This is a genomic window from Rothia nasimurium (assembly GCF_928391935.1).
GTDB lineage: Bacteria > Actinomycetota > Actinomycetes > Actinomycetales > Micrococcaceae > Rothia > Rothia nasimurium_D.
Map to the genome: position 1 here is coordinate 1 of NZ_CAKMTD010000002.1, position 57,671 is coordinate 57,671.

A 57,671-nucleotide genomic window follows, 5' to 3' on the forward strand; every position below is an offset into this window, starting at 1 on the left:
GCTGAGGTCTAGGCCTTGTTCTTTGGCTTGGGTGATGAGGTTTTGGGCGAGTTGGTGTTCTGTTGTCATGGTGTTATTTTCTCCTGTTGGGGTTGGGAGGGTTTACACCGTTTTCCTGACAGTCCCCCCTGAACCCGCCCACCAGCGTCCTATGTTCCTCGATGGGTTTATAGGTGTAATGCTTGCGGGTGCCCCGGGCCCTACCCCGGGAATCTGGTGGGCCGACGATATCTACCGCAGTCGGAGTTTTTGCCAAGGCATAGCCGTGCAGACAGGCAGCTGCCGCATGGGAAAAGGTCGTTTCTGGAGCGGCAAGGTGAACGGCTGCGATGGTGGCGCGGTACTTCTCGTGGTATTTCAGGGAATCCCACCAGGACGTGGGGCAGTACACGCCTTTTCTGAGCCGGGTGAGCTGGTGAGCGGCTACCTCTTGGGCGATTCGCTCAGGAGTCAGCCCCTGATTGTGGAGCTGGTGGATGGTTCGGATTTCGTTTGTGTATTCATGCATTGCCATGTTTCTAGATTCGCCACTGTGGGGTGGTATTTCTAGAGGAGGTGCGGCCTGTGGATAGCTAGGTGGCAGAGTTTGAGGCAGATTTTCGGGGTTCGCGGTGAGTTGTGGTGAGAAATTGGTGAAGCGTGACGGTTTTGTGACACTACCGCATTCTCGCCTGTGGAAAAGACCATTTAAATCGGAAAAACCCACCTGGCTGGTGGGTTTTTCCGATTTAGATGGTACCTACCCGGTTTAGAGGGAGAGGACGGGGCCGCCGACGAAGGGGTCAATGGCCAGGGCGATAAAGAGGACGGTCAGGTAGGTAATTGAACCGTGGAAAACCACCATCGCGGTTCGGCTCGTTGCCTGCTCAGCCAGGGCCAGGCGGTGCAACTTGTGGCAGTGGTACAGGAACCAGGCCCCAATCAGCACAGCAGACGCCGTGTAAACCCAGCCAGCCCCACCCAAAGGAACCAGCAGCAGGGAACACATGACCATAGCCCAGCCGTACAGCACCACCTGCACCGACACACTCTTAGCAGAGTCGGTCGCGCCCAGCATGGGAATTCCTGCTGCCCGGTAGTCCTCGGCGTACTTCATCGACAGAGGCCAGTAGTGCGGGGGCGTCCAGAGGAAAATCACCATAAAGAGCACCACAGCCGCCCAGGAAATGGTGTTCTCCACAGCCGCCCAGGCGATAAAGACCGGCATGCAGCCCGCCAGACCGCCCCAGACGATGTTCTGCTTGGTGCGCTTCTTCAGCCACAGGGAGTAGAAGACAACGTAGAGGAAAATCGCGACGACGCCCAGGCCTGCAGCCAGCGGGTTCACCAGGAAGTAGAGGTAGACGATTGAAATAACTGACAGCACCCAGGCAAAGACCAGGGCCTCCCGGTCGGTGAGTTCACCGGTGACCAGGGGACGCTTCTCGGTGCGCTTCATCAGCCGGTCGGCTTCGCGGTCGATGTAGCAGTTGAAGGCGCAGGAGGCACCGGCGGCAAGAGAGCCGCCAATCATGGTGTGAAGCACCAGCCAGAGGTTGGGGAAGCCACCGGCAGCAAAGATCATGGTGGGGGCGGTGGTGACCAGGAGCAGTTCGATAATCTGCGGCTTGGTCAGGTGGATGTAGGCCTTTATCTTTCGGCCTAGCGGGATTTTTCCGGACGCGGCCACGGCAGGTAGGTGCCCCTGCGCAGCGTCGCGCTCGATGACGGTGTTCATGCCATGGCCCTTCACGAATGCCAACTTCCCTTGACTGGTGTGTGTGCTGCCCTGTTGACGTCACCCAACCCCACATCACTATGTGGGACGGCGGGGTGGTCCGGCGTGTTGGGTTCCTTCCCCTAGGGGTGGCGGGGGTTGCCCCTCACTGACCTGGGTTTTCTAGTGGTTCCCATCACGATTGTGCCGGTGTGACCCGTTTGAGCGCACGCCAAAAGAGCTTTTGGTCAAATTACATCTTATAACGGTCGTCAAGCTGCCGCCTAAACTATGACAACCCGGGCACCAGCCAGCCCGTTAGGCAACCGTCCTCTGAGATGGACTCTGTGCCCGGTGCCCCGGTGAACTATCCTGGTATCAGGGTCTACCCTCCCTGCGTCCTGCTGTGGGTGCTGGGTGCGCTGTAGGCAAACACAGTTATGAATACTCTGGCCAGCCAGATTGAGAGAGGACGGCTTATGCCTAACCTGAATCACAAGCTTGAATGGACTGACAAGGATCAGCGCGCGGTTGATACTGCCCGGGTGCTGGCTGCGGACGCGGTGGAGAAGGTTGGCTCTGGCCACCCCGGCACTGCTATGTCCCTGGCTCCTGTCGCCTACCTGCTCTTCCAGAAGGTCATGCGCCACGACCCGTCCGACGACCGCTGGGCTGGCCGTGACCGCTTCATCCTCTCCCCCGGTCACACCTCCATGACCCTCTACAACCAGCTCTTCCTGGGCGGTTTCGGTCTGGAACTGGATGACATCAAGTCCCTGCGTACCGCCGGTGCTAAGACTGCTGGCCACCCCGAGTTTGGCCATACCAAGGGCGTCGAAATCACTACTGGCCCCCTGGGGCAGGGTCTGGCGTCCGCCGTGGGCTTTGCCTACGCCCAGCGTCGTATGCGTGGCCTGTTTGACCCCGAGGCTGCCCCCGGCACCTCCCCCTTTGACCACACCATCTTTACCATTGCCTCTGAGGGCGATGTGCAGGAGGGCGTTACCGCTGAGGCTTGTGCCCTGGCTGGCCACCAGCAGCTGGGCAACCTGGTCGTCATTTACGACCGCAACCATATCTCCATTGAGGACGACACCGACGTAGCCTTCACCGAGGACGTCGCCGCCCGCTACGAGGCCTACGGTTGGGACGTCACCAAGATTGACTGGACCGCAAGCGGCGAATATGTTGAGGACATCGAAGCCCTCTACGACGCTATTGTTGCTGCCACCAAGGTCACCGACAAGCCCTCTTTCATTGAGCTGCGTACCATCATCGGTTACCCGGCTCCCACCAAGCAGAACACCGGTGGTATTCACGGTTCTAAGCTGGGTGCTGAAGAAGTTGCCGCCACCAAGAAGGTCCTGGGCTTTGATCCTGAGCAGCACTTTGTGGTTGAACCTGAGATTCTGGAGCACACCCGTGCCCTGGTTGAGCGTGGCGCTGCTGAACGCGCTGAGTGGCAGGCCTCCTTTGACGCCTGGGCTGCGGCCAACCCCGAGCAGGCCAAGCTCTACGAGCGCCTGGTGGCCGGTGAGCTGCCCTCCGAGCTGGACGAGGCCCTGCCCACCTTTGAGGCTGGCACCTCCATTGCGACCCGCGCGGCTTCCGGTAAGGTGATCAACGCTATTGCCCCGATTCTGCCCGAACTCTGGGGTGGTTCAGCTGACCTGGCTGGCTCCAACAACACCACCATTGATACCGAGAAGTCCTTCAACCCCGAGTCCCGTTCCACCAAGAGCTGGACCGGCCACCCCTACGGTCGTGTGCTGCACTTCGGTATCCGTGAGCACGCCGCTGCAGCAATCACCAACGGTATTGCGCTGTCGTCGCCCACCCGTCCTTTCTCAGGCACCTTCTTCGTCTTTACCGACTACCAGCGCCCGGCCGTCCGCCTGGCTGCGCTGATGGGTGTACCCAACATCTTTGTTTGGACCCACGACTCCATCGGCCTGGGTGAGGACGGCCCAACCCACCAGCCCGTCGAGCACCTGACCGCCATGCGTGCTATCCCCAACCTGGACGTCGTCCGCCCCGCCGACGGTAACGAAACCGCCGTGGCCTGGCGCAAGATCCTGGACATCAAGGACCGCCCCGCAGGCCTGGTGCTCTCCCGCCAGAACCTGACCAACGTGGCTCGTGAAGACCTGCACGCGGACGCCGAAGGTGAGAAGTTCGCTTCCGCCCAGGGCGCTGCCCGCGGCGGCTACGTCCTGGCTGACACCGAGGGCACCCCCGACGTCATCCTGATCGCCACCGGCTCCGAGGTTGAGGTTGCCCTGGCAGCCCGCACCCAGCTGGCAGCAGAAGGAATTGCCGCCCGCGTTGTCTCCATGCCCTGCCGCGAATGGTTCAACGCAGAGTCAGCCGAATACCGCGAGTCCGTGATTCCCTCAGCCGTCAAGGCCCGCGTCACCGTCGAGGCCGGTCTGGCCATGCCCTGGCTCGACATCCTCGGTGAAGCCGGCCGCGCCGTCTCCCTGGAACACTACGGCGCCTCAGCCTCAGCCGAAGAGCTCTTCGCCGACTACGGTTTCACCGCCGAGAACGTCGCCGCCAAGGCCCGCGAGTCCATCGCAGCAGCCCAGTAATCACCGCACCTGCCGGGCACCCGGCAGAACCGGGGCAGGACGGCCGCACCCCGCCCGTCCTGCCCCTCCCACCACAAACTTTAAGGACACAAGATGACCACCCCCACCCAGAAGCTCTCAGACGCAGGCGTCTCTATCTGGCTCGACGACCTCTCCCGCGAACGCCTCACCAGCGGCAACCTGCAGGAACTCATCGACACCAAGAACGTTGTTGGCGTAACCACCAACCCCTCCATCTTCGCCGCAGCCCTCTCCAACGGTGCCGCCTACGCTGAGCAGATGAAGGAACTGGCTGCAGCCGGTACCCCTGCTGAGGCAGCTGGCTTTGCGGCCATGATCGACGACGTTCGCGACGGCTGCGACGTCTTCGCCCCCATCTACGAGGCAACCCAGGGCTTTGACGGCCGCGTCTCCATTGAAGTCTCTCCCCTGCTGGCCCGCAAGGCTGATGAGACCCTGGCCCAGGCTAAGGAACTCTACTCAGCTGTTGGCCGTGAAAACGTCATGATCAAGATCCCTGCAACCGTTGAGGGCCTCAAACCCATTGCTGAAACCCTGGCCGAGGGTATCTCTGTGAACGTGACCCTCATCTTCTCCCTGGAACGCTACCGCGAGGTCATCAACGCCTACATGGTCGGCCTGGAAAAGGCCCTGGAGAACGGCAAGGACCTGTCCACCATTCACTCTGTTGCCTCCTTCTTTGTCTCCCGTGTTGATACTGAAATCGACGCCCGCCTAGAGGCTATCGGCACCGATGAGGCCCTGGCCCTGCGCGGCAAGGCCGGTGTTGCTAACGCCCGCCTGGCCTTTGAAGTCTACGAGCAGGCTTTCGCGTCTGAGCGCTGGGCCCGCCTGGAGGCAGCCGGAGCCAACCGCCAGCGTCCCCTCTGGGCCTCCACCGGCGTGAAGAACCCCGCCTACCCTGACACCCTCTACGTCACCGAAATCGCTGCCGCCGGTACCGTCAACACCATGCCTGAGGCAACCCTCAACGCAACCTTTGACCACGCCCCCGTGACTGGCGACACCATCGCAGGTACCTACGAGGAATCCAACGAGATCCTCAACGCTCTCGAAGGTGTCGGTGTCTCCTACAACGACGTCGTCACCCAGCTAGAGACCGAGGGTATCGAGAAGTTCGAAATTTCCTGGAAGGAACTGCTCGAAACCGTCGAAGCAGCCCTGGCCGCAGACAAGTAAAACCAGCCAGTAGCTAGCCCTAGTGCAAACGCCCGGTAGGTGGAATAACCCCACCGGCCGGGCGTTTGCACAGGTACACTAGATATGAACCAAAGCACCGGCCCCCTCCCCAGGGTGACCTGTGCCGACACCCCACAGTGAAGGATTTTCCGGCGGTGACAAACACCCACGACACCAACCCTTTGCGCGACCCCCGCGACCGCAGACTCACCCGGGTAGCTGGCCCCAGTTCCCTCGTCTTCTTCGGCGTCACCGGCGACCTAGCGCGTAAAAAGCTGCTCCCCGCAGTGTACGACCTTGTCAACCGTGGCCTACTTCCCCCCAGCTTTGGCCTGGTCGGCTTCGGCCGCCGCGAATGGAGCCACGAAGACTTCCAGAAAGAGGTCCGCGGCCACGTTGAGGCCCACGCCCGCACCCCCTTCCGGGAGGACGTCTGGAACCAGTTCGCAGCCGGTATCCGCTTCGTCACCGGAACCTTCGACTCAGACGAGTCATTCGAAAAGCTGAAGACAACCCTGGCTGAACTCGACGAAACCCGAGGCACCCGCGGAAACCACGCCTTCTACCTTTCCATTCCCCCCAAGGATTTTGACCAGGTCCTGCAGAAACTAGCTGACCACGACCTGGCCAACCACAACCAGCATGAGGGCTGGCGCCGCGTCGTCATTGAAAAGCCTTTCGGCCACAACCTAGAATCTGCCCGCGAACTCAACGCCATCGTTGAGCGGGTCTTCCCGGCTGACTCTGTCTTCCGCATTGACCACTACCTGGGTAAGGAAACCGTCCAGAATATTCTGGCCATGCGCTTTGCCAACCAGATGTTTGAGCCCCTGTGGAACGCCAACAACGTTGACCATGTGCAAATCACCATGGCCGAAGACATCGGTATCGGTACCCGCGCAGGCTACTATGACGGGGTGGGTGCTGCCCGCGACATCATCCAGAACCACCTGCTGCAGCTTCTGGCCCTGACCGCCATGGAAGAGCCCATCAGCTTCAACGCTGACCACCTCCGCGCCGAAAAGGCCAAGGTGCTTGAGGCCGTGCGCGTCCCAGAAGATATCTCCACGGCTTTTGCCATTGGCCAGTACTCAGCCGGTAACCAGGGCGGTGAAGAAGTCAACGGCTTCTTCGACGAAAACGACATCCCTGCTGACTCCCGCACCGAGACCTTTGCGGCCCTCAAACTGGAAATCAATACCCGCCGCTGGGGCGGGGTGCCCTTCTACCTGCGGGCCGGTAAGCGGCTGGGCCGCCGCGTAACGGAAATCGCTGTTGTCTTTAAGAAGTCCCCCAACCTGCTCTTCGGCGGTAGCTCCGACCAGGCCGGTCAGAACGCGATCGTCATCCGGGTCCAGCCCGATGAGGGCATGACCCTTCGCTTCGCCTCCAAGGTGCCCGGCACCCAGATGGAAATCCGCGACGTCAACATGGACTTCGGCTACTCCCATTCCTTCACGGAGGAATCCCCCGAGGCCTACGAACGCCTCATCCTCGACGTCCTGCTCGGCGAGCCCCCGCTCTTCCCCCGCCATGAGGAAGTCGAACTCTCCTGGAAGATTCTCGACCCCTTCGAAGAATACTGGGAAGAGCACAAGATCAAACCTGAAGCCTACGCCCCCGGTTCATGGGGCCCGGCTTCTGCCCACGAAATGCTGGAACGCGACGGCCGTGCTTGGAGGCGCCCATGATGAAGAAACTCAAAGACACCACCGTGGGCGAGGTCGCCAAAGAGCTCTCCCGCCTGCGTAGTGAGGAGGGGGCGACAACGTCCTCCCGTGTGCTGACCCTGGTTATCCTGGCCGAAAAGGGCCACTCCAAGACAGCCGTTGAGGCTGCCCTCAAGGCCTCCTACGAGCACCCCTCCCGTATTATCGTCCACGTTGGCTACGGGCAGGACGAGGCCGACCGGCTGGACGCCCGCATTTACGTGGGTGGCGACGCCGGAGCCTCAGAGCTCATCATTCTGCGGGGATACGGCTCGGCCTCCGTACCCACCGAATCCCTGATCTCAGGCTTGCTCCTGCCCGACTCCCCCATCGTAGCCTGGTGGCCCCACTCAGTTCCCGAAAACCCGGCAGAGCACTCCATCGGTAAAATCGCCCAGCGACGCATCACCGATTCCGCCCGAGCCTACGACCCCCTGGGCGTGCTAGAGAAGCTAGCTGCCAGCTACAAGGACGGCGACACCGACCTGGCCTGGATTCGTCTGACCCTGTGGCGTATCCAGATTGCGGCAGTTTTCGACCAGATTAGCCCCGCCCCCGTCACCAAGGTGACCGTGTCAGGTTCCTCCATGAGCCCGTCCGTCGTCCTGCTCGGTGCCTGGCTGGGCGACCGCCTGGGCGCAGAAGTCCACCTGCGCACCACCGACGTCCAGCGGGGACTCTACAAGGTAGAACTAGAACGGGCCGATGGATCCATCATCGTCCACCGTCCTGGCCGGAACATTGCCACCATTTCCTCCCCCGGCGTACCCGACCAGCAGATTTCCCTGCCCGTCCGATCCCTGGCCGACTGCCTGGCCGAAGAACTCCGCCGCCTAGACCCCGACGAGGTATACGGGGAAGTGCTCAAGTCTGTTGTCGCCAGCGGAAACATTGTGGTTGATGTCAACGCACATGACACAGCCGACTCCGACGCCGACTACACGGAGGTTTATGATGCCTAACCCCATCATCGTCCCCCACCAGGACAAGGCGACCCTGAAGCTTGCTGGGGCCACCCGCATCATCAACGTCGCAGCAACAGCAGTAGCTGCCCACGGCATAGCCCATATCAGCCTGACCGGCGGAACCATGGGCATCGCAGTTCTAGCAGGTATCGCCGAGAGCCCCCTGCGGGCAACGGTTGATTGGTCTAAGGTCCATTTCTGGTGGTCTGACGAACGCTTTGTAGAGACCGGCCACGCCGACCGCAACGAACAGCAGGCCAAGGACGCCCTCCTCAACCAGCTAGACCTGCCCTCAGGCAACCTGCACATCATGGGGGCCTCAGATACCTTTGAAACCCCAGAGGCAGCCGCAGAGGCTTACACAGCAGAGCTGGCCCGTTTCGCGCCGGAGGGCGAAACCACCCCGCTCTTTGCACTCACCCTTCTGGGCATGGGTCCGGACGGTCACATCGCCTCCCTCTTCCCTGACCGGCAGGAGATTCTGGATGCCGAGGCTACAGCCATCGCCATCCATAACTCCCCCAAGCCCCCACCGACCCGGGTGAGCCTCACCCTGCCCGTCATCAACTACTCAGAACGCATCTGGTTCCTCATTGCAGGGGCTGACAAGGCTGAAGCAACCACCCGGCTCAGGGAGGCCTCCGTCCTCGCCGAAAGCCAACTCACCGCTCAGATCCTGACTGCCACCCCAGCAGCAGGTGCCAGGGGCCTTCTAGAAACCCTGATCCTAGCAACCGAGGACGCCCTCACCACCAGCTAGCAGCCTGACCAGGGCTTATACACAAAAACCCCGCCTGATTCCTGTACGGAACTAGGCGGGGTTTCTTCTGCTTTGTGGGCTTCTTAGATTACTGCAGTTTCTGAGAAGCGGAGCACCAGGGCGTAGCTGATAATAGCAAATACCCAAATGAGGATGGTGGTGACAGTCAGGCGAATCAGGTTCTTAGAAGCCATACCTGAAGAGTTCAAGGAGGTGGTCATACCGCCACCGAACATATCGGACAGGCCGCCACCCTTACCGCGGTTCAGCAGAACCAGCAGAACGGTGAGGATGCTAGCGATGGCAATCAGCACCATCAGGGCAATCTTAATGGCTTCCACAGAGAACCTTTCGAATGTAATGTTTACAGGCGCGACCTATCGCGTTCCTTGGAAAACTATACGCGCTTTAGGCCGTAAAAGCACCTATTTCCTGGGCTAATCGGCAGGGAGCTTGCACACTCTAGGCCCCGCCCCAGCGTCAGGAGCGGGGAACGAGGCCTAGGGGCAGGTGCCAGGCTTAAGCCTGGTAGCGGGCGATGTTAGCGAACTCGGTGGCGTCCAGGGAGGCGCCGCCCACCAGTACGCCGTCAACGTCAGCTTCAGCCATGATTTCGGGGGCTGATGCGGCCTTGACGGAACCGCCGTACAGTACACGGACCTTGTCAGCGACCTCAGCTGAGTAGAGCTTGGTCAGTTCCTCACGGATAGCCTTGCTCATTTCCTGGGCGTCAGCTGCGGTTGCAACCTTGCCGGTGCCGATAGCCCAGACGGGCTCGTAGGCGACAACCAGGGTTTCAGCCTGGTCTGCGGTCAGGCCCTCGATGGAGCCGCGCAGCTGTTCCAGGGTGAAGGCGACGTGCTCGCCAGCTTCACGCTTGTCCAGGCCCTCGCCGACGCACAGGACGGGGGTCAGCTCGTGACGGTAGGCTGCCTGTACCTTAGCGGCGCAGATCGCGTCGGTTTCGCCGTGGATGGTGCGGCGCTCTGAGTGGCCCACCAGAACGTAGGTGGCACCCAGCTTCTTGAGGAAGGCACCGGAGATGTCACCAGTGTAGGCACCGGAATCCTGGTCTGAGAGGTCCTGGCCACCGTAGACAACCTTGAGCTTGTCGCCGTCAACCAGGGTCTGAACGGAACGGATATCGGTGAAGGGAGGGAAGACAGCAACTTCAGCGGTGTCGTAGTTGAAGTTAGTGTCGTCCAGGGTCCAGGCCAGCTTCTGGAGCAGGGTCACACCTTCGGTGTGGTCCATGTTCATCTTCCAGTTACCAGCGATGAGGGGCTTGCGAGTCATGGCTCGTCCTTTCGCGAAATCTGAGGGGGGGTGGGCAGGACGCGGCGGGTGCGGCGTCCTGCCCTGTGGCGGGGTAACCGCCGAGTGGCTTAGCGCCAGGGGGTGTTGTGTTTAGGCGCCGAGGGCATCGAGGCCGGGCAGGGTCTTACCTTCGATGTATTCGAGGGAGGCACCGCCGCCGGTGGAGATATGGCCGAACTGGTCGTCGGAGAAGCCCAGGTTACGGACAGCTGCAGCGGAGTCGCCACCACCAATGATGGTGAAAGCCTCGGTATCGACCAGGGCCTGGGCAACAGCGCGGGAGCCTTCAGCGAAGGCGGAGATCTCGAAGACGCCTACTGGTCCGTTCCAGAAGACCAGCTTGGCTTCCTTGATCTTCTGGGCAAAGAGTTCACGGGTTGCGGGGCCGATGTCCAGGCCTTCTGCCTTGGCGCCCAGCTTACCGCCGGTGAGATCCTCGACGGGGCGGACTTCCTGGTTGGCGTCGTTGGAGAAGTCATCTGCCCAGATGATATCGGAGGCAATGATCAGCTCGGTGCCCTTCTTGGGGGCTTCTTCCATGTAACGCTTGCAGTTTTCAATCTGGTCTTCTTCCAGCAGGGACTGGCCGACCTCGTAGCCCATGGCCTTGGCGAAGGTGTAGCCCATGCCGCCACCGATCAGCAGGGTGTCAGCCTTGCCGATCAGGTTATCGATGACTGCCAGCTTGTCTGACACCTTAGCGCCACCCATGACAACGACGAAGGGGCGGTCGGGGTTCTGGGTGACCTTCTGCAGCACGTCAACTTCGGTCTTGACCAGGTCGCCCAGGTAGGCGGGCAGAGCCTTAGCAATGTCGTAGACGGAGGCGTGCTTGCGGTGGACAGCACCGAAAGCGTCGTTGACGTAGGCGCCGTTCTCACCGGTCAGGGCTGCCAGTTCTGCTGCGAACTCGGCGCGTTCGGCGTCGTCCTTGGAGGTTTCACGGGCGTCGTAACGGACGTTTTCAACGACCAGCAGTTCGCCGTCCTTGAGGGCGGCGGCCTTGGCCTGGGCGTCCTCGCCGACCAGGTCTGTGGCGATCACAACGGGGAAGTCAGCCAGTTCAGCCAGGCGCTCAGCGGCAGGCTTGATGGAGTACTGGGGATCAACCTGACCCTTGGGGCGGCCCAGGTGGGCGGTCACGATGACGCGGGCACCGGCGTCGGTGAGCTTCTTGAGCACGGGCAGGGAGGCGCGGACGCGACCGTCGTCGGTAACGACGCCGTCCTTGAGGGGGACGTTCAGGTCGGAGCGGACGAGGACGCGGCGGCCGGCAACGCCACCTTCAATGAGCTCAGCGAGAGTCTTAGCCATGGGAGTATTCATCTCCGTAACGTGTTGGGGGCGGAGCTCCCCCGGTTGGGGGGCCCGGATAAGGGTGAGGGTTAGCGAATCGCGCGCGTGCGCGACGATTCGCTAACCCTATTTTATGTGGTGTCTCATGGAGACGGGAGGTTTTGTACCAGCTTTAGAGAGCTGCAACAACCTTGTTGGTGAACATGACCAGACGTGAAACGTAGCCGTATTCGTTGTCGTACCAGGCGATAACCTTGACCTGGTTGCCGATGACCTTGGTCAGGGGTGCGTCGAAGACGGTGGAAACGGGCTCACCTTCGATGTCCTTGGAGACGATGGGCTCCTCGGAGTAGGTGATGATGCCCTTCATGGGGCCTTCGGCTGCTTCCTTGACGGCTGCGTTGACTTCTTCAACGGTCACTTCGCGTGAAGCGGTGAAGGTCAGGTCGGTGATGGAGCCGGTGGGGGTGGGGACGCGAACTGCGAAGCCGTCCAGCTTACCCTTGAGTTCGGGCAGAACCAGGCCAACAGCAGCTGCTGCACCGGTGGAGGTGGGAACCATGTTCAGGGCAGCGGCACGGGCGCGGCGCAGGTCTGAGTGGGGGGCGTCCTGCAGGCGCTGGTCAGCGGTGTAGGCATGGATGGTGGTCATCAGACCGCGTTCGATACCGAACTTGTCGTTGAGGACCTTAGCCATGGGAGCCAGGCAGTTGGTGGTGCAGGATGCGTTAGAAACGATGTTCATGGTGGCTGAATCGTACTGGTCGTCGTTGACGCCCATGACGAAGGTGCCGTCGATGTTCTTACCGGGAGCGGAGAGGATAACCTTCTTGGCGCCAGCTTCGAGGTGAGCCTTTGCCTTCTCGCCGTCGGTGAAGAAACCGGTGGATTCGAGGACAACGTCGACACCCAGGTCTGACCAGGGCAGGTCAGCAGGGTTGCGCTCTGCCAGAACCTTGATTTCCTTGCCATTGACGACCAGGCCGTTTTCTGAAACAGCTACTTCGCCGTCGAAGCGACCCATGATGGAGTCGTACTTGAGCAGGTGGGCGAGGGTCTTGACGTCGGTCAGGTCGTTGATAGCAACGATCTCGAAGCCTTCGCCGTGCTGGGCAGCTGCGCGGAAGAAGGTACGACCAATGCGGCCAAAGCCGTTAATAGCTACGCGTACAGTCACTGAAATCAAACTCCTAGATACAGTTAGTGACGTTGTGAGACGAGACGCCGGTGTGGCGTTTGCCTGCCGAACTTTGAGAGCCTGTTGGTTCCTTAGCTCGGTGGCGAGCTCTCGTCCGGTTCACTCTCTATCATACCCTGTTTGTGTGCGTTTTGGTGTGTTTCTGTCGTTTTTTTGAGTGGATTTAAGTGTGTTTTATCTGGTTTTTGTCGGTTTTTACCCATCACATGTGGCTTATTCGCACGAATTGCATAGTCAGAGGCACCACGCTAGAGAAAAACCAACAAAACCCACACAAACCCTGATGTCGAATTTTCTGCACCAACCGCAGACACAAAGAACCCCTACCTGCTCTACCAGGTAGGGGTTCAAACGTCATGAATGGCTCTAGCCTATGAATGATAGGTAGGTAAGGTAGCTAAATGAGGAGCTACCCCGGCCTCAGTTCCCGGGATACCCCGTTCTGCGGCCCGCTTATCAGCCATAGCGATGAGGCGGCGAATTCGCCCGGCAATGGCGTCCTTGGTCATAGGCGGATCAGCCAGGCGCCCCAGTTCGTCAAGCGAGGCCTGCTTGTGAGCCACCCTCAGCTCACCGGCATAGCGCAGGTGATCGGGAACCTTATCCCCCAAGATTTCCAGGGCCCGCTCAACCCGAGCACCGGCAGCCACAGCCGCCTGGGCAGAACGGCGTAGGTTGGCGTCGTCAAAGTTAGCCAGACGGTTGGCTGTTGCCCTCACTTCCTTCCGGGCCCGACGTTCCCGCCAGTTATCGAGGGCATCCACAGCCCCCATCCGCTCCAGCAGCAGGGAAATGGTTTCGCCATCGCGCACAACCACCCGATCAACGCCACGGACCTCACGGGCCTTAGCAATGACGTCCAGGCGGCGGGCAGCCCCCACCAGGGCCAGGGCAGCTTCAGGGCCCGGGCAGGTGAACTCCAGGGCGGACGATCGACCCGGCTCCGTCAGGGACCCGTGGGCCAAAAAAGCCCCACGCATAACAGCCTCAGCATCATAGAGGGAACCATTCACCACAGCGGGAGGAAGACCACGCACCGGACGGCCTCGTCCGTCGAGCAGGCCGGTTTGACGGGCCAGGGCTTCACCGCCCTGGTCCACCCGAACCATAAAACGGGCACCCCGGCGCAAACCGCCGCCGGAAACCGACAGAATTGTTGCCTCATGGCCATACATTTCACTGATGTTATAGCGGAGTCGTTCAGCGGTAGCCTCAAGATCCACTTCAGCCTCCACCACAATCTTGCCCTGGACCAGGTGCAAGCCATTGGTGAAGCGCAAGATGGTGGCTACTTCAGCCTTGCGCACAGACGAGCGGTTGACCTCATACTGGGCCAGCTCTTCTTTGACCGATGCCGTCAGGGCCATGCGGTAATTCCTCCAAGGTCTGTACTGAAAGTGGTTCAGTCTACCGGGTTCAGTGTTTGAAAACTTCTTTGTAGGCTGCAGCCAGCTTGAGGGGGTCATGCACACCTGGCTGGTCGGTTTCTGAGACCGATGCCCAATGCACAGTTGCGCCCAGGGTTGCAGCTACGTCTTCAAAGGCGTCTTGCTCCCCCACTACCTGCGGGTCAGCAATAACTGTATTAACCCTAAGTTCTGGAACGTATTGACGCAAAACGAGAAGGTGGTCGGCAGCACTCATACCGCGGGTTTCATTCCCGTTGAGTTCCAGATTCATGACCAGGCAGATTTTGGCGCTGGTGTTCAGCACTGCGTCTCGCAGCCCCGGGAGCAGCAGGTGGGGTAGCACAGATGTGTAGAAGGAACCCGGCCCCAGCACTACCCAGTCCGAGTCATGCACAGCCCGAATTGCGTCGTCACAGGCCGGGGCGTCTTTCGGCAGAAGGTGGACGTTTTCCACCGTCCCGGCCTTGGCCAGGGTGGCCTGCCCCTGCACAGTATCCCGAAAAGTCACCCCGTGTTCATTAGTTGAGACAATGTCTCCCTCGATGACCAAGGGGATAGTTGACATGGGCAGGACGCGGCCGCGAGCGTTCAGGAGGGCCCCAGCCCAGTCCAGCCCGGCCACACAATCGTCCAAAAGCTCCCACAGGGTAACAATCAGCAGGTTGCCCAGGGCGTGGTTTTCCAAGGTGGTGGGACGGTCAGCTGACCGTGAGGTGAAGCGGTGCTGCATGACATCCCGCCAGGTCCGGCCCCAGTCGGTGTCGTCGCAGAGGGCAGACAGGGCCATGCGGAGGTCCCCGGGAGGAAGAACATCCATTTCCTGACGCAGCTGCCCCGAAGAGCCGCCGTCGTCAGCGACAGTCACCACTGCTGTCAGGGCTGAGGTAACCAGCTTCAGGGCAGAGAGGGAACCGTAGAGCCCGTGGCCCCCGCCCAGGGCGGTCACCCTCACGGGGGTATCGTGCCCCTGGGCGGTAATGGGCAGAAGGCCCGTCTCTGGAAACCGGGTGACGCGGGTAGCCTCAGACATTACTCCCTCCCCATATCCCGGTGGTGGACCGAAATATTAACATCCTCAAGCTCAGAAAGACGAGCGGCGACCTCCTCAGTCACAGCAACGGAACGGTGCTTACCACCGGTACAACCGATGGCGAAGGTTGCGTACAACTTACCCTCGCGGCGGTAGCCGGCAATCACGGGTTTGAGGGCCTCAATGTAGGAGTCCACAAACTCCCGGGTGCCCGGGTTCTCAAAAACAAAGTCGCGGACGGGGGCGTCCTTCCCGGTCTGGGCACGCAGCTCGGGCACCCAGTGGGGATTAGGAATAAAACGCATATCAGCCATGTAGTGGACGTCGGAGGGGGTGCCGTACTTGAATCCGAAACTCATGACCGTAATGTTGACCATGCGCTCCCGACCCGGAGCGTAGGTCTCCCTCACCTTTTTCGCCAACTGGTGAACGTTCATGCCCGTGGTGTCAATGGTGTAATCAGCCGATTCCTGGAGATCTGCGAAAATCTTCCGCTCCTGGGCAATAGCCTCAGCCACCAGGCCCCCGCGCTGGAGGGGGTGGGGGCGACGCTGAGCCTCAAAGCGGGCAATGATGTCCTGGTCTGAACAATCCATGAAAAGAATTGAAAAATCAATGTCCCGTGCAGTCGCCCTCAGCTGGTTGATAGCCTCATTCAAATCGCGGAAGAGACGGCGGGCACGCACGTCAATACCGACAGCCACCTTGGGCATGGTTGAGGGGGAATCCTTGACCAGCTGGGCCAGGGAGGTCAGCATTTGCGGGGGAATATTATCAACGACGTACCAGCCCTCATCTTCGAGGGTGTGGGCCGCTGTATTGCGCCCAGCGCCAGAGATACCGGTGATGACCAGAATTTGAGGCTTGACGGTCTTGTCGGTGGTGGTGGACATAGGTGCTCTCTCTCAGCAGTCAGGAGCGACAGGGTCTGCTCTATAGCCTAGCGCACATTGACCCTGACGTGGGGGCCTGACTACTGATTCCGCGGAGGGTGGACGGCCAGGCCCAGCCCCAGCTTCCTACCGGCTGCCTTCCTGCCCCTCTGAGGCAAAGTGATCCTGAATCTTCGTGGCCAGGGCTGGGCCAATGCCCGGCACCTGGGTGAGTTCCTCCGGGCTGGCTGCGGTTAACTGCTTGAGGGAGCCGAAGTGCTTAATCAGGGCCTCACGCTTGGCCGGTCCGAGCCCCGGGACTGAGTCTAGGGCAGACTTCAGCATGTCCTTGCCCCGCTTGGAGCGGTGGAAGGTAATGGCAAAGCGGTGGGCCTCGTCGCGAATCCGCTGAATCAGGTAGAGGGCGTTGGAGGTGCGGGGCAGAATCACCGGGAAGTCATCGCCCGGCAGCCAGAGCTCTTCAAGGCGCTTGGCAATACCAACCACATAAATATCGGTAATGCCCAGGTCTTCCAGGGCCCGGCTGGCGGCGGCAACCTGGGGGGCACCGCCGTCCACCACTACCAGGTTGGGCGGGTAGGCAAACTTGGCTGGTTCCTTGGTGGCAAGCTCCTCCGTGCTGATCTGGCCGGACGCCCGTACCTGGGCTCCTGGGGCCTCGTCGGTAAGGTAGCGACGGAAGCGCCGGTAGATGACGTCGTACATGCTGGCGGTATCGTCGCGGGCAGCCTCCCCGGTGATCGAGAACTTGCGGTAGTCGCTCTTCTTGGGCAGGCCGTCCTCAAAAACCACCATAGAGGCCACCACGTTGGTGCCCTGTACGTGGGAGATGTCGTAGCACTCGATCCGCATGAGGGCCTCGGGCAGTTCCAGGGTTTCCTGCAGCTCCACGAGGGAGGCAGAGCGGGTGGTGAGGTCACCTGCCCGGCGGGTCTTGTGCAGGGTCAGGGCCTGCTTGGCGTTCTCGGCGACGGTCGCCATCAGCTCAACCCGGTCGCCGCGCTGGGGCACGCTGATGGTCACCTTGGCCCCGCGAACCCCCGTCAGCCATTCTTCAAGCTTTTCGTGGTTCTCAGGGAGGACAGGCACATTGATATGGCGGGGAATCTCGTTGAGGGTGTGGTTGATTTCCTCTTCAGTGGTGCCCACGGCCAGAGCAGCAGCGGCCTCCCCGTAGACCTGCACCAGCAGGTGGTCCATGAGGGCCTCGGGGGTCGAGTCTTCAACTTTCTCCACAATCCAGCCCCGCTGACCGCGAATGCGTCCGCCCCGCACAAAAAAGACCTGGACGGCTGCCTCAAGGTCGTCTTCAACATAGTTGAAGATATCTGCGTTGACGGAGTCAGCCAGCACCACCGCATTTCGTTCAAAGACCTTGGTCAGGGCTTCGATATCGTCGCGCAGGCGGGCCGCTTTTTCAAAATCAAACTCTGCGGCCGCCTCTTTCATGTGGCTAGTCAGGTTAGCAATGTACTTCTCGGCTCCCCCAGCCATAAAAGAACATAGGTCCTCAGCGATTTTCTGGTGGTCTTCGCGGCTCACCCTACCCACGCAGGGGGCGGCACACTTGTCGATATAGCCCAGCAGGCAGGGCCGGTCGGATGCCTGGGCCCGGTTGAAGACGCCGGTTGAACAGGTTCGCACCGGGAAGACCCGCAGCAGGGCGTCTAGGGTCTCACGAATAGCCCAGGCCTGGGAGTAGGGGCCAAAATAACGCACCCCCTTTTTCTTCTCCCCGCGCATAACCTGGGCCCTGGGAAAGCGATCCTTGAGGGTGACCGCCAGGTAGGGGTAGGACTTATCATCACGGAAGGCGATATTGAACCGGGGCTTGTATTCCTTGATCCAGGTGTATTCCAGCTGCAGGGATTCTAGCTCGCTGCCCACCACCGTCCACTCCACCGAGGCGGCCGTGTGCACCATGGCATAGGTTTTGGGGCTCAGGGAGTCTACCCGGGCAAAGTAGGAGTTCAGGCGGTTGCGCAGATTCTTGGCCTTGCCCACATAGATAATGCGGCCTACCTCGTCCCTGAACCGGTAGACCCCCGGCTGGGTAGGGATTTCTCCGGGGGCAGGGCGGTAGGAGGCAGGATCGGCCACGTGTATCAGGTCCTTTGATCTAGGTCAGGAGCGGCAGGAACCTCTAGCCCGCGCTGGGTGCTGGGCTAGATTCCCCCGTCGCGTTCTGCTGACGGTGAGACGTTGTATTCATTTTTGCGGGGCTGGCCAGAGAGCTGGGCGATAGCGTCCATAATCTGGTCTGTGGTCTGGCGGCGCTGTTTGCCACTCATGGCCTCCCCCAGTTTTTCAAAGGTCATGGGCTGACCCACCCGCACGGTAAACCGCTTGGGGTAAATCATGTTTGAGCCAGGCTTTTGAATTTTATCTGTGCCAATCAGGCCGATGGGGACGACGGTCGCCCCGGTCATGTGGGCCAGCCAGGCCACCCCAATTTTGCCCTTATAGAGGTAACCGTCCCGGGAGCGGGTGCCCTCGGGGTAGATTCCAAAGACCTTGCCCTCCTGGAGGCGGGCCAGGGCCTGGTCTAGGGCTTTCATGGATTCTTTCTTGTCGGTGCGATTGACCGGAATAATGTCAATAACCTGGAAGAGGGTCTTCATGGCCTTGCCCTTGAGGCCGGGCGAATTGACGTACTCGCTCTTGGCCAGGAAAGCCACGCGCCGGGGCATGAGGGCTGAGATAATGACCGAGTCCAGGAAAGCCAGGTGGTTGGAGGCCACAATGACGGGTCCTTCTGCCGGGAAGTTTTCAAGGCCGGTGACGCGGGCGCGGAAGACGGTGCGGAGGACCGCTTCGATAGTTTTCTGGGTGGCCTTGTACTTCAGGGACATGGGGGCTCCTGTCTGCTGGTCGCTGGTGCTGGCTGGCAACCCAACCCTCGTATTTGCATTTTTTGTGCATTTATTCCAAGGTTGGGTTCCCTTTGTAGCATACCCCGGCCGGGGCCTCTTAGAGCATTTCGGCCAGGAAACGGCCAGTATGTGACTCGGGGACAGTGGCCAGGTACTCGGGGGTTCCCGTGGCCAGCACGGTGCCACCCCCGTCGCCCCCTTCGGGGCCCATGTCAATGAGCCAGTCGGCGCTCTTGATGACATCCAGGTTGTGCTCGATGGTAATGACGGTGTTGCCCTTATCAACCAGGCCCTGCACTACCCCAAGGAGCTTGCGGATGTCTTCAAAGTGCAGGCCGGTGGTGGGTTCGTCGAGCACATAGATGGACCGGCCATTAGAGCGTCGCTGCAGCTCTGTAGCGAGCTTGACGCGCTGGGCCTCACCGCCGGAGAGGGTGGTGGCAGACTGCCCCAACCTCACATAGCCCAACCCAACCTCCACCAGGGTATTGAGATAGCGGGAAATCTTGGTGAAGGCCGAGAAGAACTCGGCGGCTTCCGAGACGGGCATGTCGAGGACGTCCGCAATAGTCTTGCCCTTGTAGTGGACTTCAAGGGTTTCCCGGTTGTACCGTTTGCCCTTGCAGACTTCACAGGGGACGTAGACGTCGGGCAGGAAGTTCATTTCAATCTTGAGGGTTCCGTCACCTGAACAGGCCTCGCAGCGGCCGCCCTTGACGTTGAAGGAGAAGCGGCCGGGCTGGTAGCCGCGCATTTTGGCTTCGGTGGTTTCGGCAAAGAGCTTGCGGATGTGGTCAAAGACGCCGGTGTAGGTGGCCGGGTTGGATCGCGGGGTGCGACCGATGGGCGACTGGTCGACGTGGATAATCTTGTCAAGGTGGTCTAGACCGGTGATGGTCTTGTGGCGGCCCGGAACCTGCTTGGCCCCGTTGAGCTTGTTAGCCAGGGAGGTGTAGAGAATATCGTTGACCAGGGTGGACTTACCTGAACCGGAGACGCCGGTGACGGCTGTCAGCACGCCCAGGGGGAACTCGACGTCCACGTTCTTGAGGTTGTTTTCGCGGGCCCCCATGACCTTAATGGTGCGCTTGGGGTCAACCGGGCGGCGGGTGGCGGGAACTGTGATAGCGCGACGTCCTGCCATGTAGTCACCGGTCACCGACTCTGTATTTTCAAGCAGCTCAGCGTAGGTACCCGAGTGCACGATCTGGCCGCCGTGCTCGCCCGCGCCGGGGCCGACGTCCACGATCCAGTCGGCCTCCTTCATGGTGTCCTCGTCGTGCTCCACCACAATGAGGGTGTTGCCCATGTCGCGTAGCTTGGTGAGGGTTTCAATGAGGCGGCGGTTATCGCGCTGATGCAGGCCGATGGAGGGTTCGTCCAATACATAAAGAACCCCCACCAGGCCGGAGCCGATCTGGGTGGCCAGGCGGATACGCTGGGCTTCACCACCTGAGAGGGTACCTGCCGAGCGGGCCAGGTTCAGGTAGTCCAGGCCCACATCGAGCAGGAATTGCAGGCGGGCGTCGATTTCTTTGAGCACCAGTTCAGCGATCTTGGCTTCGCGGTCGCTCAGGGTCAGGGAGCGCATGAAGTCGAGGGCTTCGCGCATGGGCATCTCGGTGACGTCGGCAATGGACTTGCCTCCAACGGTGACAGCCAAAATGGTGGGGTTGAGGCGGGAGCCCTTGCAGGAGGTACAGGCGACCTTACGCATGTACTGCTCGTAGCGGTCTTTTGACCAGTCTGATTCGGTTTCTTCGTACTTGCGTTTGATGTAGGCGCTGGCACCCTCGAAGCCGGAGGTGTAGCGGCGTTCGCGGCCAAAACGGTTCTTGTAGGCGACGGTGACCTTGTAGTCCTTGCCGGTCAGGATCGCTTTTTTGACCTTGGCGGGCAGGTCTTTAAAGGGGGTAGCAAGGTCGAAGTCTAGTTCTTCGGCTAGGCCAGCGAGCAGGCGCAGCCAGTATTCGCTGGTGGCCTTGCCGGTAGCCCAGGGGGCGACGGCGCCCTCAGCCAGGGAGAGGTCGGGGTTGGGCACGATCAGGTCGGTGTCTACTTCGAGGGTGGAGCCGATGCCGTCACAGGCGGAGCAGGCCCCAAAGGGTGAGTTGAAGGAGAAGGCCCGGGGCTCCACCTCGGTCACAGCCAGGGGGTGGCCGTTGGGGCAGGCCAGGTTTTCACTAAAGGAGCGGGTGCGGCCCGGGGCGTCGGCGTCCTCGTCCACGAAGTCAATGAGGACCTTGCCGTCGGCCAGCCCCAGCGCGGTTTCCACGGAGTCGGTCAGGCGCTGGTGGACGCTCTCCTTAATGGCAATACGGTCAACGACGACCTCAATGGTGTGCTTGTACTGCTTTTCGAGCTTGGGCGGGTCGGTCAGCTGGATGACCTCGCCGTCGACGCGGGCGCGGGCATAGCCGGCGGTAGAAAGTTCCTTGAAAAGGTCAACGAACTCGCCCTTGCGGGCTGAAACGACCGGGGCCAGCACCTGCAGGCGGGTTTTCTCGGGGTAGTCCATGAGGGTATCGACGATTTGCTGGGGGGACTGCTTGGAGATTTCCTCGCCGCATTCAGGGCAGTGGGGGTGTCCCACCCGCGCCCAGAGCAGGCGCATGTAGTCGTAGATTTCGGTGATGGTGCCGACGGTTGAGCGCGGGTTCTTAGAGGTTGATTTCTGGTCGATAGAAACAGCCGGGGAAAGGCCCTCGATGAAGTCAACGTCGGGTTTATCGACCTGGCCCAGGAACATGCGGGCGTAGGATGAGAGGGATTCGACATAGCGGCGCTGGCCCTCGGCGAAGATGGTATCGAAGGCAAGGGAGGACTTGCCGGAGCCGGAGAGGCCGGTGAAGACGACCATGGCGTCGCGGGGGATATCGAGGTCTACGTTTTTGAGGTTGTTTTCGCGGGCACCTTGGACGCGGATGTGGGTAAGGTCGTTGCCGAGGGGCTGGGTGGCTGAGCCTGCCATGGGTCACCTATCTACGAGAGTGTTTCGAAGATATATTCTATGCTTTTTGGGCCCTGTTGAAAAGGACGCCCGTCCCCTCCCCCTTTGGACCAGGTTCTGCTCAATTTCGGCCCACATTTGGGGCTTTTTTGACCCCCACCTGGTCCAAAGAGGGATAAAAGCCCGCCCCACAGCTTTTGGACCAGGTTCTGCTCAATTTCGGCACAAATTTGGGGCTATTTTGACCCTCACTTGGTCCAAACTCGATTACCCAACTTAGACTAGAAGGCATGAACGAGCTGAACACCACCCTCATTGTTGAGACACCAGCTGTCACAGTCCGCTCAATTGCGGTGTCAGAGATGAGTAACAACGTATACCTGCTCACTAACCGGGCAACCGGGGATCAGGTTCTAATCGACGCAGCTGATGACTTTGAAGCAATCAAGACCTTCGCCGCTGAGGCCCGCCAGGCAGATAGGTTCGTGGACGCAGGCCCAGCTGCCAAGCCTGCCGACGAAGGCGCTGCCGTCCGCGCTATCATCACCACCCATTCCCACTGGGACCATATCCGGGCCCTGCCCGAGGCTGTAGAAGCCTGGGACCCGGCCACCTACTGCGGAGCACCGGACGCCGCTGCCATTGCCGAGCAAGAAGGCGTAGAGGTAGAAGATCACCTGGCCGGTGGCGAGCGCCTAACTCTGGCAGGTATTGAGCTTGAGGTGATTGCCCTGCGGGGCCATACGCCGGGCTCTATTACCCTGGCCTTGCGGGTTCCTGCGGGCGCGGACGCCGGTGGGCGGGTTCTGCTCTTTACCGGGGATTCGCTCTTCCCGGGTGGGGTGGGTAAGACCTGGTCGCCTGAAGATTTTAAGCAGCTTTTTGCCGATGTGTCTGAGCGGATTTTTGATCGTTTTGGTGACGACACTGTGGTTCTGCCCGGCCACGGCGATTCGACGACCCTGGGGAATGAGCGTCCCCAGCTGCCCGAGTGGGAGGCGCGGGGCTGGTAAGGGGACTGCCTCGGACACGGGTTTTTGCTGGTTAGGCCTCTCCCGAAAATAGGCCGAGTATTTCGGCCTCTTCCCTTGTGGGGTGGATTAACTGAACCTGCGGAGCTCCAGCTTTGGGTGGGGCTCCGCAGGGTCAGTTATGGGTGGTAGCTTGGCCGGCTGTCAGCTAGGATGACTTGGCGCGGCGGGCTACCAGGAGGGCGCCTGCTGCCAGTACGAGCAGGCCGGCGACACCACCGAGAACCGCTGGGCCTGCGCCGGTGCGGGCCAGCTCAGCCCTGGGTGCCGTTGCCTGGGAGGCGGAGGCAGGATTTGCAGCTTTCTGAGTGTCGGTTGCGGCCCCGGTTGTACCGTTACCCTGGGTGACGGCGCCCTCGGACGCTGCTGGATCCGTAGTAGCTTCAGGTTCCGCACCGGGCTCTGCCGGGGCTGCAGATTCTGTGGGGGCAGGAGTCTGGGTTGGTTCGGGAGTTGCGGTAGCTACCCCCTGGCCGGTGTAGACAATAACGATGGACGCAGTTTCACTTGTACCGTCTGTATAGGTTATCTTCAGGTCAAAGGGGTACCGGTTCTCACCAGCTACAGCAGTCTTGGTATCGATGGCGTAGGAAATGTCACCTTCATTGTTGACCGTCAGGGTGATACCAGCAGGAGCGTTGAGCACTTCAAAGGTGGTGCCGTTGGGCTGGCCAACCTCAGTGCCGTCCAGGGTATCAAGGAAGAAGGCTTTAAAATTGCCGGTAGCTTCAGAACCAACTTTGGCGTCGCCTGACAAGAGGTATTCGTAGCGTTCATTGTAAGGAGTGGTTTGGAACCTATCTTCATTAGGGTCATAAATCACTACCCCATCAATGTCCTTTGTGGAACCGTCTGAGAAGGTGACCCGAACGGTGAAGGGGTACTCTGCGTACTCGGTGGGCACCTCGTTAAAGAGGAAGGCGATGAACCCATTCTCCGGGTTGATAGACATGCCGGGTTCAGTGGGGGCCTTGATGAGCTGGGCCTTTGCACCTGCAGGTAGGCCCTTAGTTTCTACGTTAGGGTCTTTCAGGTTGGTGTAGGTGGGTGAAAAACCGAAGTCGCGACCTGCCTCAAGGGTTGAAAAGATGTTGTCGCCAAAGTAGCTAATGTCGTAGGCGCTGGCCTCGGTGGGGAACTCAGCTTGCCCCAGGGTTAGGTTGACTGTGGTGGGGATAGTTGCCCCGCCGGGGAGGGTAACTGTCACCTCAAATTCCCCGGTAGCCCTTTGAGTAGCGCCCTGGGCCCATTCAGCGGTGACGATACCGGTTGCCGGGTCAATGGCTGCTGAAAAGTTTTCCCCAGTGACCCCGGTCAGAGCAAAAACTGTTCCGTCACCGAATTCGATTTTCTCGCCGGTTATGCCGAAGGTCCACAGCTCAGGAGTGTACTGGTACTTTTTGCCAGCTTCCAGGTTGTACCGCTGGCCAATGTAGATGAAATCAACGCCTTCCACAGCTACCACTGTGGAGGGCTCAGCAGTCGGGGTGGGGGTGCCAAGGACGGTCGGGCTGGGGGCTGGGGTTGAACTGGCGACTGGCGCTGAATCTTGCGCAAAAGCGGGAACCAGGGCCCCGCCAGCTAGGAGCAGGGTGGCACTTAGTCCAAGAGCTTGTGTGGTGGTCGCAGCTTTCATTGCTTCTTTCCTAGGTGTGAGTGTAATGGGGGTGAGCACCATGTTAGTGCCCTAGGCCTTGGGTGGACGTTCACTGGGAATTGTTACGCTGGGGAAGGTGGAATGACGAAGAACCCCGACTTGCCACCACCGCTACGCATGGGACGGGCTGTTCCCTCTCAGCGGCTCTCGCAACCCGGCTGGGGGCAGGTGACGGCCTGCCAGATACCCTGCCCTGCTTGACAGTGCCCTAGCCACCGCCGGAAGATAAAAGTGACCCTACCGAGACCTTCGGCACCCTCTCCCGGCGGTCGGCACCACTTCCGCTGACCGGGACAACAAGCAATAGAAAGACATGAGATGACTTCCTCTCAAGCGGCATCAGGCTCCCACCAGCAGGCCCTCGACGCCCTCACCGCAATTTTGGGCAAAGACAACGTTCTCACCGCAGAGCACGCAACAGCCCCCTTCAGTAAGGGCTATCGCTTTGGTGGTGGCCCCCTGTTCGCGGTGCTCAAGCCCACCACCCTCGTCCAGATGTGGAAGGCCCTGCAGGTCTGTGTTGACCACAATCTTATGGTCATTCCCCAGGCCTCCAACACCGGTCTGACCGGCGGCTCCGGCCCCGGCTTCCAGGACTACGATCGCCCCATCGTCCTGATGTCCACCCACCACATTAACCAGGTTCACCTGATTAACGACGCCCATGAGGCAATTTCCCTGGCAGGCACCACCCTGATTCAGCTAACGGACGCCCTAACCCCGCACGGCCGGGAGCCCCATTCAGTGATTGGGTCAACCTCTATCGGCGCCTCGGTGATTGGCGGTATCGCCAACAACTCCGGTGGCAGCCAGATCCGTAAGGGACCGGCCTTCACCCGCGAAGCTATCTTTGCCCGGGTTACCGACGAGGGTAAGGTTGAGCTGGTCAACCACCTGGGCATTTCCCTGGGTGATGACCCGGAGGTAGCCCTGGATAAGCTGCAGCGCGGTGATTGGTCCCCGGCGGACGTTACCCCCGCCCCCGAAGATACCAGCGAAACCGAATACGCTGAGCACCTGCGCAAGATTGAGCCAACCCCGGCCCGGTACAACTCAAACCCCAAATACCTTTTCGAAGCCTCCGGCTCAGCGGGCAAGATCCTCATTTTTGCAGTCCGAACCCGCACCTACCCGCTGGAGAAGAACCCCACCACTTTCTACATCGGCACCCATACCCCGCAGGAACTTGAGGGGATTCGCCGCCTCTTCCTGAGCGCTGATATGCCCCTGCCGATCGCCGCCGAATACATGGGTCGCACCGCCTTTGACCTGGCGGAAAAGTACGGCAAGGACACCTACGTCTTCCTCAAGCACCTGAGCCCCGCCGTCCAGACTAAACTTTTTGCGTTCAAGTCCTGGGCTAATAATCTCTTCAGCAAGGTTCCCGGCATTGGCCCGACCTTTGCTGATACTGTCTCTCAGAAGGCCTTTGACCTGATCCCCAGCCAGCTCCCCCAGCGTCTGCTTGACTACCGCCAGCGCTTTGAGCACCACCTCCAGCTCACCGTCAGTGCGGCCCAGGCGGCAGAAAGTGAAGCTATGCTCAAGGCCTTCTTTGCTGAAGAAGGCAATAGCGGCGATTTCTTTATCTGCACCCCGGACGAGGCCAAGAGCGCTACCCTCAACCGCTTCGGGGCAGCAAGCGCAGCTAACCGCTATGCAGCCATGAAGCGTAAGGAACTGGGCGAGCTGATCCCCATTGACGTTGCCCTGCGCCGGGACGACTGGGATTGGCTGGAAGTCCTGCCCCAGCACATCGCTGACCAGCTCGATACAGCAGCCTACTACGGCCATTTCTTCTGCCACGTCATGCACCAGGACTACGTCGCCAAGAAGGGCGTTGACCCCCACAAGCTGCATGATGATATCCAGGAGCTGCTGGAGGCCCGCGGGGCCAAGCTGCCGGCAGAACACAACTACGGCCGCCTCTACCACATGCCTGAGGACATGGTCGCCCACTTCAAGGAGATGGATCCTACCAACACCTTCAACGCGGGAATTGGCGGGACCTCCCCCAAGAAGAATTGGGCCTAGAGGGCTAATTCCGCCTGGAGGCGGGGGTCGGTTCACCCTTCCGGCTGATTACAAGAAACGGTCAGGTAACTAGAGTGGGTGGTATCAAGTGATACCACCCATTCCCATATCCAGCTGGCTCTGGGGCATACCCCTTGGCGAGGTGCCTGGGGCCAGCTATGAAAGAAGTGACCGTGTTCCTGTTCCGCCCACAACCCGCCCACCGACGCACCACCTTACTGACCACCGCCGTCCTGAGTGCCAGCACCCTGGCGCTAGCAGGCTGCAGCCTCAGTATCCCCTCAAACCAGCAGCCCACAGACCAGGCGCTTGCTCCTGCCGCCGACCGGGCGAACGGGGCCAGCTGGCAGCGGGAGAACTTTGAGAACTTCTACGACCAGAGCATCAGCTGGGGCGAATGCACCGCCGAGCACAGCGGCTTCTCACCCGAGAACGAAGAAATCTTGAAGGAAACCGGCTTTGACTATGCCAACTACGAGTGCGGAACCGTCACCGCCCCGCTGAACTGGGGAGATCCCGAGGACAACCGCACCGTCGAGCTGGCCGTCAGCCGTACTGTATCGACCGGGGGTAAGCAGCAGGTGCCCCTCTTCACCAACCCCGGTGGGCCCGGTATCGGCGGGATTCAGCACGCCATGTCACTGGCCACCGACCCGTCCTTTGCCCCCGTCCTGGAAAGTCACCAGCTCTGGGGTTTTGACCCCCGCGGTATCGGGGCCTCGTCCCCCGTCACCTGCGAGTCTGATTCTGAGGTGGCTGCCGTGCAGCTAGCCGAATGTGCCGCCAGCTCAGAGATTGCCAACTACATGGGTACCTCCCAGGTAGCCCGCGACATGGAGCTTCTACGATCCTTGGCAGGCGGCGAGCGCCTGGATTACCTGGGCTACTCCTACGGCACCATGCTGGGGGCCACCTACGCCACCCTCTTCCCCGAGAAGGCAGGACGTATGGTGCTCGACTCGGCTGAAAACGCCCAGTGGGGGGCTCTGACCCACAACTTTGACCAGATGGTGGCGGTAGCTAAGGCTGTTGGTGCCCTGGCTGATAGCTGCTCTGACCTCACCACCTCAGACGGTGCGACCGTGACCTGCCCCTTCACCAGCGAGCGCGAGATGCTGGACTACCAGAAGTCCCTGACGGACAAGCCCCTGGTGGCCAGCGACGGCACCGAGATTACCGGTTCGGAGCTGCGGGATTACCTGACCAGCCAGCTCTACGGGCCGGACGTCATGCGGGGAGACGGCCTGGACCTGCTAGGCAGGGCCAAGGGCGGGGACCAAGGCGCTGTGGACGAGCTGGCCCAGGCTATTGCCGGTAACAGCGCGGAGATTGATACGGCAGGCCAGCTGGTAGTGTGCCCGTCCAAGCCGAAGACTCCGGACGTTGAGGCCCTGCTGGCTCATATGAAGCAGGTGGGCGTGCCTGAGTTTATCGGCGGCCCTGAGCTGACCGATGAGGTGCTGGCTGAGTTTACCGAGTTTGATTGCGCGGTCCTGCCTGGCACCGGCACTGATATTACGACCTCTTTTGATGCTTCCAAGGTTTCAACTGACCTGCTGGTTATTGGTATTACTGGCGACCATGCCACCCCCTATCAGCATGGCAAGGAGCTGGCTCGTCAGCTGGGGAAGGCGTCCTTTGTGACGCTGGAGGGGACGGGCCACGGGGCGTCCTTCTCTGGCCGCTCTACCTGCGTTGATGAGCTGGCGACTGCCTACCTGGTGGAGGGGATCGTGCCTAAGGACGGTACGGTGTGCCAGCCGGACGCCCCCGAACAGCAGTAACCTCCCCCTTAAGCGACTAGGTACCATTTAAATCGGAAAAACCCACCTGGCTGGTGGGTTTTTCTGATTTAGGTGGTACCTACTGTTTAAGGGCGGGTTAGAAGAGGCCGACCATGGTGCCGTTTTCGTCAAATCCGATCCGCTCGGCAGCCGGGGACTTGGCCAGACCCGGCATGGTACGCATAGTGCCGCAAATCGCGTAGACGTAACCAGCACCAGCTGCCAGGCGCACCTCGCGCACAGGCAGGGTCCAGCCGGTCGGGGCCCCCTTGAGAGCAGGGTCAGCCGAAATCGACAGGTGGGTCTTGGCAATGACGACCGGCAGGTTACCGTAGCCTAGCTCCTCGTAGCGGGCCAGCTGCTTGGCGGCAGCCGGGGCGACCTCAATGCCGTCCGCCCCGTAGACCTTGGTGGCCACCTTCTCAATCTTGGTGGTCAGGCTGTCGTCGTCCTCGTAGGTGTAGGTCAGGTTGCTGACGTCGTCGCAGGCGGCGGCGACGGCGTCCGCCAGCTCGGTCACGCCCTTGCCGCCCTCGGCGACGCCACGGTGAATCGCCACGCGAGCGCCAGCCTCTTCAGCAATACGGCGGATGGTCTCGTGTTCTGACTCGAAATCGGTGGGGAAGGCGTTAATGGCAACCACCGGTTGCACGCCGAAGGAGCGCACAATCTCGATGTGCTTGAGCAGGTTAGCGGCGCCTGCCTCGACGTCCCCGGTGTTCTCTGCCAGCAGGCCCTCGGGCAGGGGCTTGCCGGGCACGATCTTGTAGCGGCCCGAGTGGGACTTGAGGGAGCGGACGGTGACGACCAGGACGGCGGCGTCCGGCTTGAGACCGGAGACGCGGCACTTGACGTTGAAGAAGCGCTCCGCACCCATGTCTGCGCCGAAGCCGGCCTCGGTAATCACATAGTCGGCGTGTTCCAGGCCAACGTAGTCAGCGACGACCGAGGAGTTGCCGGTGGCGATATTGCCGAAGGGGCCAGCGTGGATCAGGGCGGGGGTCTTCTCGAGTGTCTGGAGCAGGTTGGGGTTGATAGCGTCAGCCAGGATGACGGCCATGGATCCGTCTGCCTTGAGGTCGGCTGCGGTGACGGGATCACCGTCGACGTTGAGGCCGATCACGATCTTGGCCAGGCGCTGTTGCAGGTCTTCGAAGCTGGTGGAGAGGGACAGGATCACCATAATTTCGCTAGCTGAGGTGATGTCGAAGCCGGTTTCGCGGGGGACGCCGTCCATTCGCTCGCCCAGGCCAACGACGATGTTTCGCAGGGAGCGGTCGTTCATGTCAATGACGCGGCGCCAGGTGATGGCGCGGGTATCGATGCGCAGCTCGTTGCCATGATGCAGGTGGTTGTCGATCATGGCGGCCAGCAGGTTGTGGGCTGCGGTGACGGCGTGGAAGTCGCCGGTCAGGTGCAGGTTGAGCTTCTCCATGGGGACGATCTGGGAGTAGCCGCCGCCTGCCGCGCCGCCCTTGATGCCGAAGGTAGGGCCCATGGAGGGCTGACGGAGGGTCAGCATGGCCTTGCGGCCGGTGGCTGCCATGCCTTGGGCGAGGGAGACTGAGGTTGCGGTCTTGCCCTCACCGAGGGGGGTGGGGGTAACGGCGGTGACGACGATGTACTTGGAGCCGCGGGCCAGGGCCTTTTCTGCGGTGGTGTCGTCGGTCAGTTGCACCTTGGCGACGTACTTGCCGTAGGGTTCTAGGCGGTTTTCGTCGATGCCTGATGCGGTTGCGATCTCGGTAATCGGTTGCAGGGTTGCTGCCTGTGCGATTTCGAGGTCGGAGGGGAAGGGCTTGCTCATGGAGACTTCCTCACTTTTGGGGGTTACTGCCGCTTCTAGTGTAGTGGCCCAGGCCACCTTTGGGTAGTATTTTCCCTGGTGGACTCCCAGATTTTCTCCCTGTCAGTGACGAGCCATCTACCTGCTGTTTCTCTGGCCCCGCCGGGTGTTAGTCGTCGTCAAAGTCACCGGCTAGGGCCTTGGCTGCCAGCGATTCTTCGTGGGCGGTTTCCCATACTTCCTTGGCTGCGCCCAGGTTCAGTATCAGAATCAGGGCACCTAGTATCAGGTCTGGCCAGCCCGTTCCCGTCCAGAGGGTGAGGCCAGCCATGAGGATAATCGCGATGTTGACCACCACATCATTTCTGGCGGCAAGAAAGGCAGCCTGAGTGAGCGACCCCGCACCGGTGCGGAATCGAGCCAGAATTAGAGTGCAGATCAGGTTAACCACCACAGCGCCGCCTGCGGTAACGAACAGGGTGAACGCATCGGGGGCGTCCGGATCCGGGAATTTCGTTGCGATTTGCCAAACAGCAGCTACGGCGGGCAGAAGAATAATCACAGCGGATGCCTTGCCCGCCCGCGCCTGCCAGGTCAGCGACCAGCCCAGGGCGATTGCAATGAGAGTATTGACCGCGAAATCCTCGAAGAAGTCTACACTGTCGGCCAGCAGGCTGACCGAGCCAATGGCCAGGGCGATAGCTCCCTCGATGAAGAAGTAGGCCAGGTTGAGACCGGCAACGAGCAGGACGGCGCGGCGCAGGCGGGCGGGGTCGATTAGGGGCTTAGATGAACTCACTAGTCTAGATTAGCACCACCCCGCCCGGGGTATCGGGCGGGGCGGCTTAGTCAGAGCAAGTAAGACCCAGACGGCTTAGACCTGTGAGGTTTCTTAGGCGCGGGCAAAGATTTCTGCCGGAGCCCCCTCTGCAACCAGCTCACCGTTTTCCAGGAGCACGGCCCGGTCAGCCAGTGAGGCAATGCGGGCATCGTGGGAGATGATGATGACGGCCCGGCCCTGCATCACCGCGGCCAGGGACTGGCGGGCGTCGGCCAGTTCCAGCTGGGTGGTGGATTCATCCAGAATCACCGCCTGGGGGTTGGCTACCACAATGCGGGCCAGGCCCAGCTGTTGAATCTGGTCGCGGGTCAGGACGCTGTTGGTTCCGCCCACCTGGGTTGCGAGCCCTTCGGGGAGGTCCTCAGCCCAGGTTGCGCCGACGGCGTGCAGGGCTGAGAGGATTTCAGCCTCGCTGGCGTCTGGGGCTGCTACCTGCATGTTTTCGGCCAGGGTTCCGACGAAGACGTGGGCCTCCTGGGTGCAGATGAGCAGGGTGGGGCGTCCGTCCTCCCCGGCCTGGGTGGGGTAGAGCCCGTTGCCGACCAGGTGCCTGCCGACCCGCACCGTCCCCGAATCGGCTGTGAGCGACCCGGCAATCAGGCGAGCCAGGGTGGTCTTACCCGAACCGGAGCGTCCTACCAGGGCGAGCGTCTCCCCTGCCGCCAGTTGCAGGTCTACCCCCTTAATGACAGGGGCAGCCGGGTCGTACCCGTAGGTCACACCCTGTAGGTCGATGACCGGGGCGGACGCCCCCAGATCCAGCAGGTGCGTCGGGGCAGGTGCCTGCCCGGCGGCTCGTCGGGCCTGCTGCTGGTTCGACAGGTCAATGACGCCAAAGACACGGCCCATGGTGACGGTCATTTCGCGCAGGCGGTCAAGCCAGAAGGTGAAGATATCTGAGTTAACGCGCATGGTGAAGAGCATGATGGAGGCGGTTGCAACGTCGCCCCAGGTCGCCCAACCCTGCTCCACGCAGTAGGCACCCCAGACCATGGAGAGAACCAGGGGTAGGAAGGAGTTGAAAGCGTCCACGGCCCAGAAGATGGAGCGCACCATCACCATGCGGTCGCTGACCTCAAAGGTTTTCCAGATTCGTTCATCCTGCACCCGGGTGCGGGCCTCACTGATACCCAGTTCAGCAACGGTTCCCGCCCCGCGAATGTTTTCGGTTGCTACCACGGTCAGGTCGCTGACCGCCTCGGTCTTTTCCCGGGTGAGCGTGGCAATTCGGGGTAGGAAAATCGAGAGCACTATGGTCATCACGATAAACAGGGGTACAGTGACGAGCCCAATGGCCGGGTTGACCGTGAAGATAGTAGCCGCCGTAATCAGCATGTAGACGCTGATGTGGGCGAATTCCGGCAGGCCGGTGGCCAGCACCTGGCGGACACTGTCGACGTCGTCGGTCAGGCGGGCTACCAGGTCGCCAGAGCCGGCGTCCTCAACGGTCTGGGCGTCCAGCTGTAGGGAGGCCCCGACCAGGTCAATGCCCAGGTCGCGGTTGAGGCGCACACCCATTTTCTGGCCCTGGAAGGTCCAGGCGCGGGCCAGCAGGGCCCCGGCGACCACAGCACAGCCAATGACCGCCAACTCGGCCCAGGGGTAGCCGGTCAGCTGCCCGGTGGTAGCCCGGTCAATCAGCTGCCCCACCATAATGGGGGTCACCAGGGTCGCGATAGAGCTGGAGACGAACAGGAGAACCAGCAGGGCCAGCTGCCAGGGTGTTTTGAGAATCGAGAGGGTCAGCAACCGCCAGGTAGTTTTACCATCGGTAATGGGGAGGAGGTTAGCCACGGGCCTCACCTGCTTTCAGTCGTCGCTCAACCTCCATGGTGGTTGAGACCAGGTAAATCTGGCGGATGTGTTCGAGGGGGCCGGGCTGGCCCGTATGGGTTTCGAGCTGGTTCAAGATGAACTTCTGGCTGGGTTCGTCCACCGAGTTCAGCGGTTCGGTGAGCACCAGCACGGACGCCGGCTGGGCCAGTGCCCGGGCCAGAGCCAGGCGTTGCCGCTGGCCACCAGAAAGGTTGGTACCTTCTGAGGTCAGGGTGCTGGCCAGGTACTTTTCGGGGTCGCGGCCACCCAGGCGGAAGGCGATTTCTTCAGAGTCGGTGAGCTTGAGCAGCTCAATCATGTGCTCCCGACCCAGCCCCTCGGTGCCCAGTTGTAGGTGCTCGGCCAGGGTACCGGCGAAAATCATGGGGTTGGGTTCAGAAAGAAGCACGCGCTCGCCCCCGAAAAGGACGCCCGCCGCCCGCTCCCCGCCCGGGACAGGGCGAGCTTGGCGCAGAGCTTCTGTCAGGGCTTCGGCGTAGTCCTGGGCGGGTAGGCCAAGTTCGCGCGGGTTGATGTAGTGGACTGCGGCGGTGGCCCGGGGGACCTCAACCTGCACCTGGCTGCCCTCGAGAAGATCAGCCGGGGCGGGGGCGTCCTGACCCTCTACCTGAGAGTTACCCTCAACCTCAGCCGCAAGTCTATCTACACGCTTGAGGGCAACACGGGCATTGCGCCAGGAGAAGAGCAGCATTTCCACTGACCAGATGGGCCCGGTCAGGGTGTTAATCAAACCCACCACCGTGACCAGCTGGCCAGCGGGAACCTCGGTGATCCAAGTACCTTCGGGGGCTGCCCCGCGCAGGGCCAGGGCAATCACCACCCAGGTCACGGTACCGACCAGCAGGTTGCGCACCGCATAGGACCAGGTCTGCACGCTCTCCAGGCGAATCTGGGAGGTGTAAACGTCCTGGGCTGTTTCCCCGTAGCGGTCCATCATGCGGCGCTGGGCCCCCAGGCCCAAGATAGTACGGATTGAGGAGGCAATGTCAGAGGCCCGGGAGGTAGACTGGCCCACTTTGTCGCGGAAGACGTCCGCGTGCTTCTCCAGCAGCTTGGAAATCCAGGTGAGGGTCAGCATGGTTAGAATCAAGCCACCCAAACTCACTACCGCAATCGCCGGGCTAATGCGCCAGAGCTGCCAGGTGCCCAGGGCGGTCACGCCCACCGCAGAAAAAGCCAGAATCATGGGCTGCCACATCTGGGCCATAGCCCGGGCATCCTTATTCAAAATGGCGATGAGGGCACCGGTATCGCGGTTGGGGCTGCGGGAAATCAGGTGGGCTATGTAGAGTCGCCAGTCCCGCTCAATGCGGGCCACCACCCTAAACGTGATACCCCAGCCCACGAACTCAACCAGCGACAGGTAAACCACCACGCCCACCAGGATCCAGACTAGTCGCCAGGCACCTGCCTCATCACCTGAGGTGTGCAAGTCGATAATCGTGCCCACCAGAACCGGCAGGAAAACCAGGGCCAGGGAGGTCAAAATATCAAGGGGGAAGGGCAGGAAGAAGAGGGGGCGCCAGCGGAAGGACGGCGGGGCAATACGGAACTTAACTTTTTCTCGGGGGGTCTTGGTCTTTTTCTCGTCAGTTATCTCAGCCATGCGGCTACTCTCTCAGCGTGTGTGCGTGTGTAAAGTCTTCGTGGGGAAACCCGCAGGGCATAAAAATACCTACCGGGGCTCGTTACATCCCAGTAGGTTGGTCAAAGGTCTGGCGCTTAAGGACCCAGCGTGCCGGCTGATCCGAAAGAGGCGAGCGCACCTAGGCCTTGCTACCCACGGGGAGGCTGGTGAAAGAAATAGGATTGTTATTCATTTCTGCGGCCTCCTTTCGTGAGCTAGTTATGCGGTTAAGTCTGTGATCCACTCTAGACCATGTCGGGCAGGTTTGACAAGCGTCACACTGAGTTTTTATCGCGGGGTGTCTACTAGACTAGTTAACATCATGAAGATTCTTCAGCACCTCTCCCCTTCACTTGCCGATTCCACCAAGCGCTACTTCCGTGGTGATTTTGCCTCCAACCCGCTGACGGGCGAAGAAGCCTACGAGGCTTTTACCGACTGGATTGCCAGCCGGGGCATGGAGCTTTACCCGGCCCAGGACGAAGCTGTGCTTGAGTTGGCGGCGGGCAATAACGTCATTCTGGCTACCCCCACCGGGTCGGGTAAGTCGACGGTGGCGGTGGCAGCCCACTTTATGGGCCTGGCGTCGGGCCAGCGCTCCTACTACACCGCCCCCATTAAGGCCCTGGTGTCTGAAAAGTTCTTTGATCTCTGTGAGATTTTTGGGGCTGAGAACGTGGGTATGGTGACCGGCGATTCGTCCATTAACGCTGACGCCCCTATTGTCTGCTGTACTGCCGAGATTCTGGCCAATGTGGTCTTACGGGAGGGTGAGGGCGCTGACCTGACCCAGGTAGTCATGGACGAGTTCCATTTCTATTCTGACCCCCAGCGCGGGTGGGCCTGGCAGGCTCCCCTACTTGATCTGCCGCAGGCCCAGTTCCTGCTCATGAGCGCGACCCTGGGCGATACCAGCCGCTTCGAAAAGGAACTGACGGAACTCACCGGCCGCGCGACCGTCCTTGTCACCAGCGAAACCCGGCCCATTCCGCTCAACTATTCCTACTCCCGCGAACCCCTGGTTGAGAAGGTGGACGAACTGGTGTCCACCCACCAGGCCCCGGTCTACATTGTGCATTTCTCCCAGCTTCAGGCCATTGATACAGCCGCTTCCCTCATGAGCCTGGCTATTGCCTCTAAGGAGGAGAAGGAGCGTATCAACGAGCTGACGGCTGGCTTCCGCTACTCGGCGGGCTTTGGTAAGCAGCTGCAGAAGTACATCAAGAACGGGATCGGTATTCACCACGCCGGTATGCTGCCCAAGTACCGCCGCCTGGTCGAGCAGCTGGCCCAGGCGGGCCTGCTCAAGGTAATCTGCGGTACCGACACCCTGGGCGTCGGCATCAACGTGCCCATTCGTACCGTCCTGATTACTGCCCTATCAAAGTTTGACGGGCAGCGCACTCGTCGCCTCAAGTCCCGTGAGTTCCACCAGATTGCAGGACGCGCAGGCCGGGCGGGCTTTGACACGGCCGGGTATGTGGTGGTTCAGGCCCCCGAACACGAGATTGAGAACGACCGGCTTGAGGCCAAGGCCCGGGAGAAGTTCAATGGGGACGAGAAGAAGATGGCCCAGTCCCTGCGCGGCAAAAAGAAGAAGGCCCCCGAGGGGTTTGTAGCTTGGAGTGAGAAGACCTTTGAGCAGATTATTGCCGCAGAGCCTGAGCCGCTGACCTCGTCCTTCCAGCTGACCCACTCCATGTTGTTGAATATGCTGCAGCGGGAGGCTGACCCCTTTGAGACGGTCATGCTCTTTTTGACGGCCAACCATGAGACGCCGATTAAGCAGCGGGCCCTGAAACGTAAGGCCATTGGTATTTACCGGGAGTTGCTCAACGGGGGTGTGGTGGAGCGCCTGCCGGAGCCCGACGAGTTCGGCCGCACCGTGCGACTGACCGTCTCGCTGCAGGAGAACTTTGCCCTGAACCAGCCGCTCTCCCCCTTCGCCCTGGCTTCACTGTCCCTTTTGGATATGGAGTCAGAGTCTTATGCCCTGGACGCTGTTTCGGTGATTGAGTCTACCCTGGAGAAGCCCCGCCAGGTGCTGATTGGCCAGGAGAAGAAGGCTAAGGGTGAGGCCCTGGCTGAGATGAAGGCTGAGGGGCTGGACTACAACGAGCGTATGGCTGAGCTGGATAAGATCACCTACCCGCAGCCCCTGGCTGACCTGCTAGAACAGGCCTTTGAGACCTATTCGGCGGGTGCTCCTTTTATGAAGGAGTTTGAGGTTGAGCCTAAGAGCGTGGTGCGCGATATGTATGAGCGGGCCATGGGCTTTGGTGATTATGTGCAGTACTACGGTTTGGAGCGCTCTGAGGGTATTTTGCTGCGCTACCTGTCAGACGCCTATAAGGCCCTGCGTCAGACTGTGCCCCTGTCTGCCCTGGCGGATGAGCTGACCGACGTGATTGAGTGGCTGGGTGAGGTTATTCGTCAGACTGACTCGTCCCTGGTAGATGAGTGGGAGCGACTGGCTGCTGGCGAGGAGGGCACCCCGGTTCAGGATTCTTTGGAAGAGTTGGTGGCTGAGTCTGCGCCCAAGGTAACGGATAACGTCCGTGCCTTTAAGGTGATGGTGCGTAATGCCTTGTTCCGCCGGGTGGAGTTGTTTGCGGACGAGCGCGACCGCCTGTTGGGCGAGCTGGACGGTGAGCGTTCGGGTTGGGACGCCGACCGCTGGGCTGAGGCCATGGATGATTACTTTGATGAGTATGAGGATATCTTTACGGACGCTGAGGCCCGCTCCCCGCGTCTGATTGAGATTGATGACGACACGGCCCAGCACCCCGGGGTGTGGAAGGTGCGTCAGATCTTTGCTGACCCTGACGACAACCACGATTTTGGGATTGTAGCCCGGGTCGACCTAGCCGCCTCCGACGAGGAAGGTGCGCCCGTCGTGCTGATTGAAAGCGTGGGAGCTTTCTAAGCCAGCCAATGCTGGAAGCCTTGGAGTGCTTTAAAGACAGTGTGACACCTTCTTCCAGATGAGTGAATGGATAACGCGCAACTGGAAGAAGGGGAACACTGAATTTATTTATTTTTTAATTTCAAGCATTTCACAAACTTTATCTATTTCGCCACGTATGAGATTTAACTGAACCTCCGTAAGAGTTTGAGTAAACTTCAATAGAAATTCTTGAAACTCAGAGTTCTCTTTGGCTTGAACATCCATGATTACCCTAGTTCCCCCCAGGGATCTAGACAGGGCAATAAATGGAGCTGTTTTAGTAAGCGCAGTTGAGGCTGCTTCGTAGTTTGGACTACTCTTAGGTAAAGTGACTCTGAAAAGATTTGGCAGAATCAGCAACACCCTCTCAGCCTCGAGACCACGAGAAGAATGTGCGGTGGTAACCACCACTGCCTTTGCGGGCCTCGTCGCTTTTCGATTATCTTTTGTAAAATAATCGACATAAGCTATTTGCATTTCTTTAAGAACTTGGATGACTTGATACCAATACTTCTTACCCTCCCCATAAGAAGGAATCACAATCATTAAATCGTTGTCTTTACCAAGACTTGCTAGATATATCAACTCCTCAGCAATAGCCTGCCTTAATTCACTGACAAAAAAAGTTTCATTTGTGTAGTTAAACCGCAAGTAAGCATTAAGAGGTTTTGTTAAAATTTTCTTTTGCGACCCATTACTAACTATACTCAAAAGTTCAGGGTCGCTCATTGTATACTTCCCCAAACTAATTTTGAAGAATTTTTTTACTGCGTACTTTACCCTGTCCTCAGCAGTGTAAGAATCATTTGAATCCTTTGCAGTTTCAAATAAGCTTTGAGCAAAGGTGGAATCTCTATACCCAGTATCATCTGCCCCTGCGTTTCTTCTTAATCTTACATACGTTTCCGGATCTTTTTTAGAAATCACTTCTTGAATCACCTTGGGGGTCGCTCCATACAGTTGTTGCCCCTCCCCGTACGCATAAAAAATCTCTGCATTAGGTGAGAACATAAATTTTAATGGCTCTGAAATATCCCAATTCTTACCCCCATATTTATCATATTGGAATAGATCCTGAGATTCATCGATACAGACAGTTTCAAATACTTCTCTAAATGACGTTCTGAAGGCAGGGTCACTCAACTGCTGTCTTAATTGATAAATTCCTGCTACAATAATTTTATTTTTAATCTCTTCTGGGATTTTCTCTGAATATTCGATCTCTGACCGAATGCTTGCTGCTAATGTATTATTAAATGTTAAATACAGACATTTACGCCCAGATCCTGCATGGTTCACTAATACATCGATTAGCGCCTGAGTTTTTCCCGTCCCAGGAAATCCATCAATAACAACTGCCCCTCTATTACCTGGGACCGTAAACTTTCGGACCGAGTCTTTTCTAGCGCCTCTAGCACCAATTTTAAACTGCTTGATTCGCGGCTCCGGAAATACTTCCACAGAACCAAATAGTTTGGCAGCCATGTCTTCTACATCGCTATACTCTATTTGATTTTTACTGGGCGATTTACCATAGGGTGGGAAAAGAGAAATATGCTTTAACCGTTGCAAGAATCGGTCTGAATCACTCAAATCTTCTTTAAAGATCATCGAATCAGCCTGATCCAACAAACCTACGAACTTTCCTTCATTACCAAATTTTTTAATAAATTCAGAACGTAGAATATTTGGAAATGCAGCAGTAGAAATAATCCAAGGTTCTTTGCCGAATTTATCTAAGAATTTCTGCCGCAAAGGAAACGACGCTTTATTGGCTTGACGAACCGGATGCTGAGCGTACCGCTGATCTGCAAACTTGCAAGATGTAAGTGTAAATTCTTGAATAAGGTTAATTGGCTTAGATTTCACTTCAATAAGATAGGGGTGCTCCATTGCCGGAACCATCAGAAAAGTATCAATTTCAGGTACACCCGTTAAGTTTATCCCATACCAAACAGATGCATCGCTCGGCAGTAGTTGATCTAACCTCCTAGCAAACTCTTTTTCTCCTCGATTTTTTGGATACTCACTTTTAGTGACAACCATATGGCCGTCCCCCTCTATGCTCGAAAATTCTAATTAAAAATACACAGCTCTAATTCTCTTTAAATATTAAGAAAATAATTCAGCTACAGGAGTAGTGCATTTCATAGTTCTATTATAAATATCCTGTCGCGCAAAATGCTACTACTCATTTGTTGTTGCTCTAGAGATGAAAAATGTTCCCCCAGCGCACTCACCTGAACACCAAGCCCCTAACCGACCAGGCATTGTCTACCTACTACGACCTATACTCACCTTTCTTTCCTGCTCTCATCCTCGACTTACATACAGAAAAGAAAAGTGTTCCAGTCTCAAGGGAAAAGGTTTTTTACTAGTCAGTAGATACATGGCTCCTTCCTCAGTCGGAGCAGGCGGGCTTGTTGCAAATACCTAAGCTAAATTAGCCCGCGCCGCTTCAACAACGGGGCCGTGTCGGCCGTACGTCCGGTCATGGCCTTGAAGCTCTCGGGGATGGGCTGGGTGCCGCCGACCGCCAGAATATGGCGGCGGAAGGCGTCCCCGTTCTCCCTCGTCAACCCACCATTAGCCTCATACCAGGCCACCGTGTCCGCGTCGAACACCTCCGCCCACAGGTAGGAGTAGTAGCCCGCCGCGTACCCACCACTAAAAGTATGGTTCAGGTAGCTCGTACGGTAGCGGGACTCCACTAACTCATGCCAAAGCCCCATCTGCCGCAGGGCCTGCTCCTCAAAAGCCCTCGGATCCTGCACCGGGGCAGCGTCCCGCTGGGCAGGCAGCTTATGCCAAGCCCAGTCCAGGGCAGCAGCACGCAGGTACTCCACCGTAGCCTGCCCCTGCCCCCACTGGTCAGCGTTTTGCACAGCCTCAATCAGGTGGGCAGGCACCGGCTCCCCCGTCTGATAATGCACCGCATAATGGGGCAGGATCTCCGGGTGCAACATCCACATCTCATTGACCTGGCTGGGGTACTCCACGATGTCCCGTTCCACATTGGTCCCAGACAGCGACCGGTACTGGGTATCAGACAGCAGGCCGTGCAGGGCATGCCCGAACTCGTGGAAGAGGGTATTGACCTCGTCAAAGGTAACAAAAGCCGGCTGACCCTCAGCCGGGGCCGGAATGTTCAAATTATTGACCACCACCGGGCGGGTACCCTCAGCACGGGACTGGTCCACCAGGGTGTTCATCCAGGCCCCGCCACGCTTAGTATCACGAGTAAAGAAATCCCCCAGGAAGAGGCCTAAGGGGCTGCCATCGGCGTCGAAAACCTCCCAGATTCGCACCTGCTCATGGTAGCCAACAAGGTCAGGACGTTCGGTGAAGCTCAGCCCGTAAACCCGGTGGGCGGCGTAGAAAACCCCGTCAACGAGCACCCGGTTGAGCTCAAAATAGGGTTGGAGGGCCTCAAGATCAAGGGAGAACTGCCTGGCCTTGGCTTTTTCTGAGTAGTAGGCCCAGTCCCAGGGTTCGAGCTTGTCAATGCCATCCTCTGCTGCCAGGTCAGCCAGTATTTGGGCCTCCCGGTCAGCATTCTGCATAGCGGGTTCAATGGTTTGGGCAAAGAGGTGTTCGACGGCCTCGGGGGTGCCTGCTGTGCGGTCGGCGACGGCCAGGGCGGCGTAGGAGTCGAAGCCGAGCAGGGCGGCTTTCTGGGCGCGGAGGGCCGCAATCTCAGCTGCCATGCCCCAGGTTGCTTGGCCCCGCTCGACGCTGGCTGTGTAGAGGCGCTGACGGGTTTCCCGGTTGCTCAGGTTGGCAAGGGGCGGCTGCTGGGTAAAGAGTTCGAGGGTGAGCAGCCACCCTGAATCGTGCCCTGCCGCGCTGGCAGCCGCGCGGGCGGCGTCCTTACTGGAGGCCGGAAGGCCAGCCAAGTCGGCCTCGTCGGTGATCAGGACGGCCGCCGCGTTCAGGTCCCGGGTGACCTGCTGGCTGTAGGCGGTTTGGGCCTGGGCGATCGCCAGGTTGAGGCGGGCGAGTTCCTCCCGGTCAGCCTCGGTGAGGGCGGCACCGGCCAGGGTGAAGTTTTGGTGGAGTTTTTCGGTGAGGCGAATCTGTTCGTCGGTCAGCCCCGCCTGGTGGCGGCCGCGGAAGACGGCGTCGAGCTTAGAGTAGATAGCGGGGTTCAGGTAGAGGTCGTTCTCAAGCTGGGTGAGTTTTTCGGTGATTGTGGTTTCGAGTTCCAGGCGGTCGGGGGTGCCGTCCGCCCACACCAGGTTATGGAAGATTCTGGTGGCCCGTTCGAGGGTGTCGCTGGGGCGTTCAAGGAGGGCAACCACGTTCTCGAAGGTGGGCTCGTCGGTGAGCTCTGCGATTCGGGTGTAGTTTGCGCGGGCTTCAGCCAGGCCGGTTTCGATAGCTGGCAGGAAGTGGTCGGTGGTGATCGCCGCGAAGTCGGGCAGCTGGTAGGGCAGGGAAGATTCTGTGAGCAGGGGATTGTGTGTCATGCACAATAGGTTACTGCACGCGAGGGCTTCCAGGTGGCTGATGTACATTTTCATCTCTTGTACCCGAAATACATGTCATACGGTATGTAGTTGGGGCGGACGGGGTGTAGTTCGGTGTGAGCGAATAGGCCGGTTTTGGCGACGGGTAGGTGGGCCGGGGGGGTATCCGTTACCTCCGCTCACAGGGTCACATTAGAACATCTTAGGTAAGCCCTCACAGCCAAGATCGGGCAGCTAGGGTAGCCTATCGGTAGAAGAAAGACCTTACCTTGCGTGCAAAGGAGCCCCATGCCTACCCACCCCCGCCTGCCCCAGCCGACCCACCGCGTCGGCGTCACCCACACCATTGACTCCCTCAAGCTCATTGACCACTGGTTCACCGTGCCCATGACCCACGGGTTGATCTATGGCAAGGGTGAAGCGGCAGCCCTGGAATCCCGCTTTGCTAACCAGACCATCACCGTCTTTGCCCGCGAAGTCATTGACACTTCTGACGCCCTGACCACCCCCGTCGATGAGCGCCCCTACATGGTCTACCTGCAGGGCGGCCCCGGCGGCAAGAGCCCCCGCCCTATCTCTGAAGGCGGCTGGGTGCAGGAACTCGCCAAGACCCACCGCCTGATTCTGCTGGACCAGCGCGGCACCGGCAATTCCACCCCGCTTTCTGCCCGCGTCATCACCGCCCAGGGCAGCCCCGAGGTGCAGGCTGAGTTCTGCGAGCTCTTCCGCGCCGATTCCATCATTGCCGATGCCGAGGTCGTCCGTGAATTCCTGCTGGCAGACCGCACAGATAAGCGCTGGTCGACTATGGGCCAGAGCTTCGGTGGCTTCTTGACCCTCTCCTACCTTTCCTTTGCGCCCGAGTCCGTCAAGGATTCCCGCATGACTGCCGGGCTTGCCCCCATCCGCTCCCACGTGGATGACGTTTACCGCTCCACCCTCGACCGCATGAAGGAGCGCACCGAGGAATACTACGGCTGGTACCCAGAAGATCAGGACCTGACCGTCCGCATCTGCGAGCACCTGGCCAAGAACGAGGAATACCTACCCACCGGCGAGCGCCTGACCCCGCACCGCTTCCAGATGCTGGGCAATATTCTGGGCGGCAACTCCTATAAGCACTCCCTGCATTTCATCTTGGAATCTGCTTTTGCTGAGTCCGACAAGTGGCTCTCTGACCAGTTCCTAGCGGAGGTCGGCGCCCAGGTCAGCTTCCAGGCTGGCCCCCTCTACGGCCTGCTACATGAGACGATTTATGCGGACGGACCCGCGCAGGAGCTGGGGGGCACCTCGCCGTCTGCTTCACCGACGAACTGGTCTGCTGCCCGCATGTACGCTGAGCGCCCGGATTTTGCTGAGGACGCCTCTCCCCTACTGCTGACCGGTGAGCATATCTTCCCCTGGTATTACGAGGAGGACCCTGCCCTGCGTCCGTTGGCTGAGGTTGCCCAGTTGCTGGCTGAGAAGAAGGACTGGGGCCGTCTCTACGACCACGACCAGCTGGCCCGCAACGAGGTGCCCCTGGTTGCAGCGGCCTACGTGCCCGATGTGTACGTGGATTACGCCCACTCGATGAAGACCGCCGAGTTTGTGGGTAACACCCGCGTGTGGACGTCTAAGACCCACCACCATGACGGTCTGGGCGCGGACGGCCCCCTGATTCTGGGTCACCTGAAGAATCTGCTGGCCGATATGCGCTAACGGAGTTTAGCTATAACAAGAAGACCGAGGGGTGCAGCTGCACCTCTCGGCCTTTTTATTCAGTGATGGATTGGGGAGGCCTGCTGGTCTTGTTCCCAGGCTCGGTGGGCGTCGTTGGCGGCAGACGTTCCTCGTGTCATGGCAGCTACCAGCATGGCGATAGTGGGAAGAATCAGAAAGGCGAGACCAACAGGAATAACTGCGGAATTATGGGCCATCAACCCCAGAGCCAGGACGAGGGCCGCCCCAGCAATCTGTGCCCAGGCGCAGATTCGCAGCGCAGGGGCAATCGCCCTATGGGCCGCGTACCAGGCGGCATCCGACTGCATGGTTGCTGCGGTGCGGACGCCCACCAGTCCGTTACGGCGCAGGGTGCCGGCTGCACCCATGCGGGCTATGGCCAGAAAGAGCCCACCCAGCAAGAGCAGGCAAAAGACCAGGGGCAGATACTCGGCTGCAGACATGGAAACTCCCTTCTTGGGCAAAAACAGGGGTTAAGGTCAATTCTACTCAAATCTGAAATCTAGTTCTAGAGCCCCAATCCTTATGACACCTCCACATGAAAAGACCACTGGCCCCTTCCCTCTCGAGATGGGGCCAGCGGTCGTGAAGCCGGGGAGGGCGTCCGCACCCCTAGTTCTTGGGGCGGACGCCTACCGCCGGTTAGGCGCTGCGCTCGGCGTGGGCGGTGCGGGCCCGGCGAACTAGATCCTGGTACTCGTTCTCAGACTCAATCAGCTCGTCGCGGTACTTCTGAGGAATCTCGCGGGACTTAGCCACCTCAGCATCAAGCTTGCTCTGAATCTCAGCGCGCTCAGCCTCAGAAGCATCGGCGGGCAGGTTCAGGTACTTCTCAGACAGGGTCTGAACACGCTGGATGGTTGCCAGGGCCTTGCCCTTGGGTGAGAGCAGGGAGGCCAGGACGGTCACAATCAGCACACCCACGATGACGGTCAGTGAGAAGCCGATGGTGACTTCAACAACGTGAACCGGCTGACCATCGTTGATGAAGGGCAGGGTGTTCTCGTGCAGAGCGTGCAGCAGCAGCTTCACACCGATGAAGGCCAGGATGATGGACAGGCCCCATGAGAGATAGATGAGGCGGTCCAGCAGGCCGTCAATCAGGAAGTAAAGCTGACGCAGACCCATCAGGGAGAAAGCGGTTGCCGTGAAGACAATGTAGGCTTCCTGGGTCAGACCGAAGATAGCGGGGATAGAATCCAGGGCGAAGAGGATGTCGGTGCCACCGATTGCGACCATGACCAGCAGCATGGGGGTCATGACCTTCTTGCCGTTTTCAATGGTGAAGAGCTTGTCGCCGTCGTAGTAGTCAACGGTGTGGAACATCTTCTTGGCAAGGCGGACGACGAAGTTGTTGGCCTCGTCCTCTTCTTCCTTGTCGGTAACTTCACCCTTGATGAGGTTACCGGCAGTGTAAATCAGCACCAGGCCGAACAGGTAGAAGACCCAGCTCCAACGCTCAATCGCAGCAGCACCCACCAGAATAAAGGCGGTACGGGCGATCATTGCGAAGATAATACCGAAGAGCAGCACCTTCTGCTGGTCCTCACGCGGCACGCGGAAGGAGGCCATGATAATCAGGAAGACAAAGAGGTTATCAACACTCAAAGCCTTCTCGGTGATGTAACCACCGTAGTATTCGGCCGCGAACTGGGGGCCGTCCCAGAAGAGGATGACCAGGCCAAAAGCCAAAGCTAAACCAACATACACAGCCGACCAAACAGCGGCCTCTTTAATGGTGGGTTCATGCGCCTTACGCACATGGAAGAAGAAGTCATAAGCAAGCAGTACCAGGATGAACGCAATCGTAACACCCCACTGCAACCCAGTGATATGCATTGGGAGCCTTTCTTGTGGTTGGGTTTGCCAAATTCCACAAGTCTCTCCCACCACCTCAAAGGGTGGTTTCCTGCCCCGGTTGGGCGCCTTCGATCAACGTGCTGACGACACAGGAATTAGTGGGATACTCCCTTGCTCGGTCTACAACTATAACCCATCTTGTTACTTTTGAACAGACGCACGGGCGTCCTTGATTCCCATGAAAATGGCACAGACTAGGAGAAGGAGGGCGGCGCCCGTCCAGGCGGTGGTGAAGCTGGTGGTCTGGACGGCGGCGCCGATAGCGAGAGAGCCGAGTCCGGTACCGATGTCGAAGTGGGAGTTCCAGGCAACGGAGGCCCGCTGGGTGGCGTCGGGGCCACCGGCGTCCGACAGGGCTCGCACCATGGTGACCGACTGCAGGAAGCCGTAGCCGAAACCGATAAGGGTTGCGCCAGCCAGGAGGAAGATGATGGAGGGTAGGCTTGCCCCGTTGACCCAGCCTACGAGTGCCACACCGAGGGCGGTGAGGGCTAGCACCGGGGTCATGAGGAGGCGGGTGCCGAAGCGGTCGGTGAGTGAGCCCCCGTAGAGACGAGTGGGGGTAGCCAGGGCGCAGAGCAGGAGTAAGGCCCCTGTCGCCAGGGTGGCATTGGGGGCAATTTCGGTGGAGAAGGTCATGAAGGCACCGCCGACGCTGGTGACGAGTGTGAGGGTCAGCAGCGCGGGCCAAATACGGGCGATGATGGTTGCGGTGGAGGTTGCCGGGGTGGAGCTACTCCCCTGCTCGACGGCCCTTTGCTCCTCCATGAAGTGGTCTACCAGTCGGCCTAGTTGCAGGGCGAAGGGGGCGGCGAGGGCGGCGATCGCACCGGTTGAAATGACGGCCTGGTAACCGAAGGTGTCGAGGGCCCAGGGGGCGACGGGCGTGAAGAACATTTGGGAGCCTGCTGCAGCTAGCCCGTAGAGGCCGACGGCCCGTCCACGGTATTCGACGGGTACGAGGTAGGACATGGCTGAGGAGCAACAGACGGTGACGATTCCGAAGCCGATTCCGCGCAGACCCGAGGTAACAAGCACGTTGAGCAGGTCAGGGCTCAGGGCCTGGATCAGGGAGGGTAGCCCCATAAAGAGGGTGCCCACCGGCAGCACGAGTGCCCAGGAGAAGCGGCGGGTCAGGGCGGGGACGCTGAACTGGGTGGCTACGGTGACGGCCATGAGGACCGCGTTGGTGGCACCGGCTCCCAGGGAGCCTGCTCCGCCTGCCAGGGCCCAAGCCGGTGAGGCGGGGAGCAGGATAGATAGGCTGCAGATGGTCAGCCCGAAGGTGAGCAGAATCTGGGGCATACCCGGCATGCGGGCGACGCTGGGGCGCGATGCTGTCTGGCTCATGGGACCTCCGGGGGTGGTGTTGACACAAACTGCACCAGTCTACACTACGGCGGCTGGGGACGCCCCATTCCCCTGGTTTTCTTCTAGTTTCCTAGGCGTGGCCTGCTTCCTGCATGGCTCGCAGTTCCTTTTTGAGGTCGGCTATTTCGTCGCGCAAACGCCCTGCCAGCTCGAATTTGAGCTCTTCAGCTGCCTGCATCATTTGGGCGTGCATTTCTTCAATGAGCCCCAGTAGGTCTTCGGCAGGAGCTGCCGCGAGGCCGTCCTGACGCACCCTAGCTTCTGCCTTTTTGAAGAGTTCTTCGGCTTCAGGGCTGGTTGAAGCGTACTTGGTGCCCTTCTTAGTGGGGGCCAGCTTGCCTGATGCCCCCTTGCGGGCGGCAAGGAGTTCGGCGGTGTCTTCTGATTCGCGGGCCAGGGCGTCGGTGATGTCGGCGATCTTCTTGCGCAGGGGCTGCGGATCAATGCCGTGCTCACGGTTGTAGGCCTGCTGAATCTCACGGCGGCGGTTGGTTTCGTCGATGGCAGTACGCATGGAGTCGGTGATTTTATCAGCGTACATATGCACCTGCCCACCCACGTTACGGGCGGCTCGGCCGATGGTCTGAATCAGGGAGGTGGTGGAACGCAAGAAGCCCTGCTTATCGGCGTCCAGAATGGCAACCAGGGAAACCTCGGGAAGGTCCAGGCCCTCACGCAGCAGATTGATACCCACCAGCACGTCAAAGACGCCCTGGCGTAGTTCGCTCAGCAGCTCCACTCGGCGCAGGGTATCGACGTCGGAATGGAGGTATTGCACCTTGACCCCGTGCTCTAGCAGGTAATCGGTGAGGTCCTCGGCCATGCGCTTGGTCAGGGTGGTGACCAGCACACGCTCGTCGCGCTCTACCCGCAGGCGAATTTCTTCTAGGAGGTCATCAATTTGCCCCTGGGTTGGCTTGACCACAATTTCGGGGTCGACCAGGCCGGTGGGACGGATAATCTGCTCCACTACCCCGTCTGCCTGGGCCAGTTCGTACTTACCGGGGGTAGCTGACAGGTAGACGGTCTGGCCGATGCGGTCGAGGAACTCTTCCCATTTAAGGGGACGGTTATCCATGGCTGAGGGCAGGCGGAAGCCGTGCTCAACTAGGGTGCGCTTGCGGCTCATATCGCCCTCAAACATGGCCCCAATTTGGGGGATCGTCACATGAGACTCATCAACAATGAGCAAAAAGTCGTCGGGGAAGTAGTCCAGCAGGCAGTGGGGAGCAGTGCCACGGGCCCGGCCGTCAATGTGGCTGGAGTAGTTTTCAATACCGTTACAGAAGCCCATCTGCTCCATCATTTCCAGATCGTACTGGGTCCGCATCCGCAGGCGTTGGGCTTCAACGAGCTTGTTCTGGGATTCGAGTTCTTGCAGGCGGTCGCGTAGTTCGTCCTCGATGGAGGTGATGGCGCGGGCCATGCGTTCGGCGCCGGCGACGTAGTGGGAGGCCGGGAAGACGTACATTTCGGTTTCTTCGCGGATGACATAGCCGGTGAGCGGGTGGAGGGTGTAGATAGCTTCGATTTCATCGCCAAAGAATTCAATGCGGATCGCATTTTCTTCGTACATGGGGATGATTTCGACGGTATCGCCTCGCACCCGGAAGGTGCCGCGGTGGAAGTCGAGGTCGTTGCGGGCGTACTGCATGGAGACGAAGCGGCGTAGCAGCTCGTCGCGGTCGATTTCTTCGCCCTGGCGTAGGGTCACCATCTGGGCGACGTATTCTTCGGGGGTGCCCAGGCCGTAGATGCAGGAGACGGTGGCGACGACGACGACGTCGCGGCGGGTGAGAAGGGAGTTGGTGGCGGAGTGGCGCAGGCGTTCGACTTCTTCGTTAATGGAGGAGTCTTTTTCGATGAAGGTGTCGGTCTGGGGGACGTAGGCTTCGGGCTGGTAGTAGTCGTAGTAGGAGACGAAGTACTCAACAGCGTTGTTGGGTAGGAGCTGGCGTAGTTCGTTGGCCAGCTGGGCGGCTAGGGTCTTGTTTTGTACCAGGACGAGGGTGGGCCGCTGGACGGCTTCAATGAGCCAGGCGGAGGTTGCGGATTTACCGGTGCCGGTTGCGCCCATGAGCACGATGTCTTTTTCGCCGTTCTGGACGCGCTCGGTCAGTTCTGCGATGGCCTTGGGCTGGTCGCCTGCTGGCTGGTATTCGGAGATGACCTCGAAGGGGGCGACGACGCGGTTGATTTCCTGGGCTAGACTCATGCCCTCTACCCTACCGAAAAACCCCCGACAAAACTAGAACATATGTACTAGTTTCGTCGGGGGCTAACAAGCGGTCGCTCAGACCCTACTTCTTGGGGTCGATGTTGGTGGCGGGCAGGGCACCTGTCACGATCGCAGTGTGGGTTCCCTGTTCTTCAGCTGGTGCGGTGGCAGCTTTCTTAGCTGCGGCGTCCTCGGCAATATCTTCGGCTGTGACGACGGGAATCTGGCCGGTGTTGGGCACCAGGCCCTCAAACTCGGGTTCGGTGCCCAGCTCGTATTCGGGGCGGATGGTGACTTCTTCAATGGAGGAGAAGTCTTCCTGGGCCCGGCGGTGGTATTCCTCCATGGGGAGTACCTGCTTCCACTGGCGGGTCTTCATGGGAGGTAGCTCCCCGGCGTCCTCTCGCAGGGCGCGAACCAACATCCACATCTGCATGAAGCCGATCAGCCAGACAGGGAAGCCCATGACCACAATGACGTTTTGCAAGGCGGTCAGGCCATTATCACCGGCAGCCACCAGAATGGAGGCTGATACCAGGCCGATGGAGGCTGCCCAGAAGATTCCCTGTTTCTTGGGAGCTGGATCTTCGTGGCCGTTGGCGATGGCGTCCATGATCAGGGCTGCTGAGTCGATGGAGGTGATGAAGAAGATGGTGATCACCAGCAGGGTGACGGCGGCAACGACCTGGTAGAGGGGGAAGTGGCTGAGGAACTCGAAGAGGGCAGCGGGGATATCGCCGTCCTCAACGACGGTCTGCACCAGGGTGCCGTTTTCGTTGCGTTCAATATTGAAGGCGCTCAGGCCGAAGACGCCCACCCAGATGAGGGTGAAGGTGGTGGGGGCTGCCAGCACGCCGATGACGAACTGGCGGATGGTGCGGCCCTGGGAGATCTTGGCGATGAAGAGGCCCACGAAGGGGGCCCAGGTGACGGTCCAGGCCCAGTAGAAGACCGTCCAGTCGCCGATCCAGCCGGTGTCGGCGAAGGCGTCGTTGAAGAGCATCATCACAGGCAGTTTCTGCAGGAAGTACCCGGCAGACTCGATGGTGCCCAGGGTGACGAAGCGGGTGGCGCCGGTCATGAGGATGAAGAGCATGAGGGCGATCGCCAGCAGGATATTGATGTAGGAGAGGCGCTTGACGCCCTTGTCCATACCCATAAGGACGGAGGTAATCCCGGCTGCGGTAATGATGGCGACGATACCCGCCTGGATCCAGCCGCCCAGGGGCACCCCGTACATAATGCCCAGGCCGGAGTTAATCTGCAGGGCACCCAGGCCAACCGACACGGCGATACCGAAGACGGTGGACACAATAGCGATGGAGTCGATGGTCTTGCCGATGGGGCCGTGGATCCTCTCCCCTAGCAGGGGCTGGAAGATAGAGGAGACGCGCGGAGGCAGCTTGCGCTTGTAAGTGAAGTAGCCAAAGGCCAGGGCCGGGACGGTCATAATAATCCAAACGCCTAGGCCAATGTGCCAGTTGGCGATGGAGAGGGCCTCAAGGGCAGCCTTGTCTGACTGGGGTTCTACCCCGTCGTAGGGCGGGTTGGCGAAGTGGGTGATAGGCTCAGCCGCGCCCCAGAAGAGCAGGACGGCGCCCACCCCGGCGGCAAAGAGCATACCAAACCAGGCCAGCCCTGAGTACTCGGGTTCAGCGTCGTCGTCGCCAATTTTGATTCGCCCGAACCGGCTGCAGGCCATGTAAATCAAGAAGACAAAGAAGATGACGATACCCAGGGTGTAAACCCAGCCCAGGTAGGTGATAATGAAGTCTGAGACAGCCCCGATACCGTCAGACATGGCATTGGGGAAGATCATCATCAGCAGGGTAAAGAGGACGATGAAGAGGGCAGAGGCAAAGAAAATAGCGGGGCTGGTTCGTAAGCCCAGTCGGTCGTGTAGCTTGTTCAGCACGGGGATAACCCGGTGGACGGTGGTCGGCCCCTGGGCCCTGTTAGTCCACCTGGTACCCGGGGGTTGCTCCGGGAGCGGGGCAACCCATCAATACTAAGTCACCTGATTTTTCTTTTCCAGTCAATCATAAGCCTACTTGATTTTTTCCGTTCGCCTGTTCTCGCCCTTTCCCCCAGGTCAGGGCCCAACCAGCAGCCAGCCGCCCCTCCCCCACACCTGTCTCAAAAAAGTTTCTACCCTTTATGACGCAATATTTTTGACCACACCTGACCCACCTGCGCCTCAGTCTGCTCAAGGGACCCAGAATTATCAATCACCCAGGTAGCAAGAGCCCGACGTTCCCCATCACTGGCCTGGGCCGCCATCCGCGCCCGCGCGTCCGCTTCGTCCATTCCCCGAAACTCCACCAGGCGGCGCAAACGCTCGCCCTGCTCCACCTCAACCACCAGCACCCCGTCAAAGCGGTCAGCCTGGCCCGTCTCAGCCAGCAGGGGAATATCCTCCACTACCACAGCGTCCTCCCCCAGCTCAGCGCGGGCCGCCTCCACCTGGCGGGCAGACTCAGCTCTGACCAAGGGGTGAACGATCCCGTTCAGCACCTGCCGCTTACTCTCGTCCGCAAACACCAGGGCAGCTAAGGCCGGGCGGTTCAAGCTCCCATCTGGGTTTAAAATCTCCTGCCCAAATGCCTGTACCGCCGCGCTCAGGGCAGGCTGGCCAGGCTCCATGAGCTGCCGGGCAATAGCGTCGGCATCAACCAGTCGGGCCCCCCGCTCCACCAACATCCTGGCAACCGTAGACTTACCCGAGCCAATACCGCCGGTCAAACCAATCCTTGTGACCATCGAACGTCCTTTCGTCCCGTTTACCCACCAGCCTACGCCCCCGCCAGCAGGCCCACTAGAATAGACACCATGACTGACGAAACCCGCTCCAACCGTTACACCGTTCTGGCCACCACCGAACCGGTAACCCACCTACTTGAAATCAAACGGAGCGAGTTCATCGGCTACCTCCTGCGCGTCGAAACTGAGGCAGAGGCCCGGGCTTTCATTGAGTCAATCCGCAAGCAGTACCACGACGCCCGCCACGTCTGCTCCGCCTTTGTGCTCGGCGCCGACCGCGAAACCCAGCGGTCCAACGACGACGGCGAACCTGCCGGCACCGCCGGTATCCCCATGCTCCAGGCCCTGCTTGCCCGCCGCACTGAAGGCAGGCAGGGCGAAGCAACCGATCTGTCCGACATCTGCGCCGTGGTGGTGCGCTACTTCGGCGGAATCAAACTGGGGGCAGGCGGCCTGGTGCGGGCCTACACGGACGCTGTCGTCGCCACCCTAGACGCCGCTCCCCTAGCTCCCCGCGAACGCCTGCGCCTGGGCACCGTCATCGCCTCCCATGCCGAGGCCGGACGCTTCGAAAACGACCTCCGCGCCCTAGGCTACACCGTCCTGGGCACCGACTACACAGCCACCGGGGCCGAGATCACCCTGGGGGTTTTTGACGACGAACCCACCCGGCTAGATACAGAAAAGGCCCTGGCCGAGCTAACAGCTGGCGCAGGGCACATTTCCTGGGGTTCAACCAGGTGGGTTGATTTGTCTTAGAAGATCGCTGAGATAGCCAGGACGCCGACCGCACCGATACTTGCAGAAATCGGCAGGGTAATAATCCAGGCCAGGGCGATGGGCTTCATCAGCTTCCAGTTGGCTGAACGGTTGACCAGGCCAACACCCAGCACAGCACCAATCAGAATATGGGTGGAGGACACCGGCAGGCCCAGCACGGAGGCCGCCATGACCACACCAGCTGCAGCAAGCTCAGCTGCGAAGCCGGATGAGGGGTGCATCTTGGTCAGGCCGTGACCAACAGTTGCAATAACCCGACGGCCAACAAACCAGAGGCCAACAATCAAGGCAATACCGAAGGCAACCAGGGCAGGCATGGGCACCACGGCCTTATCGCCGATGGCATCAGTTTTCAGGACGTCCAGAATAGCCACGAAGGGGCCGATAGCATTAGCAATGTCGTTAGCGCCATGGGAGAAGGCGAAGGCTGCTGCGGTAAAGACCTGGAGCCAGGCGAAGATAGTAAAGGTAGCCCGGGAGAGCTCCTGCTTCTGCAGGCTGCGGGCGAAGACGGAGACGCTGACCCAGGCAATCGCTGAAACCATCACGATGATCATGGTGTTACCCATGGCGGAGATACCCAGGTTGAGGTTATCCAGGCCCTTGAAGAGCAGCATAGCTGAAATCAGGGCTGCACCCACAGCGGCCAGAATCGGAACGTAGACCTCAAGGGCCCGGTGGGAATCTGCACGCTTGGCCTTGAGATCCAGCTTATGGACCTGGCGGTAGTACTCGCTTTCAGGTGCATCGGGGTCCAGCTTCTTGAGCTTGAACTTCTTCTTCCGCAGCATGGCGTTGGCGTAGGCGTCCTGCTGAAGGTCGGTCACACGCTGGAAGCCATTGTGGGGGGTGGCCACGGCTCGTTCTTCTTCAAGTGACTTCTTGATTTCGAGCATGGCCGCGTCGACCTTCTCGTTGTAGCCCAGGATCCGCTTCTTGATGAAGCCGAAGAGGACGTAGGCGAAGATGCCGCCGAGGACGGGTGAGAGCACCCAGGAGATTGCGATTTGGCCGATCTTATCCCACTGGACCATGTCGAGGCCACCGGTGCCGTTGGTGAAGCCGGTGGTGAGGGCTGCACCGACAATACCGCCGATGATGGAGTGGGTGGTGGAGACGGGCCAGCCCATGCGGGTTGCGACCAGCAGCCAGATGGCGGCGCCCAGGAGGGCGGCCATCATGATGTAGACGAAGTGCATGGGGTCCAGGTCAATGGCCTCAAGGTCCACAATGCCGGAGCGGACGGTTGAGGTGACAGAACCACCTGCGATGACGGCACCGGATACTTCAAAGACGGCGGCGATCAGCAGGGCCTGCTTGATGGTCAGGGTGCCTGCGCCGACGGAGGTGCCGAAGGAGTTGGCGACGTCGTTGCCGCCGATGTTGAAGGCCATGAAGAGGCCCAGGATCACAGCTGCGATCAGGACGACGGTGTGGTTGGCCTGGTCGACGTAGTTGAGGGACCAGATGGTGAAGACGGTGAGTGACACGGCCATGAGGCCGCCGAAGAATAGGTGCCACCATTTGTCGGTGGTGTCTCGCTGGAGGGCGGGGGTAGCGAGATTTGAACTCGAGTTCACGAGTACCCCTTAATGTTTTTGTTCAAGCTGACGTAAGGCCCATTTCGGGGCCCTGTTAATAGTCTGTGTAGAAGGTTAACGAAAGGTTAACTCACCTTGGCGTGTTCATGAATTTAGGGGGTGACTGTGACCGCACACCTGGGGGTGACTCTCTTGCTTAAAAGGAATCTCCCCGAGCGCGGTGCTCGGGGAGATTCCTTTTAGCTGTTAGCTACTGAATAACAGGTGTTATTAGTTGCCGGTCAGCTTCTTACGCAATTCAGCGAGAGCCTCATCGGATGCCAGGGTGCCGGTTTCGGCAGGCTTCTCGGATGAGTATGAGGTGGGTGCAGCTTCTTCTGCTTCAACTGCGGGGGCAGCTGCGGCAGCTTCTGCGTCGGCTTCGAGGGCCTTTGCAACCTGTACCTTGTGGGCTTCCCAGCGGGCCTGGGCGTCAGCGTACTGCTGCTCCCATGCTGCACGCTGAGCTTCGTAGCCTTCGAGCCATTCGTTGGTCTCGGGGTCGAAGCCCTCGGGGTACTTGTAGTTGCCTTCTTCGTCGTATTCTGCAGCCATGCCGTAGAGGGCGGGGTCGAACTCGGTGGACTCGGGGTCTACACCTTCGTTGGCCTGCTTCAGTGACAGGGAGATACGGCGGCGGTCGAGGTCGATGTCGATAACCTTGACGAAGAGTTCGTCACCGACGGAGACAACCTGCTCTGCCAGGTCCACGTGGCGAACGGCGAGTTCGGAGATGTGGACGAGGCCTTCGATGCCGTCTTCAACGCGGACGAATGCGCCGAAGGGTACGAGCTTGGTGACCTTACCGGGTACAACCTGGCCGAGGGCGTGGGTGCGGGCGAATGCCTGCCAGGGATCTTCCTGGGTGGCCTTCAGCGACAGGGAGACGCGCTCGCGGTCGAGATCAACTTCGAGGACCTCAACGGTGACTTCGTCGCCAACTTCGACAACCTCTGAGGGGTGGTCGATGTGCTTCCAGGAGAGTTCGGAGACGTGGACGAGGCCGTCAACGCCGCCGAGGTCAACGAAGGCACCGAAGTTAACGATGGAGGATACGACGCCGGAGCGAACCTGGCCCTTTTCGAGCTGGTTGAGGAAGGTGGAACGGACCTCAGACTGGGTCTGCTCAAGCCATGCACGGCGGGACAGAACAACGTTGTTGCGGTTCTTGTCGAGCTCGATGATCTTGGCTTCGATTTCCTGGCCGATGTAGGGTGCGAGGTCGCGGACGCGGCGCATTTCGACGAGTGAAGCGGGGAGGAAGCCGCGGAGGCCGATGTCGAGGATAAGACCACCCTTGACAACCTCGATGACGGTACCGGTAACGACGCCGTCTTCTTCCTTGACCTTCTCGATGTCGCCCCAGGCGCGCTCGTACTGTGCGCGCTTCTTGGAGAGAATCAGGCGGCCTTCCTTGTCTTCCTTGGTGAGGACAAGTGCTTCAACGGTGTCACCAACAGAAACAACTTCGTCGGGATCTACGTCGTGCTTGATGGACAGTTCACGGGAGGGGATGACGCCTTCGGTCTTGTAACCGATGTCGAGCAGGACCTCGTCGTGGTCAACCTTGACAACTTCGCCTGAAACGAGATCGCCGTCGTTGAAGTACTTGATGGTTGCGTCGACTGCTGCGAGGAATGCTTCTTCGTTGCCGATGTCGTTGATTGCAACCTGGGGAACGTTGGTGCTCATAGAGAGTAGGGCTCCAATGTGGATAGTTTCTAGGTCATATGTGACGGCTGAAAATCATGGTTCGGGGGTGAGCTGCGCTCCTCCCTGAAGGTAGGTTTTCCGCCTTGTGTGCCAAATATGAGCGTTGATACGGACAAATGATATGTGCGTGGTTGCATTTGGGTGCAGTGCACGCACAGGTTCAAGTCTAGGGTTCTGAACCGGGCCGGTCAATGGTTTAGTGGCCGTTTTCACCGCGTGTTTACGGGTTTGTGGGGTGATGTTGGTCTTAACTGACCGGCCCGGTGTTTTAGTGCCCGGCTTCGTGCCAGGACCGGCCCCAGCCGACCTGGACGTCGAGGGGGACGCGCAGGGTTGCGGCGGAGCGCATTTCTTCGGTGAGGACGCGCTCTGCCTGCTTTTCTTCTCCGGCGGCGACTTCGAGGATGAGTTCGTCGTGGACTTGCAGGAGGAGGCGGCTGGCCAGGTTTTCGCGGCGCAGGCGGGCGTCGATGTTGATCATGGCGATTTTGATGATGTCTGCGGCGGTTCCCTGGATGGGTGAGTTGAGGGCGGCGCGTTCGGCGGCTTCCCGACGCTGGCGGTTGCTGCTGGCCAGGTCGGGCAGGGCCCGGCGGCGTCCGAACATGGTTTCGGTGTAGCCGCTCTTGTGGGCGTCTTTGACGATGGAGCGCAGAAAGCGGCCTACCTTGCCGAAGCGTTGGAAGTAGTTGGTGCGCAGGGTGGTTGCTTCTTCCACCGTGATTCCCAGCTGCTTGGAGAGGCCAAAGGGTGATAGGCCGTAGGCGAGACCGTAGCTCATGGCCTTGACCTTGGAACGCATGTCGGGGGTGACATCCTCGGGCGCAACCCCGAAGACTTCGGAACCGACGTAGCGGTGGAGGTCTTCTCCACCCTCGTAGGCTGCAATCAGGTCTTCATCGCCGGAGAGGTGGACCATGATTCGCATTTCGATCTGGGAGTAGTCTGCGGTGAGCAGGCTGGTGTATTCTACCCCGTCAATGGGGGCCGGGGCGACGACGAAGGCGTCACGGATTTTGCGGCCTTCTTCGGTGCGGATGGGGATGTTTTGCAGGTTGGGGTCGGTGGATGAGAGGCGGCCGGTGGCGGCGACGTTCTGCTGGTAGGTGGTGTGGATTCGGCCGGTGGCGGCTGTTGCCTTTCCGAGTCCCTCGACGGTTTGCTTGAGCTTGATGAAGTCCCGGTAGGTTTGCAGCTCGGCGAGGAAGCGGGCACCCTGACTGTCGGGGTCGACCTGGGCCAGGATTCCAGCCAGGGAGTCGGCGTCGGTGGAGTAGCCGCTCTTGAGCTTGCGGGTGGTGGGCAGACCCATCTCGTCGAAGAGGACGACCTGAAGCTGCTTGGGTGAGCTGAGGTTAACCTCGTGCCCGATGACCTCGTAGGCTGCCTCGGTGGCCTGGGTGACGTGTTCGCCGTAGTACTTTTTGAGGTCGGTAATGGCGGTGCCGTCGATGGCAACACCGGCGATTTCCATTCGGGCGAGGACGGTGGCGCTGGGCAGCTCGATGTCACGGTAGAGGGTGAGCTGGTTTTTGGCTTCGAGGTCAGCGTGCAGAGCTAGGGCAAGTTCTTGAACGGCGCGGGCCAGGCGGGCTTGGTATTCAAGGTCTACTAGAGGTTCAAGGGAGAAGAGCTCCCCCTGGTCAGCTTGCTCCGGGGCGGCAGGTAGTGCCTGCCCCAGGCAGTCTCCAACCAGGTCTTCTAGCATGTCCTGGACGCCCCGACGTCGGGCGGTGGGGATAAAACCGCATACGTACGAAGAGAGAAC

Annotated in this window: 40 protein-coding genes (1 of these 40 running past the window's edge); 12 read left to right on the plus strand and 28 right to left on the minus strand. The window is 59.8% G+C overall.

The window, feature by feature from the left end; translation table 11 throughout:
- Nucleotides 1–73 precede the first annotated feature (73 nt).
- Both L7A15_RS03360 and L7A15_RS03365 read right to left on the minus strand, forming a co-directional pair.
- Nucleotides 74–514: a hypothetical protein gene (locus L7A15_RS03360; RefSeq protein ID WP_237212275.1), complete on the minus strand. Its 441-nt coding sequence runs from the start codon at nt 512–514 to the stop codon at nt 74–76.
- A 234-nt stretch (nt 515–748) separates the two neighbouring features.
- Nucleotides 749–1,717 (minus strand): heme o synthase, encoded by a 969-nt coding sequence (locus L7A15_RS03365; RefSeq protein ID WP_237208758.1) that lies wholly within the window; start codon nt 1,715–1,717, stop codon nt 749–751.
- Nucleotides 1,718–2,175: 458 nt separating this feature from the next.
- On the opposite strand from L7A15_RS03365, the gene tkt reads away from it, so the two are divergent.
- The 5 genes from tkt to pgl all read left to right on the plus strand — a co-directional run bounded on the left by tkt (nt 2,176) and on the right by pgl (nt 8,921).
- A complete protein-coding gene (gene tkt, locus L7A15_RS03370; protein ID WP_237208759.1) occupies nt 2,176–4,287 on the plus strand; it encodes a transketolase in 2,112 nt (703 codons plus the stop codon).
- Between the two features lie 93 nt (nt 4,288–4,380).
- Nucleotides 4,381–5,487: a transaldolase gene (tal, locus tag L7A15_RS03375; RefSeq protein WP_237208760.1), complete on the plus strand. Its 1,107-nt coding sequence runs from the start codon at nt 4,381–4,383 to the stop codon at nt 5,485–5,487.
- 155 nt (nt 5,488–5,642) lie between these two features.
- A complete protein-coding gene (gene zwf, locus L7A15_RS03380; protein ID WP_237208761.1) occupies nt 5,643–7,178 on the plus strand; it encodes a glucose-6-phosphate dehydrogenase in 1,536 nt (511 codons plus the stop codon).
- Entirely contained in the window at nt 7,175–8,158 is a 984-nt protein-coding gene (locus L7A15_RS03385; RefSeq protein WP_237200811.1) for a glucose-6-phosphate dehydrogenase assembly protein OpcA, read from the plus strand. Before zwf ends, L7A15_RS03385 begins: the two co-directional genes overlap by 4 nt.
- Nucleotides 8,151–8,921 carry a 6-phosphogluconolactonase gene (pgl, locus tag L7A15_RS03390; RefSeq protein WP_237208762.1) on the plus strand — a complete coding sequence of 257 codons (771 nt, stop codon included), beginning with the start codon at nt 8,151–8,153 and terminating at the stop codon, nt 8,919–8,921. Before L7A15_RS03385 ends, pgl begins: the two co-directional genes overlap by 8 nt.
- An 83-nt stretch (nt 8,922–9,004) precedes the next feature.
- On the opposite strand, the gene secG is transcribed toward pgl, so the two are convergent.
- From secG to uvrA, 10 genes are all read right to left on the minus strand, one after another.
- Nucleotides 9,005–9,262 carry a preprotein translocase subunit SecG gene (gene secG, locus L7A15_RS03395; RefSeq protein WP_237187699.1) on the minus strand — a complete coding sequence of 86 codons (258 nt, stop codon included), beginning with the start codon at nt 9,260–9,262 and terminating at the stop codon, nt 9,005–9,007.
- Nucleotides 9,263–9,440: 178 nt separating this feature from the next.
- On the minus strand, nt 9,441–10,217 hold the full coding sequence (tpiA, locus tag L7A15_RS03400) for a triose-phosphate isomerase (RefSeq protein ID WP_237208763.1): 777 nt from the start codon (nt 10,215–10,217) through the stop codon (nt 9,441–9,443).
- A gap of 111 nt (nt 10,218–10,328) precedes the next feature.
- Nucleotides 10,329–11,552, minus strand: coding sequence for a phosphoglycerate kinase (locus L7A15_RS03405; protein WP_237208764.1), 1,224 nt, complete (start codon nt 11,550–11,552; stop codon nt 10,329–10,331).
- A 154-nt stretch (nt 11,553–11,706) separates the two neighbouring features.
- A complete protein-coding gene (gene gap / locus L7A15_RS03410; protein WP_237187696.1) occupies nt 11,707–12,711 on the minus strand; it encodes a type I glyceraldehyde-3-phosphate dehydrogenase in 1,005 nt (334 codons plus the stop codon).
- A 392-nt stretch (nt 12,712–13,103) separates the two neighbouring features.
- Nucleotides 13,104–14,099, minus strand: coding sequence for a DNA-binding protein WhiA (gene whiA, locus L7A15_RS03415; RefSeq protein ID WP_237200804.1), 996 nt, complete (start codon nt 14,097–14,099; stop codon nt 13,104–13,106).
- 49 nt (nt 14,100–14,148) lie between these two features.
- Nucleotides 14,149–15,171, minus strand: coding sequence for a gluconeogenesis factor YvcK family protein (locus L7A15_RS03420; RefSeq protein WP_237187693.1), 1,023 nt, complete (start codon nt 15,169–15,171; stop codon nt 14,149–14,151).
- Nucleotides 15,171–16,064, minus strand: a complete 894-nt coding sequence (rapZ, locus tag L7A15_RS03425) for an RNase adapter RapZ (RefSeq protein WP_237208765.1) — start codon at nt 16,062–16,064, stop codon at nt 15,171–15,173. The genes L7A15_RS03420 and rapZ overlap by 1 nt, the downstream gene beginning before the upstream one ends.
- A gap of 126 nt (nt 16,065–16,190) precedes the next feature.
- Nucleotides 16,191–18,164 carry an excinuclease ABC subunit UvrC gene (gene uvrC, locus L7A15_RS03430; RefSeq protein ID WP_237208766.1) on the minus strand — a complete coding sequence of 658 codons (1,974 nt, stop codon included), beginning with the start codon at nt 18,162–18,164 and terminating at the stop codon, nt 16,191–16,193.
- A gap of 65 nt (nt 18,165–18,229) precedes the next feature.
- Complete coding sequence (locus L7A15_RS03435; protein WP_237187690.1) at nt 18,230–18,916, minus strand: lysophospholipid acyltransferase family protein; 687 nt, start codon at nt 18,914–18,916, stop codon at nt 18,230–18,232.
- Nucleotides 18,917–19,034: 118 nt separating this feature from the next.
- Nucleotides 19,035–21,908, minus strand: a complete 2,874-nt coding sequence (gene uvrA, locus L7A15_RS03440; protein ID WP_237208767.1) for an excinuclease ABC subunit UvrA — start codon at nt 21,906–21,908, stop codon at nt 19,035–19,037.
- A gap of 269 nt (nt 21,909–22,177) precedes the next feature.
- Between uvrA and L7A15_RS03445 the strand changes: the two genes are divergently transcribed.
- A complete protein-coding gene (locus tag L7A15_RS03445) occupies nt 22,178–22,900 on the plus strand; it encodes an MBL fold metallo-hydrolase (RefSeq protein WP_237200793.1) in 723 nt (240 codons plus the stop codon).
- A 166-nt stretch (nt 22,901–23,066) separates the two neighbouring features.
- Here L7A15_RS03445 and L7A15_RS03450 read toward each other — a convergent pair whose 3' ends face one another.
- Entirely contained in the window at nt 23,067–24,554 is a 1,488-nt protein-coding gene (locus L7A15_RS03450) for a hypothetical protein (protein ID WP_237187688.1), read from the minus strand.
- Nucleotides 24,555–24,616: 62 nt separating this feature from the next.
- On the opposite strand from L7A15_RS03450, the gene L7A15_RS03455 reads away from it, so the two are divergent.
- The 3 genes from L7A15_RS03455 (at nt 24,617) to L7A15_RS03465 (ending at nt 28,393) form a co-directional block, all read left to right on the plus strand.
- A complete protein-coding gene (locus tag L7A15_RS03455; protein ID WP_237187687.1) occupies nt 24,617–24,787 on the plus strand; it encodes a bifunctional hydroxymethylpyrimidine kinase/phosphomethylpyrimidine kinase in 171 nt (56 codons plus the stop codon).
- 106 nt (nt 24,788–24,893) lie between these two features.
- Nucleotides 24,894–26,609, plus strand: coding sequence for a D-lactate dehydrogenase (gene dld, locus L7A15_RS03460; protein WP_237208768.1), 1,716 nt, complete (start codon nt 24,894–24,896; stop codon nt 26,607–26,609).
- Between the two features lie 158 nt (nt 26,610–26,767).
- A complete protein-coding gene (locus L7A15_RS03465) occupies nt 26,768–28,393 on the plus strand; it encodes an alpha/beta hydrolase (protein WP_237208769.1) in 1,626 nt (541 codons plus the stop codon).
- A gap of 97 nt (nt 28,394–28,490) precedes the next feature.
- Here L7A15_RS03465 and L7A15_RS03470 read toward each other — a convergent pair whose 3' ends face one another.
- From L7A15_RS03470 to L7A15_RS03485, 4 genes are all read right to left on the minus strand, one after another.
- Complete coding sequence (locus L7A15_RS03470; protein ID WP_237208770.1) at nt 28,491–30,200, minus strand: formate--tetrahydrofolate ligase; 1,710 nt, start codon at nt 30,198–30,200, stop codon at nt 28,491–28,493.
- 148 nt (nt 30,201–30,348) lie between these two features.
- Nucleotides 30,349–30,978 (minus strand): cation transporter, encoded by a 630-nt coding sequence (locus L7A15_RS03475; protein ID WP_237208771.1) that lies wholly within the window; start codon nt 30,976–30,978, stop codon nt 30,349–30,351.
- Between the two features lie 93 nt (nt 30,979–31,071).
- Entirely contained in the window at nt 31,072–32,814 is a 1,743-nt protein-coding gene (locus L7A15_RS03480) for an ABC transporter ATP-binding protein (RefSeq protein ID WP_237208772.1), read from the minus strand.
- Complete coding sequence (locus L7A15_RS03485; protein ID WP_237208773.1) at nt 32,807–34,462, minus strand: ABC transporter transmembrane domain-containing protein; 1,656 nt, start codon at nt 34,460–34,462, stop codon at nt 32,807–32,809. The genes L7A15_RS03480 and L7A15_RS03485 overlap by 8 nt, the downstream gene beginning before the upstream one ends.
- A gap of 343 nt (nt 34,463–34,805) precedes the next feature.
- Between L7A15_RS03485 and L7A15_RS03490 the strand changes: the two genes are divergently transcribed.
- On the plus strand, nt 34,806–37,409 hold the full coding sequence (locus L7A15_RS03490) for a DEAD/DEAH box helicase (protein ID WP_237208774.1): 2,604 nt from the start codon (nt 34,806–34,808) through the stop codon (nt 37,407–37,409).
- Between the two features lie 108 nt (nt 37,410–37,517).
- Here the strand turns inward: L7A15_RS03490 and L7A15_RS03495 are convergent, their stop codons facing one another.
- Together L7A15_RS03495 and L7A15_RS03500 are read right to left on the minus strand one after the other, a co-directional pair.
- Complete coding sequence (locus L7A15_RS03495; protein WP_237187678.1) at nt 37,518–39,476, minus strand: nuclease-related domain-containing DEAD/DEAH box helicase; 1,959 nt, start codon at nt 39,474–39,476, stop codon at nt 37,518–37,520.
- Between the two features lie 392 nt (nt 39,477–39,868).
- A complete protein-coding gene (locus L7A15_RS03500) occupies nt 39,869–41,899 on the minus strand; it encodes a M3 family metallopeptidase (protein WP_237187677.1) in 2,031 nt (676 codons plus the stop codon).
- Between the two features lie 288 nt (nt 41,900–42,187).
- Between L7A15_RS03500 and L7A15_RS03505 the strand changes: the two genes are divergently transcribed.
- Nucleotides 42,188–43,600, plus strand: coding sequence for an alpha/beta fold hydrolase (locus tag L7A15_RS03505; protein ID WP_237187676.1), 1,413 nt, complete (start codon nt 42,188–42,190; stop codon nt 43,598–43,600).
- A 59-nt stretch (nt 43,601–43,659) separates the two neighbouring features.
- Here L7A15_RS03505 and L7A15_RS03510 read toward each other — a convergent pair whose 3' ends face one another.
- From L7A15_RS03510 to coaE, 6 genes are all read right to left on the minus strand, one after another.
- A complete protein-coding gene (locus L7A15_RS03510) occupies nt 43,660–44,064 on the minus strand; it encodes an SdpI family protein (RefSeq protein ID WP_237187675.1) in 405 nt (134 codons plus the stop codon).
- 199 nt (nt 44,065–44,263) lie between these two features.
- Entirely contained in the window at nt 44,264–45,460 is a 1,197-nt protein-coding gene (locus L7A15_RS03515) for a TerC family protein (RefSeq protein WP_237208775.1), read from the minus strand.
- 162 nt (nt 45,461–45,622) lie between these two features.
- Entirely contained in the window at nt 45,623–46,831 is a 1,209-nt protein-coding gene (locus tag L7A15_RS03520) for an MFS transporter (RefSeq protein WP_237208776.1), read from the minus strand.
- Between the two features lie 91 nt (nt 46,832–46,922).
- Nucleotides 46,923–49,067: an excinuclease ABC subunit UvrB gene (uvrB, locus tag L7A15_RS03525; RefSeq protein ID WP_237208777.1), complete on the minus strand. Its 2,145-nt coding sequence runs from the start codon at nt 49,065–49,067 to the stop codon at nt 46,923–46,925.
- An 85-nt stretch (nt 49,068–49,152) separates the two neighbouring features.
- Nucleotides 49,153–50,985 (minus strand): BCCT family transporter, encoded by a 1,833-nt coding sequence (locus L7A15_RS03530; protein WP_237208778.1) that lies wholly within the window; start codon nt 50,983–50,985, stop codon nt 49,153–49,155.
- A 233-nt stretch (nt 50,986–51,218) separates the two neighbouring features.
- Nucleotides 51,219–51,830, minus strand: a complete 612-nt coding sequence (gene coaE / locus L7A15_RS03535; RefSeq protein WP_237200769.1) for a dephospho-CoA kinase — start codon at nt 51,828–51,830, stop codon at nt 51,219–51,221.
- A gap of 69 nt (nt 51,831–51,899) precedes the next feature.
- Between coaE and L7A15_RS03540 the strand changes: the two genes are divergently transcribed.
- Complete coding sequence (locus L7A15_RS03540; protein WP_237208779.1) at nt 51,900–52,589, plus strand: IMPACT family protein; 690 nt, start codon at nt 51,900–51,902, stop codon at nt 52,587–52,589.
- On the opposite strand, the gene L7A15_RS03545 is transcribed toward L7A15_RS03540, so the two are convergent.
- The 3 genes from L7A15_RS03545 to polA form a co-directional block, all read right to left on the minus strand.
- Nucleotides 52,586–54,190 (minus strand): inorganic phosphate transporter, encoded by a 1,605-nt coding sequence (locus tag L7A15_RS03545; protein ID WP_237200763.1) that lies wholly within the window; start codon nt 54,188–54,190, stop codon nt 52,586–52,588. The genes L7A15_RS03540 and L7A15_RS03545 overlap by 4 nt on opposite strands.
- A 231-nt stretch (nt 54,191–54,421) precedes the next feature.
- Nucleotides 54,422–55,882 (minus strand): 30S ribosomal protein S1, encoded by a 1,461-nt coding sequence (rpsA, locus tag L7A15_RS03550; protein WP_237187666.1) that lies wholly within the window; start codon nt 55,880–55,882, stop codon nt 54,422–54,424.
- Nucleotides 55,883–56,171: 289 nt separating this feature from the next.
- A protein-coding gene (gene polA / locus L7A15_RS03555) for a DNA polymerase I (protein ID WP_336603510.1) crosses the window boundary here: on the minus strand, nt 56,172–57,671 show its 3' portion. The gene runs 1,323 nt beyond the window's last position; 1,500 of the gene's 2,823 nt are visible here — the last part of the coding sequence; its start codon lies off the right edge, out of view — the gene reads right to left on this strand; its stop codon occupies nt 56,172–56,174.

Bases quoted from the DNA above. Each gene is read 5' to 3' on its own strand.
- rpsA (WP_237187666.1), bottom strand. From the start codon at position 55,882: ATGAGCACCAACGTTCCCCAGGTTGCAATCAACGACATCGGCAACGAA.
- coaE (WP_237200769.1), bottom strand. From the start codon at position 51,830: ATGGTCACAAGGATTGGTTTGACCGGCGGTATTGGCTCGGGTAAGTCT.
- uvrA (WP_237208767.1), bottom strand. From the start codon at position 21,908: ATGGCAGGCTCAGCCACCCAGCCCCTCGGCAACGACCTTACCCACATC.
- L7A15_RS03420 (WP_237187693.1), bottom strand. From the start codon at position 15,171: ATGTCTGAGGCTACCCGCGTCACCCGGTTTCCAGAGACGGGCCTTCTG.
- L7A15_RS03500 (WP_237187677.1), bottom strand. From the start codon at position 41,899: ATGACACACAATCCCCTGCTCACAGAATCTTCCCTGCCCTACCAGCTG.
- L7A15_RS03470 (WP_237208770.1), bottom strand. From the start codon at position 30,200: ATGAGCAAGCCCTTCCCCTCCGACCTCGAAATCGCACAGGCAGCAACC.
- tpiA (WP_237208763.1), bottom strand. From the start codon at position 10,217: ATGACTCGCAAGCCCCTCATCGCTGGTAACTGGAAGATGAACATGGAC.
- L7A15_RS03435 (WP_237187690.1), bottom strand. From the start codon at position 18,916: ATGTCCCTGAAGTACAAGGCCACCCAGAAAACTATCGAAGCGGTCCTC.
- L7A15_RS03495 (WP_237187678.1), bottom strand. From the start codon at position 39,476: ATGGTTGTCACTAAAAGTGAGTATCCAAAAAATCGAGGAGAAAAAGAG.
- L7A15_RS03465 (WP_237208769.1), top strand. From the start codon at position 26,768: ATGAAAGAAGTGACCGTGTTCCTGTTCCGCCCACAACCCGCCCACCGA.
- rapZ (WP_237208765.1), bottom strand. From the start codon at position 16,064: ATGTCCACCACCACCGACAAGACCGTCAAGCCTCAAATTCTGGTCATC.
- L7A15_RS03385 (WP_237200811.1), top strand. From the start codon at position 7,175: ATGATGAAGAAACTCAAAGACACCACCGTGGGCGAGGTCGCCAAAGAG.
- L7A15_RS03515 (WP_237208775.1), bottom strand. From the start codon at position 45,460: ATGCATATCACTGGGTTGCAGTGGGGTGTTACGATTGCGTTCATCCTG.
- tkt (WP_237208759.1), top strand. From the start codon at position 2,176: ATGCCTAACCTGAATCACAAGCTTGAATGGACTGACAAGGATCAGCGC.
- L7A15_RS03450 (WP_237187688.1), bottom strand. From the start codon at position 24,554: ATGAAAGCTGCGACCACCACACAAGCTCTTGGACTAAGTGCCACCCTG.
- tal (WP_237208760.1), top strand. From the start codon at position 4,381: ATGACCACCCCCACCCAGAAGCTCTCAGACGCAGGCGTCTCTATCTGG.
- L7A15_RS03365 (WP_237208758.1), bottom strand. From the start codon at position 1,717: ATGAACACCGTCATCGAGCGCGACGCTGCGCAGGGGCACCTACCTGCC.
- whiA (WP_237200804.1), bottom strand. From the start codon at position 14,099: ATGGCCCTGACGGCATCGGTCAAAGAAGAGCTGGCCCAGTATGAGGTC.
- L7A15_RS03520 (WP_237208776.1), bottom strand. From the start codon at position 46,831: ATGAGCCAGACAGCATCGCGCCCCAGCGTCGCCCGCATGCCGGGTATG.
- L7A15_RS03360 (WP_237212275.1), bottom strand. From the start codon at position 514: ATGGCAATGCATGAATACACAAACGAAATCCGAACCATCCACCAGCTC.
- L7A15_RS03510 (WP_237187675.1), bottom strand. From the start codon at position 44,064: ATGTCTGCAGCCGAGTATCTGCCCCTGGTCTTTTGCCTGCTCTTGCTG.
- L7A15_RS03540 (WP_237208779.1), top strand. From the start codon at position 51,900: ATGACTGACGAAACCCGCTCCAACCGTTACACCGTTCTGGCCACCACC.
- L7A15_RS03405 (WP_237208764.1), bottom strand. From the start codon at position 11,552: ATGGCTAAGACTCTCGCTGAGCTCATTGAAGGTGGCGTTGCCGGCCGC.
- uvrB (WP_237208777.1), bottom strand. From the start codon at position 49,067: ATGAGTCTAGCCCAGGAAATCAACCGCGTCGTCGCCCCCTTCGAGGTC.
- L7A15_RS03445 (WP_237200793.1), top strand. From the start codon at position 22,178: ATGAACGAGCTGAACACCACCCTCATTGTTGAGACACCAGCTGTCACA.
- dld (WP_237208768.1), top strand. From the start codon at position 24,894: ATGACTTCCTCTCAAGCGGCATCAGGCTCCCACCAGCAGGCCCTCGAC.
- L7A15_RS03505 (WP_237187676.1), top strand. From the start codon at position 42,188: ATGCCTACCCACCCCCGCCTGCCCCAGCCGACCCACCGCGTCGGCGTC.
- L7A15_RS03485 (WP_237208773.1), bottom strand. From the start codon at position 34,462: ATGGCTGAGATAACTGACGAGAAAAAGACCAAGACCCCCCGAGAAAAA.
- L7A15_RS03490 (WP_237208774.1), top strand. From the start codon at position 34,806: ATGAAGATTCTTCAGCACCTCTCCCCTTCACTTGCCGATTCCACCAAG.
- pgl (WP_237208762.1), top strand. From the start codon at position 8,151: ATGCCTAACCCCATCATCGTCCCCCACCAGGACAAGGCGACCCTGAAG.